This is a genomic window from Micromonospora sp. DH14 (assembly GCF_029809455.1).
Lineage (GTDB): Bacteria > Actinomycetota > Actinomycetes > Mycobacteriales > Micromonosporaceae > Micromonospora > Micromonospora parva.
Map to the genome: position 1 here is coordinate 1 of NZ_JARVKT010000001.1, position 55,776 is coordinate 55,776.

Consider the following 55,776-nt stretch of genomic DNA (forward strand, 5'->3'; position numbering starts at 1 on the left):
CCACGGCCCGGAGTGGTGGGCGGAGGGGCGGGGGTGGGCGGGGTTCGGGCGTCAGTCGCCGGTCGGGGTTTCGGCGGCGGTTCTGAGGTTGGGGGCGCTGGCGGGTTCGGCGATGCCGCCGGGAGATCCGGTGAAGCCCGCCGGCTCCGCGGTCTCCGCGGCGACCACCGGCTGGTCGGCCGGCATGACCTCGGGCATCTTGGGTACGGCGACCACGGCCGTCCCGTACGCGCAGATCTCCATCCACATCTCACCGCAGTCCCGGCTGTCGAACCGCATGCCGATCACCGCGTTCGCGCCGAGCCGCAGGGCCTCCTCGCCGAGGCGGGCCACCGAGTCGGTGCGCCACCGGGTCAGGTTGTCCGGGGCCATCGGGTCGTACGCGCCGCCGCGCAGGTTCTTGACCCCCTCGCGGTACGGGTTGCGCGTCCTGGCCATCGATGACACCACCTCACCGAGAATCTGGCGGATCTCGTAGCCGGGCAGTTGCTCTGTCGTCACGACCAGCACGTTTCCGATGCTGTCAGGAGTGGCGCGACCCGATCGGGTGCATTGTTCACCTGATCGGATGCTGCAAAACAGCGCGGCGCGGACGGCCGGCACGTGGCCGACCATCCGCGCCGCGCCGGGCGCTAACCGTCAGACACCGGCCACCGAGGTGATCCAGGCCCGGTTGTACGCAACACTGCCGTAGTTCTGGATGCTCGACCCGTCGGCGGTGGAGGCCACGCCGACCTGCTGGCCGTTGTAGAACTGCGGGCCGCCGGAGTCACCGCGCCAGGCGTTGCCGTTGATCCGGGTGCTGCGGATCGCCTGGCCGCCGTACGCGTCGGTGACGCTGTTGCTGGTCACCCGGACGCTGGCGGTCTTCAGCTGGGTGGACGCCGAGCAGCCGCTGTAGCAGGTCATGCCCCAGCCGTAGATCGAGTTCGTCGAGTTGATCGGCGGGTTGCTGCTGGCCAGGCTCACCGTCGAGGTGCTGACAGTGCTGGAGAGCCGCATGAGCGCGAGGTCGTAGCGGGTGTAGGTGGCGCTGACCGTGCGGGTGACCCCGCCGGAGGTGCGGTTCACGCTTCCGATGCGCACCGACATGGTGCCGCTGATGCAGTGTCGGGCGGTGAGCACCCACTGCGCGGCGATGACGCTGCCGGAGCAGGTGAACGAGCCGTTGCTGAGCACCGCGGCGGCCCAGGGCGCGGACGAGACGGTGCTGCCGCCGATGATGAGTGGACTGACCGGGGCGGCGGACGCTGCGGACGTGACGCCGAGGGCGCCGACCAGTGCGGTGCTGAGGACGGCGAGCAGGGGGCGGATGCGCATCGGTTGGACTCCTTGGGCGGGGCGGACCCGGGGTCGCCGGGTGCGAATGGGGCGGCAACGGGGATTCCCGCGGGCGCCTGAATCGACCTACGTCGATGTACAGTAGGTCCCGCCGCGATCATTATCAAGGACCTGATCGAGTTTGATCAATGTAACGATTCAGCCACTCGCAGCGCCGTATATGTCCTGCTGAGGCCACCTGTAGCGCCTGACGGGCCACCCTGGGCGCCGGTAGTGTCGAGCACTGCCTGAACTCCAGCCGGCCGGTGCGCCCGCGGCGATATCTGCCAGGTACGCTGGCTGCGCTCGCCCATTGTGGGTCGGCACCCAACTGCGTACACAGTCAGGAGTGCCCAGTGCCTCGCGTCGTCGTCGACGTCATGCTCAAGCCCGAGATCCTCGATCCGCAGGGCCAGGCCGTCGCAAACGCGCTGCCCCGGCTCGGCGTCAGTGACGTCGCCTCGGTTCGGATCGGCAGGCGGATCGAGATCGAGTTCACCGGTGAACCGGACCTGGACCGCGCTCGGGAAATTGCCGACAAACTGCTCGCCAACCCGGTCATCGAGGACTTCACCGTCCGCCTGGTCGAGGCCGACGAGACCGCGGATGCCCGCTCGTGACCGCCCGGGTCGGTGTGGTCACCTTCCCCGGCTCGCTCGACGACGGGGACGCGGCCCGGGCCGTCCGGATCGCCGGCGCTGAGCCGGTCCGGCTCTGGCACGGTGACCCGCAGCTGCACGGGGTCGACGCGGTCGTCCTGCCCGGCGGGTTCTCCTACGGTGACTACCTGCGGTGCGGTGCCATCGCCCGGTTCGCCCCGGTGATGGAGACGATCGTGGACGCCGCCCGGGGCGGTCTGCCGGTGCTCGGCATCTGCAACGGCTTCCAGATCCTCTGCGAGGCGCACCTGCTGCCCGGTGCGCTCACCCGCAACCAGCACCTGCACTTCCGCAACCGGGACCAGGTCCTGCGCATCGAGTCGGCCGGCACGGCGTGGACCAACGCGTTCCAGCCCGGCCAGGAGGTGCTGATTCCGGTCAAGAACGGCGAGGGCTGCTACGTCGCGGACACCGCGACGCTGGACCAGCTCGAAGCCGAGGGCCGGGTGGTCGCCCGCTACGTCGGTGGCAACCCCAACGGGTCCCAGCGCGACATCGCCGCGATCACCAACGCCGCCGGCAACGTGGTCGGCATCATGCCGCACCCCGAGCACGCGGTGGAGGCGCTCACCGGCCCTTCGCTGGACGGTCTCGGCTTCTTCACGTCGGCCCTCAAGCACCTGGTCGGGGCACCAGCATGATCATCGGTCAGCTCAACCGCCGGCCCGGCGGGCACGAGCGCAGCGAGGAGAGGTCATGACCACCCATCCGGACCCGGTACGCGACACACCGGAGGCGTACTCCGCCCCGGCGCAGCCGACCGAGCCGAGCCCGGCCCAGCCGGTCGCGCCCGCGACCGCTCCCGCCCAGCCGGCCACCGCAGTCTGGGCCGAAGGCGTGGACACCGTGCCGCGCGCCGGTGGCACCCCGGGCGAGCTTCAGCCGTACACCGAGCTGGGCCTGCGCGACGACGAGTACGACCGGATCCGACAGATCCTCGGCCGCCGGCCCACGCAGTCCGAGCTGGCGATGTACTCGATCATGTGGAGCGAGCACTGCTCCTACAAGTCGAGCAAGGTGCACCTGCGCCAGTTCGGCGAGAAGGCCCCGCAGAGCGACCGGCTGCTCGCCGGCATCGGTGAGAACGCCGGCGTGGTGCAGGTCTCCGACGAGCTGGCGGTGACCTTCAAGGTCGAGTCGCACAACCACCCGAGCTTCGTCGAGCCGTACCAGGGTGCGGCGACCGGCGTCGGCGGCATCGTCCGCGACATCCTCGCCATGGGCGCCCGCCCGGTCGCCGTGATGGACCCGCTGCGCTTCGGTGCCGCGGACCACCCGGACACCGCCCGGGTGCTCACCGGCGTGGTCGCCGGCGTCGGCGGCTACGGCAACTGCCTGGGCCTGCCCAACATCGGTGGCGAGCTGGTCTTCGACCCCTCCTACCAGGGCAACCCGCTGCTCAACGCGCTCTGCCTGGGCGTGCTGCCGGTCGACCGGTTGCAGAACAAGGCCGCCGCCGGCCCCGGCAACGTTGTCGTGCTGATGGGCGCCAAGACCGGCCGCGACGGCATCGGCGGCGTGTCCGTGCTGGCCAGCGCCACCTTCGACGAGGGCAGCGAGGCCCGCCGCCCCGCCGTGCAGGTCGGCGACCCGTTCACCGAGAAGCTGCTCATCGAGGCGTGCCTCGAGCTGTACGACGGTCAACTGGTCGTCGGCATCCAGGACCTCGGCGGCGCCGGCCTGACCTGCGCGCTCACCGAAACCGCCGCCGCTGCCGGCACCGGCATGCGCGTCTGGCTGGAGCGGGTCCCGCTGCGCGAGCCCTCCATGGACCCGCACGAGATCCTGGCCAGCGAGTCGCAGGAGCGGATGCTGCTGGTCGTCGAGCCGGACAAGCTCGACGCGGTGCTCAAGACCTGCGAGAAGTGGGGCGTCCTCGCCACCGCCATCGGTGAGGTCACCGCACCGGAGCCGGACGGCCGCCCGGGTCGACTGCTGATCACCTGGCAGGACCACCTGGTCGTCGATGTGCCGCCGGGTTCGCTCGTCGACGACGGCCCGGTCTACGCCCGCCCGATGCGGGAGCCCGCCGACCTGATCCTGCTCCAGGCCGACCGCGCCGAGACGCTGCCCCGCCCGGCCGACCCGGAGACGCTGCGGGAGACCGTGCTGCGGATGATCGCGTCGCCGAACCTGGCCGACAAGACCTGGGTCACCGAGCAGTACGACCGCTACGTGCTGGGCAACACGGTGCTCGCCCAGCCAGAGGACGGCGGCGTGATCCGGATCGACGAGCGGACCGGTCTCGGCGTGGCCCTGTCGGTGGACGGCAACGGCCGCTACGCCCGACTGGACCCGTACAACGGCACCAAGCTGGCCCTCGCGGAGGCGTACCGGAACGTGGCGGTGACCGGCGCGAAGCCGATCGCCGTGACCAACTGCCTCAACTTCGGCTCCCCGGAGGACCCGGGCGTGATGTGGCAGTTCGCCGAGGCCGTGCGCGGCCTGGCGGACGGCTGCCTGGAGCTGGGCATCCCGGTGACCGGCGGCAACGTCAGCTTCTACAACCAGACCGGTGCCGCGGCCATCCACCCGACCCCGGTGGTCGGCGTGCTCGGTGTGCTGGACAACGTCGCCGACCGGGTGCCGATGGGCTTCGTGCCGCGCGCCGGTGGCGACCACGACCAGCTCTACCTGCTCGGCGAGACGAACGTGGAGCTGTCCGGCTCGGAGTGGGCCTGGGTGACGCACGAGCACCTCGGCGGCATCCCGCCGCAGGTCGACCTGCTCCGCGAGAAGGCGTTGGCGGACCTGCTGGCCGAGGCCGCCCGGGTGGGTCACCTCAGCTCGGCACACGACCTTTCCGACGGTGGCCTCGCCCAGAGCCTGGTCGAGTCCTGCCTGCGGCGCGGCGTCGGTGCCCGGGTCGCGGTGCCGGAGCAGTTCGCCGAGGGCTCGATGCCGTTCGTCTACCTGTTCAGCGAGTCCGCCACGCGGGCGCTGGTGTCGGTGCCGCGTGGCCACGACAAGGCGTTCGCGGCGCTCTGCGCCGAGCGGGGCGTGCCGTTCGAGCTGATCGGCGTCACCGACCCGTCCGGTGGGGCGCTCGAGGTGCACGGCCAGTTCCGGATCGGTCTGGACGAGCTGCGCACCGCGCACACCGAGACGTTGCCGCGCCTCTTCGGGGGTTCGGCGGCCGTCGAGGTGCCCGCGCCGGCCGCCGGCGTGGCGGGTGCGGTCGAGGCCGTCCCGCTGCCGGGCGAGCCGGCCGAGCCGGTCGACGCGGCCGAGGTGGTCTCCGAGCCGATCGCCTCCTCGGGTCCGTCCCCGGAGACCGGCGCGGTCGAGCCGATCGGCTCAGAACAGCCCGGTGGGGCGTCCGTGTCTGACCCCGGTGTCACCGAGCCGTCGACCGACGAGCGCTGAGGCGTTGACGGCCGCTGTCTACGGCCAACCCGGATCCGGTGCCCGGTTCGACTGGGGGCTGACCGGGGCGGCCGAGCTCGGTCGGGTCTGCGCGGCGCTGGTGGTGGTGGACGTTCTGTCGTTCACCACCGCCGTGGAGGTGGCGGTCGCCCGGGGCATGCGGGTGCACCCGTTCCCCTGGGGTGAACAGGCCGCCGAGTACGCCGTCCGGGTCGGCGCGACCGCTGCCGTCGGGCGGCGGCAGACGACCCCGGACCATCCGTGGTCGCTCTCGCCCGCCGCGCTGAGCAGCGCACCCGTGGTGGCGGACCTCGTGCTGCCCTCGCCGAACGGCTCCGCCATCAGCGCCGCCGCCAGCGCCACCGGCCTGCCGGTGGTCGCGGCGTGCCTGCGCAACGCACGCGCCGTCGGGAGTTGGCTGCGCCGCCAGGGGTACGGCACTGTGGACGCCCCGATCGGCGTGATCGCCTCGGGGGAGCACTGGCCGGACGGGTCGCTGCGCCCGTCGGTGGAGGACCAACTCGGTGCCGCGTCGGTGCTGGACGCCCTCTCCGGCGTACCGGGAGGGCTCTCGGTGGAGGCGGCCATGGCGCTCGCCGCGCTGGCGAGCACCCCGGATGTGCCCGCCGCCGTGCGGGGCAGCGTCTCCGGGCGGGAGTTGACCGAGACCGGCTTCGCCGCGGACGTCGAGGTGGCCGTCCGGATCGGCGTGTCGGACGTGGTGCCGGTGCTGCACCAGGGCGTCTTCTCCGCCGCCTGAGCGAGCCGCCAGGCCCGTCGCCCGCCGACAAGGCCCGTCGCCCGCCGGCGAGGCCTGCCGTCCGCCGACGTCGGCCAGGCCTGACGCCTACCCCCGCCGGCTAGGCCTCGTCCGCCGACGTCGGCTACGCCGTGGCCCCGCCCGCACCGGTCGTCTGCGGCCCGCCATGATCGACTCGCGTTTCAGAAAATCGCGGTGTCCGGGTCGGTGGGACACCCCGACTCCCTGAAACGCGAGTGGATCTAGCGCAGGGTGGGCGTTGAGCAAGTGGCGTAGAGCAGGGGCGCTGCAACAGCTGAGCCTGGAGCAGGATCGGTCCTTGGGAGGGCCGCCGTCTGCCACGACGAAACGGCCACCCGGATCTCCGGGTGGCCGTTTCGCTGCGCTGTGGTGGGGTCAGTCGTCCAGCCAGTCGAGGCGGCGACCGCCGCGCTCGGTCGGCGGCGGGGTGTCCGGTCGGTTCCGCCCGGCGGGCTGGCCGTAGCCGCCCTGGTCGTAGCCGCGGTCGTCGTAGCCGCCGCCGCGCTGCGCCGGAGGTTCCTGGCCGTAGCTGCCGCCCTGGTCGTACCCGCCGGCGGGCTGGCCGTAGCCGCCCTGGTCGTAGCCACGGTCGTCGTAGCCGCCGCCGCGCTGCGCCGGAGGTTCCTGGCCGTAGCTGCCGGCCTGGTCGTACCCGCCGGCCGGTTGGCCGTAGCCACCCTGGTCGTACCCGCCAGCCTCCGGGCCGCCGTATCCCGCGGTCGGCTCAGCGGCGCGACCACCGTACGGGGCGGGATCGGGCTGGCCGTACGCCTGCCCCTGATCCGGCTGGTAGACACCGGTGGCGTACGGGTCGGCGGGGGCCGGGTACTGGGTGCTGTCGCCGGTGTACCGGCCGGTCGGCTCGTCGAACCGCTCGCCGTAGGCCGTTCCGCCAGCGGGAGCCGGCGGGTAGGCGGCGGTGCCGCCCGGGCCGTCGTAGTCACGACTGCCGTAGCCGCCACCGGAGGCCGGGGCGTTGCCGTAGCCGCCGCCAGAGGCGGGCGCGCCGCCGTAGCCGGCACCGGAACCGGGCGCGGCGCCGTAACCGTCACCGGCCGCACCGGCGCCGTAGCCGCCATCCGGGCCGGGAGCGCCGTAACCGCCACCCGAAGCGGGCGCGTTGCCGTAGCCGCCGGCACCGTAACCACCGGGCGCCGGCTCATCGCCGTAGCCGGCGCCGCCCCAGCCCTGCTGGCCCGCGCCGCCGTACGCCTGTGCGGGCGCGCCGTACGGGTCCGGCGGAACGTCGTCGACCACCGGGCGGTGCATCATCGTCGGGGCCTCGCTCAGCGCCGCGCCACCGACCATCGTCGGGTCCGGTCCACCGCCGGGACGACCGCCGACCACCCGGGTCTGGTCGTCGGCACCGCGGAATCCGCCCCGCGAGGGCGGCACCACACCGCCGCCACCGGCGGCGTCCGGCGCGTCGTCGTCGCCGTTCTCGCGGCGCTTCATCCAGAGCAGCACGATCGTGCCGACACCGGCGGCGACCAGGAGACCACCGAGCAGGATGATGAGGTACGAGCCGATGCCGCCGCTGTCCTCGGTGTTCGCGGCGTTCGCCGGAGCGCCCTGGCTGGGCTCCTCGGTGGGTTCCTCCTCCTCGGTGCCCTCCTCGACGGCCTCTTCGCTCGGGGTGGCCTCGGGGGTGGCGGACGGGGTGGCGCTGGGCGTCACCTCGACCCTGATCGCGAGGCTGAGCCGCTGCCCGGTGACGGCCTGCCCGGCGCTCGCGTTCAAGGACTTGAACGCCTTGATGTTGTCGAACGACGCGCCCAGGTCGATCCGGCCGGGCGAGATCGGCTTTTCCGTGGTGCCGGTGAACCGGAAGTCGCCGCTGCCGTTGCTGGTGGCGTCGTAGCGGTGACCGGCGCTGTCCTGGAGAACCACGAAAGCATTCGGCACGGCCTTGCCGTCCGCCTGCGCCACCACCTTGCCGGCGACCGACCGCACGGTCTGGTTCTGCGGCGGCGGCGGCGGAGCGGCCTTGCCCTTCACGGTCAGCGAGACGGTGGCGGTGTCCGGGCCGGAGTCGGCCTCGACGGCCACCGTGACGGTGGCCGTCGCGTCACCAGCGTTGTCGTTGGCCGCGATCCGGACCAGCTGCGACCTTGGCTGATTGCCCAGGCCCGGAAGATCAATCTCGCCACAACCGCTGGCGCACCGAACGCCCGAAGGCAGGCCGGCGAGGCTGATCGTCGCCTTGTCGTCGCCGTTACCCGGAGTGACGCGCACAGTGATCGTGGCATCGCTGCCGGCGTTCACGGTGATCGAGCCGGGGGAGACTTCGACATCAGCGGCCATGGCCGGTGTGGCGGGGACGGCGAGCAGAGCGCCGGCAACCAGCGCTACGACCACACCGGCCCGCTGCTTCCAGGCACGTCGGTGTGTTGACACGTCCACCGCCTTCCGGGCTGACTTCCCTCTGACCGGCGGGGCGCCGGGCCGGGGATCATCACGGTACGAATACGCCGTCGGCAACTATGCCTTGTCCGACTGCATGAGCGCGACCCAGGGCCAGCGTCGCGTCTCTGGCCCGAGGGTCGTATCGTCCCGTCGTGTCCTCTCCGCACAGTAAGTCCGCTGCCGTTACGGCCGCGTTGTCGGCGCTCGACGAGGGGCGTACACCCGAACGGCCGGTGTTCCGCGAGGCGGTCCGGTCGTTGTTGGCCGTCCTCGCGGAGCGCGCCCCCGGCCGATCGGTGGAGGTGCGCGTACCACCATACGGGGCGATCCAGTGCGTACCGGGGCCTCGACACACCAGAGGAAACCCACCAAACGTGGTCGAGATGGCCCCGAACACCTGGTTGGAGCTGGCGACCGGCAGGGTTGGCTGGGCGGAGGCGGTCACCGACGGTCGCGTGCAGATGAGCGGCAACCGCGCGGACCTGTCGGCGTATCTGCCCCTCTAGTCGTCCCGATGTCCCACTCAGCGTGACGCTCAGCAGGGAAATCGTGACTATCTGTACTGACGGCGATTCGCGTACACTGTCAGGCGACGACAGTGGTCCCGGCAGAGGAGTGTGGATCCGCCCGTGATCCCCGCCCGGCCCGGTCCAGACCCAGCATGAGGGAGCGGTAGGTGCCCCGAGGCGACGGCCGGCTGAGCCACGACCTTGACCCCCAACGACCTGGCCCCCAGGATGCCTGCGGCGTCTTCGGCGTCTGGGCCCCCGGCGAAGAGGTCGCCAATCTGACCTACTTCGGCCTCTACGCCCTGCAGCACCGCGGCCAGGAGGCGGCGGGCATCGCGGTGAGCGACGGTTCCGGCGTGGTGGTCTACAAGGACCTCGGCCTGGTGGCGCAGGTCTTCGACGAGCCCACCCTGGCGAGCCTGCGCGGTCACCTGGCGATCGGGCACGCGCGATACTCGACCACCGGCGCGTCGAACTGGGAGAACGCCCAGCCGACGATCCGGTCGACCACCTCCGGGACGACCATCGCGCTGGCCCACAACGGCAACCTGGTCAACACCGCCGAGCTGGAGAAGGAGGTCGCCGAGCGCGGCCTCGTCGCGGACGGTTCGACGAACGACACCTCCCTCGTGACGATGCTGCTCGCCAGCCGACCGGATCTGTCGGTCGAGGCGGCGGCCATGGAGGTGCTGCCGCAGCTGCGCGGCGCGTTCAGCTTCGTCTTCATGGACGAGTCGACCCTCTACGCGGCCCGCGACGCCCACGGTGTCCGCCCGCTGGTGCTCGGCCGCCTGGAGCGCGGCTGGGTGGTCGCCAGCGAGACGGCCGCGCTGGACATCGTCGGCGCCAGCGTGGTGCGCGAGGTCGAGCCGGGCGAGCTGATCGCGATCGACGAGAACGGTCTGCGCTCGACGCGCTTCGCCGCGCCGGAGCCGAAGGGCTGCCTCTTCGAGTACGTCTACATCGCCCGCCCGGACGCCACGATCGCCGGGCGCAACATCCACGCGGCGCGGGTGCAGATCGGCCGGCAGCTCGCCAAGGAGCACCCGGTCGAGGCCGACCTGGTGATCCCGGTGCCCGAGTCGGGCACTCCCGCCGCGATCGGTTACGCGGAGGCGTCCGGCATCACCTACGGCGCCGGCCTGATGAAGAACCCGTACGTGGGTCGTACCTTCATCCAGCCGTCGCAGACCCTGCGTCAGCTCGGCATCCGGCTCAAGCTCAACCCGTTGCGGGAGAACGTCCGCGGCAAGCGCCTGGTGGTCGTGGACGACTCGATCGTGCGCGGCAACACCCAGCGCGCCATCGTGCGGATGCTGCGTGAGGCGGGGGCGCTGGAGGTGCACGTCCGGATCTCCTCCCCACCGGTGAGCTGGCCGTGCTTCTACGGCATCGACTTCGCCACCCGGGCGGAGCTGCTGGCCAACGGGTTGGACAACGACGGCATCCGGCGCTCCATCGGCGCCGACACGCTGGGCTTCGTTTCCCTTCCCGGCCTGATCGCCGCGACCGAGCAGCCGAAGACCCGGTTGTGTCGGGCGTGTTTCGATGGGGAGTACCCGATCGAGCTGCCGGCCGGCAACCTGATCGGAAAGCACGTGCTCGAAGGGGTGGGCCGACGCGTCGCCAACTCGACGCCGGAGGCCCTGCCCACCAACGGCTCGTCCGTCGCCACTCCGGGTGGCGTTACCGCAAACCGCCCGTAGCACCAACCGGCGCGGCCCGGCTACCGCCGGCGGCACCGAGAACCAAAGGGGAGAACCGTGACGCACGTGTCCGAGCGCAGCGGCGCAGGAAGCAGCCCGACCGGCGCCGGCGGCGACCGCCAGCCGTGGACGGGCGGCGCAGGCCGCCAAGCGCGCAAACGCTCGGTCTCGTACGCCGACGCCGGCGTCTCCATCGACGCGGGCGACCGCGCGGTGGAGCTGCTCAAGTCGAAGGTCCGGCAGACCCGTCGCCCCGAGGTGCTCGGTGACCTCGGTGGCTTCGCCGGCCTGTTCCGGCTGGACACGAAGAAGTACAAGAGCCCGATCCTGGCGTCCTCCACCGACGGGGTGGGCACCAAGCTGGTGATCGCCCAGCAGATGGACATTCACGACACGGTCGGCATCGACCTGGTCGCGATGGTCGTCGACGACCTGGTGGCCTGCGGCGCCGAGCCGCTGTTCCTGCTCGACTACATCGCCACCGGCGAGGTCGTTCCGGACAAGGTCGCCGAGATCGGCGCGGGCATCGCGGACGGCTGCCGTTACGCCGGCTGCGCGCTGCTGGGCGGGGAGACCGCCGAGCACCCCGGCGTCCTGCGCCCGGACGAGTACGACATCTCCGCGACCGGTGTGGGCGTGGTCGAGGAAGCCGACATCCTCAGCCCCGAGCGGGTCGAGGTGGGCGACGTGGTGATCGCCATGCGCTCCTCCGGCCTGCACTCCAACGGATACTCGCTGGTCCGGCACGTGCTGCTCGGCGCGGCCCGGATGCGTCTGGACATCGTGATCGACGACTTCGGTCGGCAGCGGACCCTCGGTGAGGAGCTGCTCACCCCGACCAAGATCTACGCCAAGGACTGCCTCAAGCTGATCGCCGAGGCCGAGGTGCGGGCGCTGTCCCACATCACCGGTGGCGGCATCCCCGGCAACCTGGTCCGGGTGCTGCCCGAGAACGTCGACGCGGTGGTCAACCGGTCCACCTGGAAGCCGCAGCCGATCTTCGATCTGATCCAGACGAAGGGCCGGATCGACGACCAGGACATGGAGTCGACCTTCAACATGGGCGTCGGCATGTTCGCGATCGTGTCGGCAGAGGACGCCGACCGCGCGCTGGCCACTCTGACCGGCCGTGGCGTCGAGGCGTGGCAGGCCGGCGAGATCATCGAGGGCACCGGCAACGTGCAGATGGTGGGTCAGCACACCCGAGGATGATCACCCTCCGGTGATCGTACGGGCACCTGATCAGGGCTTCACCCGAGTGGCCAATGCCGCCTAGCCTGAAGGGCACCCTCAGGCTAGGCGGAGGAGGGCGATGGCTGCTCGGGGACAGTCGTTCAGCGGGATGCGCGGTCTGGCCGCCGTCCCGTCGTACGTCGTGATGCAGCCCACGACCCTCTGCAACCTCGACTGCGCGTACTGCTACCTGCCGTTTCGGGCCGCCGACCGCCGCATGCCGGTGGCGGTGGCCGAGGCGGTAGCGGCAGCGGTGAACCCGTGGGCGGCGACCGGTCGCTTCTCGGTGGTGTGGCATGGCGGCGAGCCACTGGCCGCCGGTCGGGAGCACCTGGCTGATCTGATCGCGCCGTTCGGGCCCGAGGTCGAGCACCATGTGCAGACCAACGCCACCCTCATCGACGACGACTGGTGCGACTTCTTCGTCCGGCACGAGATGCGGGTGAGCGTGAGCGTCGACGGGCCCCGGGCGCGCAACGGCGACCGGGTCAACCGGGGCGGTCAGCCGGCGTACGACCGGATCCTGCACGGCATCGCGGCGCTGCGCCGGCGCGGTCTGCCCTTCTCCGCGCTGGCGGTGGTGTCCCGACCGGAGCCGGGGCTCGCCACCGAGCTGTACGACTATTTCCTCGAGTTGGGCTGTGACGTGCTGGGCATCAACATCGAGGAGACCGAGGGAGTCAACACCCGCGACAACCGCCACGACCCGTTGGCGGTGTCGGCGTTCTGGGCGGAGCTGGTCGGGGCGTGGCGCCGGGAGCCCCGGATCCACCTCCGCGAGATCGAGTGGTCGTTGCGCTACGCCGCAGCGGTGCTCGACAACTCGGCGGACGGGCTGCTGCCCCGGCAACTGGACCCGATCCCGACGATCGGTCACGACGGTTCGGTGACCGTGCTGTCGCCCGAGCTGGCCGGCTTCACCGATCCCCGTTACGGCGACTTCAGCAGCGGCAACGTGCTGACGACCCCGTTGGCGCAGATCCTCGGCGACGCGGCGGCAACGCCGTGGGTGGGGGAGTTCCTGGCCGGGGTGGAGGCGTGTCGGACGTCCTGCCCGTACTTCGGTTTCTGCGGCGGTGGCCATGCCGCCAACCGCTACTTCGAGCTGGGGCGTTTCGACGGTACGGAGACCGAGCACTGCCGCAACAGCAAGATCCGCCTATTGGAGGGAGTGTTGGAGCATGCCCGAGATCACCAGGCACCGGCGGCCTGAGCACGAAGCGGACGACGGAGTGACCAGACGGGTGCGGGACGCGGGTCCCGCGCTGGTCGCGCTGCTCCAGGAGGCCGAGGACGCACGGCGGCTGCGCGCGGAGGTGTCGGGCGGAGACGGCTCCAGCGCGGTCTGCGCATGGAACCACTTCGAGAACATCCCGACGTTCTACAACTGGAACAACCGCCCGCGCTGAGGGGAACCGTTGTCAGGGGCCTGTCGAGCGGCCGGATGGCTCCGGTCGGGCCAGGCCCCTGATCGTCGGCGACTGCATCTGCACAGGACGTGCGTGAGCACGCGGGGGTTACCGCGTGCTCAGCTGCGTCGAGAGGTCAGCGGGTCGGACGGACCCAGGGATCCGGATCGTCGTCCGCGTGATCCTCATCATCGTCGTCGACGAACTCTTTAGAGTCGTCGTCGAAGTGGTGCTCAGACTTACCAGCACCCGCCAGTTCGCGCTGCAAGGCGGTGAGGTCGGTGTTCGGGGAGTGGTACTTCAACTCCCGCGCCACCTTAGTCTGCTTGGCCTTAGCACGGCCGCGCCCCATGGCTCGACCCCCTCGCACAGAATGCGGGGCAGCCCGAAGGCGGGCCCCGATGACGTCAGGCATCTCTCGTGGCTCTTACGGTACATGGGGATGCCAACGTTCGGCACCTCGGGTTACCGTCAGCCGGCTCTGCGCGTCGCGTCGATCCGGCCGTCACCCAGTGTACCGGGTAAGGAGCGGAACGGTTAGCACCCGTGACACCGGACAAACCGCATCAAACTTGACCCGAGCTCAGCTTACCCAGCCATGCCGGCACCCGGGGCCCGGAGGCGGATCTCGTCGATCCGCCCCCGGGAACGCTCAGCGCAGGTGGATCGCGCGCAACCGGCCGACGTCCGCCATCCGCCGCTCGGCCAGCCGGTCGGCGGCCACCGCCGGCGGCACGCCCTCCGCGTCGGCCAGGTGCAGGATCTCGCGGGTGGTGTCGTAGATCCGGGTCGCCCGCAGCTTCGCCCGCTCGAAGTTGAAGCCCTCGATCTCGTCGGCCACCTGGATGACGCCGCCCGCGTTGACCACGTAGTCCGGGGTGTAGAGGATTCCCCGGTCGGCCAGCAGCTTCTCGATGCCCGGGTGGGCGAGCTGGTTGTTCGCCGCTCCGGTCACCACCTTGGCGCGCAACGCCGGCACGGTGTCGTCGTTCAGGGCGCCGCCCAGTGCGCACGGCGCGTACACGTCGAGATCCGCGGCGACCAGCGCGCTGGAGTCGTCGACGAGGCTGACCTGCGGGTGGTTGGTGCGCACCCACGCCAGCGCCTTCGGGTTGACGTCGGTGGCGACCACCTCGGCGCCGTCCTCCAGCAGGTGCCCGGTGAGGTACTTGCCGACCTTGCCCAGGCCGGCCACGCCGACCCGCCGGCCGCGCAGGCTCGGGGTGCCCCACACGTGCTCGGCCGCGGCGCGCATCCCCTGGAAGACACCCCAGGCGGTGAGGATCGACGAGTCGCCGGCCCCGCCGTGCTCCACGCTGCGCCCGGTCACGTACCGGGTCTCCCGGGCCACGACGTCCATGTCCGCCACGTAGGTGCCGACGTCGCAGGCGGTGTAGTAGCGACCGCCCAGCGACTCGACGAAGCGGCCGTACGCACGCAGCAGCGCCTCGCTCTTGATCTGCTCCGGGTCGCCCCAGATGACCGCCTTGCCGCCGCCCAGGTCCAGCCCGGCGAGCGCGTTCTTGTACGCCATCCCCCGGGACAGGTCCAGCACGTCGGCGAGGGCCTCGTCCTCGCTCGCGTACGGGTAGAAGCGGGTGCCGCCGAGCGCCGGGCCCAGAGCGGTGGAGTAGATCCCGATGATCGCCTTCAGGCCGCTCTGCTTGTCCTGGCAGAACACGACCTGTTCGTGACCTGTCGATCCCGGGTCGTCGGTGCTGGCGAATACGCCCATGGTTGGCTCCTACGGTGGTGTGCGTCCTTGTGGGGCGCGGACCTGGTGGACCCCGGCGGGGATGCTGCCGGTGTGATCGAGCCTAGTATCGGCCGCCGTGCGGGCGCTCGACACGCCTGCGTCGTCCCACGGTGCGGCGCGCGTGCTCCGGCCGCTGACCGCGTACGGGCGTGGTTCGTGGGAGGATCGCGCGGTGCCGTCGCTCTTCGCTTCTTACCTGCGCGTGTACGAACCGTTGGCCGCCTTCGATCGAGACCGGCAGAGCTACTGGCGCCGGTACGTCTCGGAGGGGCGCGCGATCGGCCCGGCCGAGGGGCCCGGTCGGCAGCGGACGGCGGTGATCGAGGCGCTGGGCGCCGGCTGGACCCGGCTGCCCGACCTGCCGGAGGAGGCGTACGTCCTGGAGACGGACGACAGCCTGCTGGTCTGCCCGTGGAACTTGCGCATCCGGGTCGCTGAGGCCGCGCTCAGCGCCCGGGACGGGGTGCCCTCGGTGCTCGCCGACGCCTTCGTGCCGCCGGTGCTCGCCGGGCAGGCCAGGGCGGTGGTGGACGACTGGCGCAGTGGCGCCCGGGTGCTGGAGCACGGGGTGCCCCGGGTGCACGAGCAGATCGCCACCTGGGGCGTACCCCTGCGGTGGTTCGTGCTCTTCGACCCGACGGAGCGGGACCTGGTCACCCAGCCGGGCCGGCGGGCGCTGCGCTACCGCACCGAGATCTCCAAGGCCCGACGCCGTTCGTCCCGGGCGCTGTCGGTGCTGCGCAAGTCGGTGGGCGAGGCGCCGATCACCGAGGCGGTGGAGGAGGCGGCCCGCTGGCTGGAGGAGTTCCACCCACGGTCCATGGTCGAGCTGGACTACGGGGGTCTGGTCGACCTGCTCTCCGACGAGACCCTCGCCGCTGACGACTCGCCCGAGCTGGTCGCCGGCGGCCTCGCCGGGCTGTCGCGCGGCGAGGCCGAGGAGGCGTCCGCCGCGTACGACAAGTTGGTGGCCCGGTGGCGCGCGGTGCAGCTGCTGGAGCGGTGCAACTAGGGCATTTCGCTCTAGGAGCGCTCCCAAGGTGAGTTGCGCTCGTAGTTGACGCATCACGAACCGTGATCATGAGTCCCAATAAGGTACTTTCTGCCGTGTAAAAGTCGTAAAAATCGGGCATGGTTCATCCGTCCGTCTAGGGACCTTCATCCGTTCGGCCCATGTCGGACATCGGGGACTAGCCGGACCATGGGAGACGCGTCGGCCGGCGGGACCCCGGCCGATGTCTATACATGTGGAGGAGTGACCGATGGCATCGCGAACGCACGAACCAGAGCCGCTACTCACGCCGGCCGAGGTGGCGTCGATGTTCCGGGTCGACCCGAAGACGGTGACCCGTTGGGCCAAGGCTGGCAAGCTCAGTGCCATCCGCACCCTGGGTGGCCACCGTCGGTACCGCGAGTCGGAGGTCAGGGCGCTGCTGCAGGGCCAGATCCCGCAGCAGCGGCAGGGCGACTGAGCCGGCAACAGTTTTCGGGAAAGGGGCGGTGGATCTCGATCCGCCGCCCCTTTCCATGCCCGCCGAGCACGACGCCGGCAGCGGATCAGCGCCGCGGCTCGGCCAACGTCACCCGGATGCCGACCGTGCCGCCCTCGCCGCGACGCAACCGGCTGCCCAACAGGCTCAGCCGACCGATCAGGCGGTACTTGTGCTTGAGCAGGTCGCGGACCCGACCGGTGTCACCACCCCCGTAGATCGTCGCGTGAGCTGACACCTCCGCCCCGTGTGGCCGACCGCGCACGTCGCACGGTGCCACCGTCACGTCGCCGTTGCGGCGGATCCGCTTCACCTTCCCCGAGTCGGCCCGGGTCCAGACCGCCAACGCGTCACCGTCGCGTACCGCCCAGACCGGGGTCGGCACCGCCCGACCGTCCTTACGGAAGGTCGTGAGCAGGATGTACTTCTCGGCCGACAGCCGGTCCAGCATGGTCACGCCGCCAGGATACGACCGGCACGGGCCGCTGAGTTGCCAGATAGCGTGAACGTCGTGACGGTTGAGCCTCTAATCGGTGACGTGATCGGCGAACTGCTGCAGGACACGCTCGCCGTGGCCACCGGAGTGGGCCCCCGACCCCTGGTCGGTGGCCGGCTACCGCGACCGGTCATCGAGATCATCGAACGCGACGACGGGCTGATCAACGGTGCCCCGGCCGCGCACTACCTGGACGGCCCAACGCAGTGGCAGCCGTACGACCACCGCGCGGTGGACCGGGCGCACGGCGAGACGCTGGACATCGGCACCGGAGCCGGCCGCATCGCGCTGCACCTCCAGGAGCGCGGCGTACCGGTCACCGGGCTGGACACCTCCGCCGGCGCGCTCAAGGTGTGCCGGCGGCGCGGGGTCCGGCGGCTGGTGCACGGCACCGTCGAGACGCACATCGCCGACGGCGCCCGGTACGACACGTTCCTGCTGCTCGGCAACAACCTCGGACTGTTCGAGGGGCGGGAGCGTGCCCCCGGGTTCCTGGCCGCGCTCGCCGCGCTGGCCCGACCCGGGGCGCAGATCATCGCGCAGGGCACCGACCCGTACGGCACCCGCGACCCGGTGCACACCGGCTACCACGAGCGCAACCGTCGGCGCGGCCGGCTCGGTGGCCAACTGCGGCTGCGGCTGCGCTACCGCGAGTTGAGCACCGAATGGTTCGACTACCTGGTCTGCTCGGCGGACGAGTTCGCCGCCCTGGTGCACGGCACCGGCTGGCGGCTGACCGATGTGGACGACCGCGACGCCCCCTACTACCTGGCCACCCTGCGCCTCGTCGGCTGAGCGACGGCCCCCGCCTCCGCGGTGCGGAACGCGGGGGCCGTCGTACGTCTCAGACCTGGACGGTCGGGGGGAGCTGCTCGGGCGGCAGACCGCCGTCGCCGTCGACCACCTCGTCCGGCTGGCCGTCCTCGTCGATGTCGACCATGGTGATGTCCACCTTGCCGTCGCCGTCGGTGTCGAACTGGAACAGGTCGGCCTTACCGTCGCCGTCGGTGTCCACCACCCACACGTCGGTCTTGCCGTCGTTGTTGGTGTCGGCGCGCAACAGTTCAACCCGCTCGTCGCCCCGCGTCTCCACGATCTCGGTGTCGGTGACGCTCTCCGGTGCCTGGCTCATCTCGATGCGGTCCTTCCCTCGGTTGACGGGCCGTCAGTACCCGATCCGGCGCTCCCCCACGCATGGGCCGGGTCGTCGCGCTGTCTACTGTCGCAGCATGAGCGAGCGGAGCGGGCGGGACACCCGGGCCGGCGCGGCGGCGACCCCGCGCGTCGGTGGTCGGGACAGGGAGGCGTGATGAGCGATCGTTTCGTGGTCGTCGGGGCCGGCACCATGGGGCTCGGCATCGCGTACGTGGCGGCCGGCGCCGGACACGCCGTCGAGGTGGTCGAGGTGGACCCCGAGCGGGGCGCGGCCGCGCAGAACCGGCTCGCCGAGCTGTGGGAGCGGGCGGTGCAGCGCGGGAAGCTGGGCGCCGACGAGGCCGCCGCGAACCGGCAGAGGGTGACGCTGCGCCCCACCCTCGCCGAGGTGGCACCCGCCCCCCAGGTGATAGTGGAGGCGGTGCCGGAGCGCCTCGATCTGAAGCGGGCGGTGCTGCGGGACGCCGCCGCGCTGCGCCCGGAGCTGCTGGGCAGCAACACCTCCAGCATCGCCATCGGCGCGCTGGCCGCCGGGCTGGACGCGCCCGAGCGCTTCCTCGGCCTGCACTTCTTCAACCCGGTCTGGGCGATGACGCTGCTGGAGATCGTGGTCGGCCCGGCCACCGCCGAGGAGACCACCGCCGCGGCCGTCGCGCTCGCCGGCCGGCTGGGCAAGGACCCCGTCGTCGTACGCGACCTGCCCGGCTTCGCCACCTCCCGGCTCGGGGTCACCCTCGGCCTGGAGGCGATCCGGATGGTCGCCGACGAGGTGGCCAGCCCGGCCGACATCGACAAGGCCATGGTGCTCGGCTACCGGCATCCGATCGGGCCGTTGGAGCTCACCGACTTGGTCGGCCTGGACGTGCGGCTGGACATCGCCCGCACCCTCCAGGCCGCGTACGGGGACCGGTTCGCGCCACCGCCGCTGCTGGAGGAGATGGTGGCCGCCGGGCGGCTGGGTAAGAAGTCAGGGCACGGCTTCTACCGCTGGGAAGGCGGTGTCAAACAGTGAGCGCGAGGAGTGCAGCGCAGCGGAGCCCCGCAGTCGCGAACGAAAGGCCAGCACGGTGAGCGCGAGGAGTGAGCTCGCGAGCCCCGCAGTCGCGAACGAAAGGCCGGCACAGTGAGCGGGCTGCGGATCGAGGAGCGGCCGGACCGGCTGGTGGTCACCCTGGACCGGCCCGAGAAGCGCAACGCCATCGACGCCGACCTGATCGCCGAGCTGCACCAGGTCTGCGCCGAGTTGGAGGCCCGTCCGCGTCTGCTGCTGCTCACCGGTGGCGCGGCGGGCATCTTCGCCGGTGGCGCCGACATCGGCCAGCTCCGCGAGAGGGGCCGCACCGACGCCCTCGCCGCGATCAACTCGGCCGCCTTCGCCCGCATCCGGGCGCTGCCGATGCCGACGGTGGCGGCCGTCGACGGCCCGGCGTTGGGCGGTGGCGCGGAGCTGGCGTACGCCTGCGATCTGCGGGTGTGCACGGGCCGGGCGGTCTTCGGCCAGCCGGAGGTGCGGTTGGGCATCCTGGCCGGCGCCGGCGCGACCCACCGGCTGCCCGCGTTGATCGGCGAGGGCCGGGCCAAGGAGCTGCTCTTCACCGGCCGGCGGGTGGACGCCGAGGAGGCGCTGCGGATCGGCCTGGTGAACCGGGTGGTGGACGAGCCCGACGAGCTGCTGACGGTGGCGCACGCGCTGCTGGACGAGATCGCCCTGGGTTCACCGTTGGCGGTGCGGCTGACCAAGCTGGCGGTGGACGCGCCGGCCGCCGCGCACCCGCACCTCGACCTGGTCAGCCAGGCGGTGCTCTTCGAGGACGACGAGAAACACCGCCGGATGACCGAGTTCCTGCAGCGCCGCCGGCCGCGCTGACCCCGTACCCGAAAACGGCCGCACCGGCGGGAAGCCGGTGCGGCCGTCGTGGCCTCGGGTCCTGCTTACTGCCCGATCTGCACCCCGGCGTCGGCCAGGCCGCGGATCACCTGGGCGGACTCACCGAAACCGATGATCAGTACGGCGTCCGCACCGAACTCCTTGATCTCCTTCGCGCCACCGCTGAAGTCGACCGGGGCCGCCTTCGCGTCGGCCGGCGGCTCGTACGTCAGCAGCTTGAGCCGGTCGGCGGGAATGCCCGCCTTGGCCAGCTCGTCGCGGACGGTGGCCTGCAGGCCCTCGCCGTAGGAGTCCTTGCGGGCGACGATGACGATCTTCTGGGACCCGTCGCGGAGGATCACGTCGGCCAGTGCCCGGCCCTGGAGGCTGTCCGGCGGGGCGGTGCGGAAGTAGAGGCCCTTGTCCTCCACGTCGGTCAGGCCGCTGTCGGTGTTGGACGGGGAGAAGAGGATCTTCCCGGCCTGCACCACGTCCGGCAGCACCTCCCGGGAGATACCCGAACCACCCGCGCCGATGATCACGCTGACGCCGTCCGTCACGTGCTTGGCCACCGTCGCCTTGGCCACCGCCGGGCTGGTGCCGTCGTCGCCGTCCTTCCACGTCACCGGCTTGCCCAGGGCGCCACCCGCGGCGTTGATCTCCTTGATCGCCAGCGCGGCGCCAGCGGCCATCGGGGGGTAGGCGATCGCGAGGTCACCGGTCTTCGGCAGCAGGCCGCCCAGGACCAGCGGCTCCTGGTCGGGGTCCCCACCGGCGCGCTGCTTCTTCGGCTTCGGCGGCGTCTTGGTGCTCGCCGCCGACTCGATGCCCGCGCCGACGAACTCGGTCTTGCCGTCGTTGATCTGCTGCCCGTCGAAGGTCAGCGTGGCGTAGCTCGCGGTGGCCGGCTCACCCTTGTCGGTGAAGCCCGCCCGGGTCAGCGAGACGCTGCGGTACTCGATGTCCTGCCCGTTGCGGGCCAACGCGAGACAGCTGGCGGGGTCCTCGCAGCGCTGCCCGTCGTTGGTCACACCGACGATCTGCTTCGCGATGTCCGCCGGGTTGGTGCTGCCGGCCAACTGCGCGGCGAGCACGGCGATCACCACCGCGTCGTACGTCTCGGCGGAGTAGAGGTAGTCCGTCAGCCCCGGATTGACGGCCCGTAGCCGGCTCTTGAAGTCGTCCGGCAGCGGGGTGAGCGGCGTGGTGCCCTTCATCCCGTCGACGAGGCTCGCCCGGTCCTTCAACTCGGCAGGATAGGAGTTGAGCATGTTGCCGTCCGTGCCGTAGAGGCGCACCTGTTGGGCGCTCGCCTCCTCGGGCTTGTCATCCCCGCAAGCGCTCGTGGCGAGCAGGATCGTCGCGCAGGCAGCCAGTGTGGCTACCCGCGAGCGGCGTGTTACGAACATGGGTCGTCCTTCCTCCGGCGAAGGTCCGCTGCGCACATTAGCGTGCCGAGGCCGGCGGCGGGACCGTGGAGGCGGCGTAATGCGCAGGTCGCTCGCATCGAACACGGACAGTGACGGTTGCTGGGGAGACTTGACCACCCGTCCTACTGTGCGCTGAGTGACCGACCTACCACAGCAGACGTTCGATGACGCGGCCGCCGTGCTCCGTTCGGCGCTGACCGGCGATGGAGACGCGGTGGTGGGAGCGTTCGACGCGGTCGTCGACCGGGCCGGCCTGAGCGGCGCGTACGGGGTCGCCTGGTGCCTGGCGGCGACCATGCTCGGTGACGCCCCGGCGGCGAGCGGGGCGGCGCTCGACTTCCCGGGGATCGACCAGGCCGGGTACGACACCCGCTGGGTGGCCCGCTTCGTCAGTGCGTACGCGAATCAGGACGAACCCACCGGCGAGGCCCTGTTCGGCGCGGCGGCGGCGGATGGGCTGCTCCCGGACTGCCTGCTGACGCTCGCCGGCTCGACGATCGCCACCCTGCGCAGCCGCGCCGGCTGACGCTGCGGCGGGTGCGGCGCTGTCCGCGGGTCGGTCAGAACGCGTGGTACGCGATCAGCGGCTCGTACTCGTAGCGCAGGTTCTCGAAGCGGACCCGGAAGTTGACGCCGTCCTTGACGTTGGTCGCCACCGTGATCCAGCCCGAGTTGGCCGGCAGGTACGTCCAGTAGTTGCAGGCGCTCGTCTTGTCCACGAAGATCACGCACGCTTCGGTGGCGTACACGCTCGCGTTGCGGACGTTGATGTCGCGACAGCGCGTCGTGGTGCGGTACTGGCCCGCCGAGCCGCCGTAGCGGCCCGTCTCGAAGTACGACCGGACCGCCCCGCCGTAACAGGTGGCGAGCGGGGCGAACGCGTTCGGCCCGGAGCTGACAGGTGTGGTCGGTGTTGTCGGCTCCGCCTGAGCGGGCGTGCCGGCGGCGAGCAGTGCGGTGGCGGTGGCGACGGCGAGCAGGCGAGCGGTCGGGGATGGCATTCGTTCCTCCGGAAACAGGGCAACTGACCGTCCGTATAGGACTGACCATCTGATCGTGACGATGATACGTATCGATCGATCCCGGCGTGGCCCCGACGATGTCCGGCCCGTGTGATAGCTCTGTAGGCATGTCCGAGGCCATCCTCAGCAAGGTGCGCAAGCTGCTGGCCAAGGCCGAGGATCCAGCCTGCACGCCCGCCGAGTCGGCCGCGTTCACCGCCAAGGCGACCGACCTGATCGCCCGCTACGGCGTGGATCGGGCCCTCCTCGCCGCCCGCGACCCCACCACCGACCCGGTCGGCGACCGGGTGCTGGACATCGTCGCCCCGTACGCCCGTGACAAGGTCGGCCTGCTCGCCGCAGTGGCCGAGCCCCTGCGCTGCCGCTGCGTACGCCGCCGGCAGGGCAACGGGTTCGCCCTGCACCTCTTCGGCTTCGCCAGCGACCTGGAACGGGTCGACCTGCTCTTCACCTCACTGCTCGTGCAGGCGGCGCACGGCCTGGCCGCCACCGAGGTGCCGGCCGACGACCACCCTGCGGCCTTCCGGCGTTCCTGGCTGGCCGGCTTCGCCGAGGTGGTGGGCGGCCGACTCTGGGCGGCCGAAACCGCGGCGGCCAGCGAATCGGGCACGCCGTCGATGGCGCTGGTGCTGGCCGACCGGTCCGACCGGGTCCAGCGACGGCTCACCGAGGAGTACCCGCGGCTGCGCACCGCACCGCCGCGCCGGTTGGGTGGCACCGGCTTCGGCTCGGGGGCCGAAGCCGGCCAACGCGCCAACCTCGGTGGTCGGGACCTCGGCGGCGCCGCTGCCGGACGGCAACTCGGCCGGTGACCTCGTGGGCCGTCAGGCCGTCGTGGTGGGGCGGTGGCGCGACACCGCGGCGACATAGCGGGTGAGCAACTCGTGCCAGCCGGCGGTGAGCGCCTTGCGGTAACCCTCGGCGGCCTCGCCGTGCCGGTCGAAGTGCCGATGCTCCAGCTCGACCCGGGTGCGTTCCGGCCCCTCGGAATGGAACAGCACCTCGACCTCGCTCGCGCGGGCCGGGTCCGGCACCGGTGCCCGATCCGGGCCGATCTGCCAGACGAAGACAAGCCGGCGAGGCGGATCCCAGGTGAGCACCCGACCCCAGTCGGCGCGGAAACCGTACGGGCCCAACTCGTAGAGCATGCCACCGGCCCGCGGCTCCATGCCCAGCTCGGCCAACGCGTGCGGGCCGGACCAGGTGTATTCGGTGACCCACCAGTCGGTCAGCTCATCAGTGAAGACCGCGAACGCGTGCTCGGCGGAGCCCGGGACGACAAGGCCGCACCGGAGAGAGAACTGGCCGACGTCCTGCCGGATGTCGGCCGGATCAGTCAATTCCTGTCCCATAGGCCCGGACCATACCGGCTGATGCCCGGCTGTGCAGCTTCGCGCGGTGCCCGGTTCCAGACAGAGGGTCGCCGGGCCGTCACGGACGGGATGCCCGACCGGAAAGCGGGTAACCGCGCCCGACGGCTCGGACGACCGGGCCGGAACGCAGGCGGGGCGGGACAGCATGAGCGAGAGTGGGCAGCAGCGGGAGCCGGACCGGGACGTCGACAGCGGGGACCCGGACGTCCTGCTCGACATTCCGAAGGTCTCCGTCGACTCCATCCGACTGGCGGTCGACGGCCTGGAGGCCGACCTGTCGCTGCGCGCCCGAGTGGCCAACCTGCTCCAGGTCGACGCCGGCGTACGGGTGCACCTCAACGGCGGCGAGCTGAACGTCAACGGGGTGAACGCCGAGGCGCAGCTGCGGGTCCGGTTGGAGCAGCTGACCAGGATCCTGGGGCGAGCGCTCGACACACTCGACAACAACCCACAGATCATCGAGTCGCTCGCGCACACCGCCGTCGACGACGCGGAGCGCAGCACCCGACAGGTGGCCTCGGGCTCGGCGGAGATCAAAGCGTCGAACCGGCACTCGGACCGCGCACGCGACGAGCCGGGCCGGCAGTTAGGCACAGCCGGACCGTCGGTCGACCGTGATCGGCCGGCTTCCGATCGGCCGGGTCTCGGTCAGCCGGGTTCTGATCAGCCCGGTTCTGGTCGGCCTGCGTCTGGTCAGCCCGGACCTGATCGGCCTGGTTCTGGCCGGCCTGCGTCTGGCCGGCCTGCGTCTGGCCGGCCTGCGTCTGGTCAGCCTGGGCCTGGTCGGCCCGCGTCTGATCGGGCGGATGTAGGTCGGGCGGATGCGGGTCGTGAGGATGCCGGTCGGTCCGGGGTCGGTCCGGCCGGGTCGGCACCGGATGCGGGCGGCCCCGGACCGCGAGCTGGCGGCCCCGGGTCAGTTGACCAGGGGCATCCGCACGGACAGCGGCCCGCCGGGGCGGGCCAGGGTCCGCACCGCCCCAAGGGGCCGGCGGGAACGGCGGCCGGAGAAAGCCGCGGCAAGCCCGATCAGTCGGCCGGGGCCGGTCCGGGCCCGTCCGGGGATGGCGACGGTGGTCTGCCGGGCGCGGCGCAGGCGGCGGCCCAGAACGCGGCCCAACTCGCCGAGCAGGCGGGGGAGACGTTGCGACAGGCCGGACGCAGCGTGTGGGAGGCGATTCAGGGCAGCGTCGCGCAGCACCGCCCGCAGGGTCGCCGCGACTGACGCCGCCCCGTCGCCCGCCGCGTCTGACGCCGCCCCGTCGCCCGCCGCGACCGACAGGTAGCCGCGAGGTGATCGACTCGGTTTCCTTGATATCGCGGTGTCGCGCGTGCTGGGACACCGCGATTTCACGAAAGTCGAGTCGATCAAGCGGATCGGGGTGTTGCTGATCACGCAGCCGGGTGGGCTGGGCGCGCGGGCCGGCCGGAGGTCGTTGGCGCAAGCACCGGAAACAGCAAGATCCCCACCTGCGAATCCGCTGGTGGGGACCTCTGTAGCCCGGCGAAAGGCTATGTGGCCAGGGGCGGGGTCGAACCGCCGACCTTCCGATTTTCAGTCGGACGCTCGTACCAACTGAGCTACCTGGCCGTGCCGCTCGGATCATGTTACCCGGCAACCGGACGAACCGGTGGCAAGGCGACCTGCTCCGATACGCAGAACGCCGCGCGGGGCGCGGCGTCAGCGCTGCGGTCCTGACGGGACTTGAACCCGCGACCTCCGCCTTGACAGGGCGGCGAGCACTCCAACTGCTCCACAGGACCTAGCTTGTGTTGCTCCGGCTTGCGCCGGTCGTGCCCCCAACGGGATTCGAACCCGTGCTACCGCCTTGAAAGGGCGGCGTCCTGGGCCGCTAGACGATGAGGGCGGCCCCGCCATCATTGCACACTCGCAACTTCAAGCGGACTTGCTCCCATCCGGCCCCGCCGGAGGCTTCGAAAGCATACGTGATGCCCGGCCGGTCGACAAAATCGGTATCACCAAGGGCTTGGGACGGGTCATAACCGCAGGTCAGGGCGGTTCTAGTGGAGTCGGGTGATGCCGAAGCGCCGCTTCAGATCGGCGATCATCTTCGGGCAGGCGGCGAGGGTCGCGGCCCGATTTCCGCCCCCGTCGTGCAGCAGCACGATGGCCCCGGGGCGGGTGGCGGCGTGGACCCGTTTGCCGATGGTGGCCGCGGTGGGCTTGTCCCAGTCCTGCGGGTCGACCGACCAGTGCAGCGGGCGCATGCCGAGGTTCTTGGCCACCCCGAGCACCTCCGACGTCCACCGGCCGCCCGGTTGCCGGTAGAAAGGCACCTTCGCGCCGGGAGAGGCCTTCTGGATGGCCTTGTTGGTGCGGTCCAGGTCGGCCCGAATCTCGGCGACGGGTCGGCGGGCGAGATCGAGGTCATGTCGCCAGCTGTGGTTGCAGAGCTGGTGTCCCTCCCGGACGATCCGTCGGACCAGCTCCGGGTGGCGCTGCACCTCCCGGCCGACGACGCAGAAGGTCGCCGTCACCTTGGCGGCCTTCAGCTGGTCGAGCACCTTGGGTGTCCAGGCTGGGCTGGGCCCGTCGTCGAACGTCAGGGCCACCGGGCGTACGCCGGTGTTGCGACCCAGACCGGCGGGCAGCTTGGCCGGCAGCGGCCGCAGTGGCGGCTTGGCCGGCTTGGTGACGCTGGGGTGCGGTTTCGGGGTGGGTGGCGCGGTCGATTCCGGCGGTGGGGCAGCGACGGGTGCGATGGTGCGGTGCGGCTGGGCACAACCGGACAAGACCAGCGCCACGGCGAGGACGGACGCCAGGACGGCGCGGGCTTGCATCTGCTCGCTCCCGGAGGGGTCGGGGTAGGCGGACCCGCCCGACGGTAGTTCACGCCGCCAGTCGGCGACAGTGCGATCAGTCACGCCCTGACTGATGCAGGGCGTCGCGCACGGCAGCGGAGAGCGAGACCGCCTCGGCCAGGTCCACCGGCCGCACCACCCCGGCGGGCAGGGTGTCGGCGCGCCAGCCGGGGCCGGCGGCGAGCACCAGCAACGGGCGTCGGGGTGCGGCCAGGAGCGCGCTGAGTTGGGCCGGGTCCGCGGTGGCCCGAGTGTGTGACCAGAGCACCACGGCGGCCGGTCCGGTCCGGTTGACCGCCTCGACGAGCGCGGCCACCGGCACCCGCGCGCCGAGCATCCGGTAGCTGACACCGGCCTCCGCGAGCGCTGCGGCCAGCGCCTCCAGCGGCAGGGTGTGCTGTTCCTCGTCGGCGCAGGAGAGCAGGATCCGGGCCGGCCCGGTGGGGACCTTGGCCCGGCTGGCCGCCGCGAGCGCTTCCGAGACGCAGCGGGACATCAGGTGTTCCACCTCGATCAGGCCGGAGGTGGCGGCGTGCCGTTCGCCGATGCCGGCGAGGACTGGGCGCAACAGGCTGTCCCAGGTGGCGACGACGCCGTCGGCGGCCAGGGCGTGCGCGATCGTCTCGCTGATCGCCGCCGCGTCCAGGCGCATCGCCGCCCGGGCCAGCCCGCGGGCTGCCGGGCCGGAACGGCCGACCGGGATGGTGCCGCCGCCGTCACGGCCGGTCGGGTGGACCCGGGCTGGGGTGACGGTGCCGTTGACCGTCGGATCCGGAGCCTGGCGGGCCCAGCGGGCCGCCTCGGCGGGGCTCACCCCCTCGGCGGTGAGTCGCCGCATGATCTCGAGGCGGACCAGGTCGGAAGGGGTGTACCGGCGGTGGTGCCCGGGGATGTGTTCGCTGGGACCGAGCCCGTAGCGCTGGTGCCAGGTGCGTAGGGTCGTCACCGCGACCCCCAGCCGGCGTGCGACAGCGCCCGCGCTCAGCGCCTCATCGACCACCCGACCGCTCCGCCGTGTCATCCGCCGACGATCCGGGCGGGGTCATGACCGGACCGGTTGCGCCCGACCGGGACCCCGAGGGGCGGAGCAGCCGGTTCACCACCCCGCCCAGCCAGGGCGCGTACGACCGGGGGTCACTGGCCAACTCGGCCTCCAGCGCGGCGGGATCGGCCCACCTCAGCTCGGCCACCTCGTCCGGGTCGGGCAGCAGCGGAGCGCCGGGCAGGAACTCGCCTCGCAGCACGTGGTCGTACTCGAACTCGACCCGACCGGTGGCCGGGTCCTCGGCGTAGTAGACGTAGATGCCGACCTCGGTCAGCTCGACCGGGCCCGCGCCCAACTCCTCACTCAGCCGGCGGTTGGCCGCCTCGGCGAGCGACTCCCCGGGCTGCGGGTGGCCGCAGCAGGAGTTGGCCCAGCGCAGCGGGAACCGGGTCTTGGCGGCGGCCCGACGCTGGAGCAGCACCTGGCCGTCCGGGTCCATCAGTAGCACCGAGAAGGCCCGGTGCAGTTGCCCCGGGGGTTGGTGCGCGGCAGCGACGGTCGTCTCGCCGTGGGCCTTGCCGGTCTCGTCGACGAGTTCGACGAGATGTTTCTCACGGCTGCTCATCGACCTTCCCCGGTGATTCGGCCGGCGGCGAGCTTGCCGGAGATGAGCACCATCGGTACGCCCACGCCGGGCTGGGTCCCGGAGCCGACGAACACCACGTTCGACAGGTCGCGGTGCAGGTTGGACGGGCGGAACGGGCCGGTCTGGAAGAGGGTGTGCGCGGCGGCGAACGGGGTGCCCGCTGCCATTCCCTGCTCCTCCCACTCGGCGGGGGTGACCGCCCGTAGCACCTCGACCCCGGCGCCGAAGCCGACGTAGCCGCGCTCCTCCAGGGTGCCGATCAGCTGCTCGGTGTAGCGCTTGGTCAGGTCGCCGCGCCACTCGAACGGCGACCGGTGCAGGTTGGGCACCGGGGCGAGCACGTAGTAGGTGTGCCGGTCCGCCGGGGCCACCGCGGGGTCGGTCCGGCTCGGGTTGGTCACCAGCAGCGACGGATCGGTCATCAACTCGCCCCGCCGGATGACCTCATCGAAGGTGCCCTTCCACGTGCGTCCGAAGTGGATGTTGTGATGGGCGATCTTCGCATAGGACTGTCGGGAGCCGACGTGCAGAACGACGCAGGACGGCGAGTAGGTGAGCCGACGGCGCGGCGCGGCGGGGAGCAGGTCCCGGTAGGCGACCGGCAGGTCGGGATTGAGCACCACCACGTCCGCCGGCACCAGCTCGCCGTCGGCGGTGAGCACGCCGGTGGCCCGACCGTTCGCGGTCTCCACCCGGGTCACCGTGGTGTCGTACCGGATCTGCACGCCGTGCTTCTCGGCCGCGCCGGCCATCGCCCGGGAGACCGCGTGGATGCCGCCGCGCGGGAAGTAGACCCCGGCCACCGAGTCGAGGTACGCGATGACCGCGTAGATGGCCAGCGCGTCGTGCGGGGCGAGGCCGGCGTACATCGCCTGGAAGGAGAAGATCCGCTGGGTACGCGGGTCGCGGAAGAACTGGTTGATCTTCGTTTGGAGGCGTCGGAAGGCCCCGCCGCCGAGCAGCTTGAGCAGGCTCCCGGTGATCAGATCGGTCGGCGCGTCCAGGTTGCGTTCGATGAAGTCGGTGCGTTCCAGCCGCCACAGCTCCCGCGCGTACTCGACGAACCGCAGGTAGCCGTCGGCCTCCCGAGGCCCGCAGACCCGGGAGATCTCGGCCGCCATCCGGGTGGTGTCGGTGAGCACGTCGAGGGTCGAGCCGTCCGGGTAGTACGCCCGGTAGGCGGGATCGATCGGGGTCAGGTCCAGCCAGTCGCGCAGCTCCTCGCCGACCGCGCCGAGCGCCTCGGCGATCAGGTCGGGCATGGTGAGCACTGTCGGCCCCGTGTCGAACTCGTAGCCGTCCACGCCCAGCCGGCCGGCCCGCCCACCGGGCACCGGCTCGCGTTCCAGCACTGTCACCTGCCGACCGCTGCCGGCCAGGTGCAGGGCACAGGCGAGCCCACCCAGCCCGGCTCCGACGACCACCACCCGGTCCGTCCGTCCGCTCACCGTCCGCACGTGACCACCTCCTTGCTCAAGTCGCTCATCAGGCCCGCCGGTTGGTTGCGGCGGTGGCCAGCCCGGTCAGCGCGGTGCGCGCCGTCTGGTCCACGGGTGCGGCGTCGAGCGCGGCCAGCGCGTCGCTCACCCGTTCGGCGATCATCTGCTCCACCCGGGTCACCGCGCCGGTCTCGGCGACCAGCCCGGCGAGCTTGTCGACCGGTCCGTCGGCGGCCCGCTCCAACGCGGTGAGCTGGGCCGGGGTGGCCAGCTCCCGGGCCAGCATGAGCAGCGCTGTCGGTTTGCCGGTGCGGAGGTCGTCACCGGTCGGCTTGCCGGTGGCCGCCGGGTCGCCGTAGACGCCGAGCAGGTCGTCGCGGAGCTGGAACGCCTCGCCGACAGCCAGGCCGTAGCGGGTGTAGGCGGAGACCAGCGGCTCGTCGGCGGGCACCCCGGCCAGGGCGGCCCCGAAGAGCAGTGGTCGCTGGACGGTGTAACTGGCGGTCTTGTAGCGGGCCACCCGCAGCGCCCGGTCGACCGACCAGCTGGCCGGGGCGTTCTCGCCGAGCACGTCGAGATACTGACCGGCGACCGTCTCCACCCGCATCTGGTCGTAGCAGCGGCGCACCTCGAAGAGTCGGTTCGACGGCACCGAGGCATGGGCCAGCAACTGGTCGGCCCAGACCATGCAGAGGTCGCCGACGAGCACGGCGACGGCCTCGCCGAACCGGCCGGGGTCGCCGCGGTGGCCGGCGGCGAGGTGCTGTTCGGCGAGCGCGACGTGTGCGGTGGGCCGGCCACGGCGGGTGGTGGACGCGTCCATCACGTCGTCGTGCACCAGCGCGAAGGTGTGCAGCAGTTCCAGCGCGGCCAGCGCGGGCAGCACCGGCGGCAGTGCCGCGGTGCCGCCGACCGCCCCGCGCCAACCCCAGTAGGCGAACGTGGACCGGATCCGTTTGCCGCCGGCCAGGACGGCCTCCCGGGCGGTGGCGGCGAAGCTTCCCATCGATGGGTCGATGTCGTGGAGGGTGTCAACCTCGGCGGTGAGGAAAGAGTCCAGGGTCTCGTCGACCGCCGTTACCAGATCGTGGGTGTACGCGGCCAGAACGGCGCGGACCGGATCGTCCCCGTCCGCCGGCCCAGCCGGCGCCACGCGGGTCACGTCACCCGCAACTGCGTCGTTGGCCATGTGGCCGAGCGTACCCTAGGCTACGGGTTGCGTCGATTGGTGCGTCGATAAATTAGAGGAGGGCCGGTGGAAACCGATCTCACCGCTGCCTATGACCGGTGTCGTGAGCTGCACAAACGCCACGGCCGCACCTACTATCTCGCCACCCGCCTGCTTCCCGCTTGGAAACGACGGCATGTGCACGCCCTCTACGGGTTCACCAGGTACGCGGACGAGATCGTCGACCGCACCGAGGCACTGCCGCCGGCCGAGCGGGCCGCCCTGCTGGACAACTGGGCCGGCCAGTTCGTGGCCGGTCTGCACGGTGCGTCGGTCGACGACCCCCTGTTGCCGGCCGTGCTGCACACGATCGCCGTCTTCGACCTCGACCGGGACGACTTTGCGTCGTTTCTGAAGAGCATGGCGATGGACCTCACCGTCACCGCGTACCCGACCTACGACCACCTGCTCGACTACATGGAGGGCTCGGCGGCGGTCATCGGCACCATGATGCTGCCGATCCTGGGCAGCTCCGACCCGCTGGCGGCTCGGGAGCCGGCCCGACAGCTCGGCTTCGCCTTCCAGCTCACCAACTTCATCCGGGACGTCGCCGAGGACCTCGACCGGGGCCGCACCTACCTGCCGGACGAGGACCTGGCGAAGTTCGGTGTCACCCGCGAGGAGTTGGTGGCGGCCCGCGACCGGGGCCGCGGTACGCCCCGGATCCGCGAGCTGATCGAGTACGAGGTGACCCGCGCCCAGGCGCACTACGCCGCCGCCGCACCGGGCATCACCATGCTCGCGCCCGCCTCGCAGGCCTGCATGCGCACCGCGTACGCGCTCTACGGCGGCATCCTCGACGAGGTGGCCGCGCAGGATTACGACGTCTTCGTTCGGCGGGCCCTGGTGCCACAGCGGCGACGGATGGCGGTGGCCGCGCGGGCCCTGCTCACCCCGACCGGGACCCCGGTCGTCATCCCCGGGCCGGCGATCCACCCGGAGAGCCGGTGACAGCGAGTACGGCCATCGTGCTCCTCACCCGCGACCTGCGGGTGCACGACCACCCGGCGTTGGCCAGCACCTGCGCGGCCTTCGACCAGGTGGTGCCGCTGTACGTGCTCGACCCGGTGCTGACCGGCCGGTCCGCCAACCGCACCCGCTTCCTGCACCAGGCACTGGCCGACCTGCGCGCCCAACTCCGCGACCTCGGTGGCGACCTGGTGGTCCGGCACGGTGACCCGGTGACCGAGACGATCCGGCTGGCCGCCGAGGTCGACGCCACCGCCGTGGCGCTCTCGGCCGACGTGAGCCACTACGCCAGCCGGCGGGAGCGGCGACTACGCGCCGAGTGCGAGCGGCACCGGCTGCACCTGCGACTGTTTCCCGGGCTGACAGTGGTCGAGCCGGGTGCGTTGCGGCCCGGTGGCGGCGGTGACCACTACCGGGTGTTCAGCCCGTACCACCGGGCCTGGGCGGCCAACCGGTGGCGCGAGGAGTTGGCGGCACCGCACCGGATCGCGCTGCCCGACCGGGTCCGGGTGGGCCAGCTGCCGGCGCCGCCCGCCGGCGACTCGCCGGACGCGGCCGTCGGCGGCGAGCGGGTGGCCCGGCAACGGCTCACCGACTGGCTGCCCGAGCTGACCCGGTACGGCGATCAGCACGACGACATGGCCGGCGACGACACCTCGCGGCTGAGCCCGTACCTGCGCTTCGGTTGCGTGTCGCCGCTGGCGGTGGCGAACCGTGCCGGGGACCGGTCCGGCCCGTTCGTCCGGCAGCTCTGCTGGCGGGACTTCTACTACCAGGTCACCGCCGGTTTCCCGGAGATCTCGACCATGGCGTACCGGCGGGGCGCCACCGAGCGGTGGCGTTACGACGACGACGCGTTGGCGGCCTGGACCGAGGGCCGGACCGGGATGCCGATCGTCGACGCCGGGATGCGGCAGCTGCGGGCGCAGGGTTGGATGCACAACCGGGCCCGGCTGATCACGGCCGGCTACCTCACCAAACACCTCGGGCAGGACTGGCGCTCCGGGGTGGCGGTGTTCTTCCGCTGGCTGCTCGACGGCGACGTGGCGAACAACTCCGGCAACTGGCAGTGGGTGGCCGGTACCGGCAACGACACGAAGCCCTACCGGGGGTTCAACCCGGTCCGGCAGGCCGAACGGTACGACCCGGCCGGCGACTACGTGCGTCGGTGGGTGCCGGAGCTGGCGGGGGTGCAGGGCCGGGCGGTGCACCAGCCGTGGAAGCTGCCCGACCAGCTCCGGCGGGCGGTGGACTACCCGCCACCGTTGTCGGTGCCCGGCACCGACCCGGTCTGGCTGCGCTGACCACCACGTCAGAGCACCGAGTGCAACGCCTCGACCAGCTCGTCCACCCGGTCGTGTTCGGCGAGGTGCGCGGTGGCGTACGCGAAGGTGTAGCCGCGCTCCGGGTCGGCCCACGCGCTGCTGCCGCCGATGCCGCCCATGCCCCAGCTGCCGTCCGGCTCCCGTTGCATGCCCAACGTCCACTGGACCGGGCGGTCCAGCACCAGGTCCGGCCCGTCGTACTGGACCCGGGTGGTCTCCGCGATCAGCTCCGGGCTGACCAGCCGGACACCGTCCAGGACACCGCCGGCCAGCAGCCCGGCGTAGAGCCGGGCCAGGCTGGGCGCGGTGGCGTGCAGGTTGACCGCGGGCATCTCGGCCCCCCGCCACAGCGGGCTGTTCAGCACGGCGAGGTCCAGCCCGCCGGCCGGGTTGCCCAGCGCCCGCGCCCGCAGTGACAGCGGTTCGCCGAGCTTCCGAGCGGGCCACTGCGGGTCGCCGTACCGCAGGTCAGCGCAGCGCAGCTGGTCCGCCTCGGCCAGCCCGAAGCCGAGGTCGAGCTGCCAGCGGTCCGCGATCTCCTCGGCCAGGAACCGACCCAGCGACCGCCCGTCGGCCCGGCGGACCAGCTCGCCCACCAGATGCCCGTACGTCCAGGCGTGTTCCCCGGCGACCGAGCCCGGCGACCATTCGGGGTCGGCGGCGGCCAGGTCACCGGTGAGCAGCGCCCAGTCGGCGACCGCGGCGGCCGGTCGGGGCACCGGGAAGGCCGGCAGCCCGGCGGTGTGCGACAACACCTGCCGCACCGTGGCGGGAGTGCGGAACTCCGGCCAGTACCGGTCCACCGGCGCGTCGAGGTCGACAGCTCCCCGGTCGACGAGCAGCAGCAGGCAGAGCGCGGCCACCGGCTTGCCGACCGAGTAGACGTTGACCAGCGTGTCCGGCAGCCACGGCGCGCCGCCCGGCCGGTGGCCGCCGCGCGACCCGCCGACCAGGTCCACGACCGGTTGCCCGTCGTACCAGATGGTCAGGGCGGCCCCGGTCTCCCGACCGGAGGCGAGCAGGTCGTGGAAGTGGTCCCGGACCGGAGCGAAGCGTGCGTGCATCCGGTCACGGTAGGCGTCCGGGCCGGTGCGCGTGCCGGCTTTTCCGCCGACCTCGGTGGCCGGGGTGGTGTCGCTGGGGGATGCTGTTCGGTGTGGCGGAGCCGGAGCTGGTGGATGTGGTCGTGGTCGGGCTCGGAGTCGGCGGCGAGGAGGTGGCCGAACGACTCGCCGAGGCCGGCCTGAGCGTCGTCGGCGTCGAACGGGATCTCGTCGGCGGGGAGTGCCCGTACTGGGGCTGCATCCCGAGCAAGATGATGATCAGGGCGGCCAACGCGCTCGCCGAGGCCCGCCGGGTCGACGGGCTCGCCGGGACGGCGCAGGTCCAGCCGGACTGGGCGCCGGTGGCGAAGCGGATCCGCGAGGAAGCCACCGACACCTGGGACGACACGGTCGCGGCCGAGCGGTTCATCGGCAAGGGCGGCCGGCTCGTGCGGGGCAGCGGCCGGCTCGACGGTCCGCGCCGGGTTCGCGTCGGTGACCAGGTGTTCGAGGCCCGGTACGGGGTGGTGCTGGGCACCGGTACCCGTCCGTCGGTGCCGCCGATCGACGGCCTGGCCGACACGCCGTTCTGGACCAACCACCAGGCGATCGAGGTCGAGGAGTTGCCGGAGTCGCTGCTCGTGCTCGGTGGCGGCGCCATCGGTCTGGAGTTGGCGCAGGTCTTCGCCCGCTTCGGGGTCCGGGTCACGGTGGTCGAGGCGCTCGACCGGGTGCTGGCCATCGAGGAGCCCGAGGCGTCCGAGGTCGCCGCCGCGGCGCTGCGCGCCGACGGCGTGGAGATCCACACCGGGGTACGCGCCGAACGGGTCGAGCACGACGGGACCCGGTTCACGGTGCGGGGTGAGGGCGGCGCGGAGTTCACCGCCGACCGGCTGCTGGTGGTGACCGGGCGCAAGGCCCACCTGGCCGAGTTGGGTCTGGACACGATCGGGCTGGACGCCAGCCAGCGGTTCCTGCCGGTCGACGACCGTATGCACGTCACCGAGCATGTCTGGGCGGTCGGCGACCTGACCGGCGAGGGCGCCTTCACCCACATCGCCATGTACCAGGCGGGGATCGTGATCGCCGACGTCCTGGCCCACGCCCGGAAGGCGAAGGCCGGGGCGGACGCCAGCGGCACCTCCAGCGTGGTCGGCGGCGCGATGGGCGCGTCCAGCGCACTGGCCGCCAGCGGTTCGAGCGGATCGGCCGGCACCGTCCCGCGAGCCGACTACCGCGCGCTGCCCCGGGTGACGTTCACCGACCCCGAGATCGGTGCGGTCGGGCTCACCGAGCAGCAGGCGCGTGAGCGCGGCATCAACGTGCAGGTGGGTTTCACCAAACTCGGCAGCTCGACCCGAGGTTGGATCCATCGGGTCGGCGACGACGATTTCATCAAGCTGATCGCGGACGCCGACCAGGGCGTGCTGATCGGGGGCACCTCGGTCGGCCCGGCCGGCGGTGAGGTGCTGTCCGCGCTGGTGGTGGCGGTGCACGCGGCGGTGCCGCTGAGTCAGCTCCGGCACATGATCTACGCGTACCCGACCTTCCACCGGGCCATCGAGTCCGCCCTGCGTGACCTGTCCTGACGCCCTGCGCCGTCGACGCGCGTCGACTGGGCGAGCAGCTGGCCAGCAAGTGCGGCGCAGTTTGCTGTTCATTTCTTTCACAGAGGTGACGTACGATTGCGGCCGTGACCAAGCGGTTGACAGAAGTTGCCAAGAAGGCGGGCGTCAGCGAGGCCACCGTCAGCCGGGTGCTCAACGGCCGGGACGGCGTCTCCGAGGCGACCCGGACTGCCGTGTTGACGGCGCTGGACGTGCTCGGTTACGAGCGGCCGACCAAGTTGCGTGGCGAACGCGCCCGGCTGGTCGGGTTGGTGCTGCCCGAGTTGCAGAACCCGATCTTCCCGGCGCTGGCCGAGGTCGTCACCGGCACGCTCGCCCAGCGCGGCTACACCCCGGCGCTCTGTGCCCGCACCATCGGCGGGGTCTCCGAAATGGACTACGTGGAGATGCTCCTCGACCACCAGGTCTCCGGGGTGATCTTCGCTGGTGGCTCGTACGCGCTCGCCGACGCCCGGCACGACCACTACCGCCGGCTGACTGACCGAGGGCTTCCGGTCGTGCTGGTCAACGCGGGTGTCGACGAGTTGGGGTTCCCCCGGGTCTCCACCGACGACGCGGTGGCGGTGGAGCAGGCGTACGGGCATCTGCGCTCGCTCGGGCACGAACGGATCGGCATGGTGCTCGGCCCGGAAGGGCACGTGCCGTCCCGGCGCAAGCTGGACGCCATGGTCCAGGCCGCGGGTTGGGGCGACGCCGAGCGGGAGTGCGTCGAGCGCTCCAGCTTCTCGATGGAGGGGGCGCGGGTCGCCGCGACGAAGTTGGTCGAGCGGGGCGTGACCGGCATCATCTGCGCCAGCGACGTCCTGGCGTTGGGCACGATCCGCGCGGCCCGGCGGCTGGGCCGTTCGGTGCCGGCCGACGTGTCGGTGGTGGGCTTCGACGACTCCGCGTTCATGACGTGCACCGACCCGCCGTTGACCACGGTGCGGCAGCCGATCGAGACGATGGGGCAGGCCGCCGTGGATCTGCTGGTCACCCAGATCGAGGGTGCCGGCGTGTTGCAGGACGAGCTGCTGTTCGAGCCCGAGCTGGTGGTACGCGGCTCGACCGCTCCCGCCCCTCGTCGCTGACCGACCCGGGGTGATCCGCCCCCGCTGAAACGACGCTTCGGCCGTCGACCGCCTCGCGCGGTCGGCGGCCGTTCGTCGTTGCCGGAACCCCGCCGGCCGGGTCCGAACCGCCGCCCGCCCATAACTGTCCGAAAGCCACCAAGTCCGGGCAGTTCCAGTGTTCCGTCGGCATCTGTCGTTAGTAAGTCGTGTCCTTTCAGAGCACGATCGAAACCTTGCTGGAATGAGTCGGTCTCGCTACAGTGACTCCACTCACACCTGGCTCCGACGCAGCTACTGGGCGTCAGGTCGTATCACCGCAGATCAGCGAAGGTCATTGGAGACACCCGTTCCCGAAGGGATGGACAGATGTCCGTACCGCAATACCGAAAGGCTGCGGCGGTCGCGCTCGTGGCCGGCCTGGGGCTCAGCCTCACGGCGTGCTCCACGAAGAGCGACGACAAGGGCGCGACCGCCGGCGGCAAGGTCACCATCACGGTGGACTGCCAGCCGGTCGGCGCCCAGAAAGAGCTGTTGAAGAACTGGAACGACGACGTCGCCGAGTTCCAGAAGCAGAACCCGGACATCACCATCAAGAGCGTCAGCGTCGGCGAGCAGTGCAACAACCCGCCGGACTTCACCGCCCGCCTCGCCGGCGGCACCGTGACCGACGTCTTCTACGGGTACATGACCGACCTGCAGCAGGTGCTCGACTCCGGTCAGGCGATGGACATCAGCCAGTACGCCAACAAGGACACCATCCCCACCTGGGACAGCGTCGACCCGGCGCTCAAGGAGGTCTTCACCGACGGGGGCAAGCTCTACGCCGTCCCGGTGAAGAACTACTCGATGGGCCTGGTCTACAACAAGGTCCTGTTCCAGCAGGCCGGGCTCGACGTGAACAACCCGCCGAAGACCTGGGCCGACGTCCGGGCCGCCGCCAAGAAGATCTCCGCGCTCGGCAACGGCATCGCCGGCTACTCGGAGTACAGCGCCGGCAACACCGGTGGCTGGCACTTCACCTCCCTGCTCTACTCGCAGGGCGGCCGGGTGCTCAGCGAGGACGGCAAGAAGGCCGACTTCAACAACCCCATGGGCAAGCAGGTCCTGCAGAACCTCAAGGACATGCGGTACGGCGACAACAGCATGGGCGCCCGTCAGCTGCTCCAGTGGGGCGACCTGCTGACGAACGCCGGCGCTGGCAAGGTCGGCATGTTCATCGGCGCGCCGGACGCGACCCAGGCGATCGTCAGCCAGTTCCAGGGCAAGTTCCAGGACTGGGCGATGGCCCCGCTGCCCGGCCAGGACGGTGCGGCGAAGGGGACGCTCGGCGGCGGCGAGGGTTACTTCTTCAAGAAGGACCTCACCCCCGAGCAGGTCAAGGCCGGCCTGAAGTGGATCGCGTACCAGAAGCTCACCCCGGGCAAGGGCCAGTTCGACTACGTCCGGGCCAAGCCGCAGAACTACCCGGTCGGTCTGCCCCAGCCGCTGCTCTTCGCCAACGGCAGTGACGCGCAGAAGCAGGAACTGGAGCTGCGGAAGGCGAACGCAAACGTCGACACGACGAACTTCGCGCTCTTCGAGGCGACCCCGGTCCCGATCAAGGGTGAGCCGCGCAACGCCCAGGCCATCTACGCGGTGCTCGACGCCGCGATGTCGGGAGTGCTGACCAACCCGAACTCGAACATCGACGCCCTGCTCAAGACCGCCGAGGAGAAGGTCAACCAGCTCCTCGCCGCCGAGAGCTGACCGCTCGTGTGGGGGTCGGGACGCCGACCCGACCCCCACGCCACCCCCACTACGCCTCGACGTCACCGACTCACCCAGGAGTTGCCTTGGCGATCACCGCCGTCCCGGAGACCCCCAGGAAACCGGGCCGCCCGCCGTCGCCGTACTCGGCGCGACCGCAGCGCACCAGCCTCGGCCGCAAGGTACGGGACAACCTCACCGGTCACGCGTTCCTGATCGGTGCGGTGCTCTGCTTCGTCGTCTTCTCCTGGTACCCGATGATCCGCGGCATCATCATGAGCTTCCAGCGGACCCGGCGCGGCGAGACCACCTGGGTGGGCTGGGACAACTACTCCCGCATCATCGCCGACCCCAGCTTCTGGACGGCCTGGCAGAACACCTTCTACTTCACGGTCCTGGCGCTGGCCCTCGGGTACGTGGTGCCGTTCTTCGTGGCGATCCTGCTCAACGAGTTCCGGCACGCCAAGGGGTACCTGCGGATCCTGGTCTACCTGCCGGTGATGCTGCCGCCGGCCTCGGCGCTGTTCCTCTTCAAGTTCTACGCGTACGACCCCAGCGACGCCGGGCTCTTCAACGCGATCCTCAAGGCGCTGCACCTGCCCACCTCGCAGTGGATGCAGTCGCCGGAGATGACGATGCCGGCGATGGTGGTCGCTTCGACGTGGATGAACATGGGCGGCGCTGTGCTGATCTACCTGGCGTCGTTGCAGAACATCCCCGGCGAGCTCTACGAGGCCGCCGAGCTCGACGGCGCCGGGATCTGGCGCCGGATCGTGCACGTGACGATCCCGCAGACCCGGTTGATCCTCGCGCTCCTGGCGATGCTCCAGATCGTCGCCACCATGCAGCTCTTCATCGAGCCACTGATCCTCGCCAACGGCGCGGGCGCTGAGGACTCGGCGACCTCGGTGGCGTACCTCATCTATCAGCACGGGTTCTTCCAGAACGACCTCAACGGCGCCGCCGCGCTGGGCGTGATCATGCTCGTGGTGCTGGCCGGCTTCTCCGCCGTGTACGTGCGGCTGACTGCGAAACAGGACTAGGACGGCGAGGAATGGCACAGGATTCCGGAACCCGGACCCTCATCTCCCACTCCCAGCTCAGCCGGGGGCGCGGCAAAGTCATCTACTGGACGCTGCTGGTCGTTGTCGTGGCCGGGTTCACGCTCGTCTTCCTCGGGCCGCTCTACTGGATGGTCACCGGCGCGCTCAAGTCCGGCCAGGAGATCGCGCAGACCCCGCCGTCGCTGTTCCCGAAGGACCCGCAGCCGCAGAACTACATCGACGCGTGGAACAACCTGGCCCTCGCCAAGCTGCTCTTCAACACCTTCTACTACGCGATCGGCGCGGTGCTGTTCCAACTGGTCTTCGACAGCGCGGCGGCGTACTCGTTGTCCAAGCTCCGGCCGATCTTCGGCAACGCGATCCTCGGCCTGATGCTGGCGACGCTGATGATCCCGGCGATGGTCCTCATCGTGCCGCAGTACGTGACGGTGCTCGACCTGCCGATCCTGCACATCAACCTGCTGGACTCGCCGTTCGCCATCTGGCTGCCGATGGTCGCCAACGCGTTCAACATCTTCCTGCTGAAGCGGTTCTTCGACTCGATCCCCGAGGAGCTGATGGCCGCCGCCCTCATGGACGGGGCGTCGTCGCTGCGTACGCTCTGGTCGATCATCCTGCCGCTGTCACGTCCCATCCTCGGCGTCGTCTCGATCTTCGCCGTGACGGCGGTGTGGAAGGACTTCCTCTGGCCGAAGCTGGTCATGCCCTCGCCGGAGACCCGGACGGTGAGCGTCGGCATCTACACCTTCGCCGGCGGCACCCCGATGAACGTGGTGATCGCCGCGTCGGTCATCGCCGCGATCCCGACGGTCATCATCTTCCTGATCTTCCAACGGAACATCATGTCCGGTCTGACCACGGGCAGCATCAAGGGATAGCCACCACCGCATCCTTCCGCGCGGCGAACAACGACAGTTCGCCCGACACATGACCAGGTCCGGCGAACCCGCCGACGTACTGACGCAGAAAGCAGGTGCTCGTGTCCACAGCTGACAGAAGTCCGTGGTGGCGGGGAGCGGTGATCTACCAGGTGTATCCCCGGAGCTTCGCCGACGGCAACGGCGACGGCATCGGTGACATCGCCGGCATCCGGTCCCGGCTGAACCACCTGTCCGCGCTCGGCGTCGACGCGATCTGGTTCAGCCCCTGGTATCCCTCCCCGATGGCCGACGCCGGATACGACGTCTCCGACTACCGCGACATCGATCCGGTCTTCGGCACCCTGGCCGAGGCGGAGGCGCTGATCGCGGAGGCGCACGAGCTGGGCATCCGGAGCATCGTCGACGTGGTGCCGAACCACTGCTCGGACGCGCACCCCTGGTTCCAGGCCGCGCTCGCCGGCGGGCCGGGGGCACCCGAACGGGACCTGTTCTGGTTCCGGCCCGGCCGGGGACCCAACGGCGACGAGCGACCCACCGACTGGGTCGGCGAGTTCGGCGGGCCGACCTGGACCCGCACCACCAACCCGGACGGCACCCCCGGCGACTGGTACCTGCACCTGTTCGCCCCGCAGCAACCGGACTTCAACTGGGACCACCCCCGGGTACGGGCGGAGTTCGAGGACATCCTGCGGTTCTGGTTCGACAGGGGCGTGGACGGCATCCGGATCGACTCGGCCGGGCTCCTGGTCAAGGACGGGACGCTGCCCGAGGTCCGACCGGACCAGCCGCACCCGTTCCACGACCTCGACGGGGTGCACGACATCTACCGGGGCTGGCGTCGGGTCGCCGACGAGTACCCCGACCGGGCGCTGATCGGTGAGGTGTGGCTGCCGGACCGGCAGCGGTTCGCCAACTACCTGCGCCCGGACGAGCTGCACGCCGCGTTCAACTTCGACTTCCTCGGCTGCGCGTGGGACGCCGCGGCGCTGCGGGAGAGCATCGACGGAACGTTGAGCGCGCACGCCCCGGTCAACGCCCCGGCCACCTGGGTGCTCTCGAACCACGACGTCACCCGGCACGTCACCCGCTACGGCCGGGCGGACACCCGGTTCAGCTTCGCCGCCAAACGCGAGGGCATCCCCACCGACCTGGAGCTGGGCACCCGCCGGGCCCGGGCCGCCGCGCTGCTCTCCCTGTCGCTGCCCGGCGCCGCCTACGTCTACCAGGGCGAGGAGCTGGGCCTCTACGAGGTCGAGGACATCCCGTACGCGCTGCGCCAGGACCCGATGTGGGAACGGTCCGGCCGGATCGACCCCGGTCGGGACGGCTGCCGCGTGCCGCTGCCCTGGGCCGGGGACGAGCCGCCGTTCGAGTTCAGCCCCGAGGGTGCGGCCGGGCCGTGGCTGCCGCAGCCGGCGGACTGGAAGGACCGCACGGCCCGCGCGCAGAGCGGCGACTCGGCCTCGATGCTGGAGCTGTACCGGGCGGCGATCCAGGCGCGGCGGGCCGAACCGGCGCTCGGTGACGGCACGCTCACCTGGCTGCCCGCCCCGGACGGGGTGCTCGCGTTCAGCCGCGGCGGTGGCTTCACCTGCCTGGTCAACCTCGCCGACATGGCCGTGCCGTTGCCCGCCGAAGCGGAGTTGCTGCTGGCCAGCGGGCCACTCGACGAGGGGCTGCTGCCCTGCGACACCGCGGTCTGGCTGCGTACCCCCGATGTGGCGGACGGGCCGCGCGCGGCGAACGGAGCCGACCTGACCTGACCGCCTCGGTGCCGGCGGCCCCGTCCCTGCCGCCGGCACCACCTCACCCCAGGAAGGAGGAACGACGGGCGTACCCCCGCACCCGTCGACGGGCAACGCACCGACACCCACCCCCGAAAGAGGTGTAGCGACCCATGTCCAGAACTGGCACCACACGAGGCACGCCGCCGAGCGGCCCGCCCCACCCCGTCCCCGCCACCACCCGCACCGGTCGCCGGCTGCTCGCCGGTGCGCTCGCCGGAATGCTTCTCGCCACCGCGCCGGTCGTCACCCCCACGGCCGGCGCGGCACCGAAAGTCGACCCGTCCGCCTCAGCCGCCCGCGCGGCCATGCTCGCCGGCCTGTCCGCGACCATGACCGCCAGCAGCTACAACCAGAACTACGTGGCGGTCAACGCCAACGACGGCAACGCCACGACCTACTGGGAGAGCGCCAACAACGCGTTCCCGCAGTGGATCCAGGCGGACCTGGGCGCCACCGTCACCGTGGACCGGGTGGTGCTGAAGCTGCCGCCCTCGTCGGACTGGCAGACCCGCACGCAGACCCTGTCGGTGCTGGGCTCGACCAACGGCTCGTCCTTCACCACCCTGAAGGCGTCCGCCGGCTACACGTTCAACCCGAGCAGCGGCAACACCGCCACCGTCAGCTTCACCGCCGCCAGCACCCGCTACGTACGCGTGCAGGTCACCGGCAACACCGGCTGGCCGGCCGCGCAGTTCTCCGAGGTGGAGGTGTACGGCGCCACCGGCAGCACCGACACCCAGGCCCCGAGCGTCCCGGGCAACCTGGCGTACACCCAGCCGGCCAGCGGGCAGATCCGGCTCACCTGGTCGGCGTCGACCGACAACGTCGCCGTGACCGGCTACGACATCTACGCCAACGGCGCGCTGCGCGGCAGCGTCAACGGCTCGACGCTGACGTACACCGACAACCAGGCGGACAGCGCCACCGTCTCGTACTACGTGCGGGCCAAGGACGCGGCCGGCAACCAGTCGGCGAACAGCAACACCGTGACCCGGACCGGCACCGGCACCCCGCCCACCGGCAGCAACCTGGCGGTCGGTAAGCCGATCACCGCCTCCGGGTTCGTGCACACGTTCGTGGCCACCAACGCCAACGACAACAACGTGGCCACCTACTGGGAGGGCAACGGCAACCCGAGCACGCTGACCGTGCAGCTCGGCGCGAACGCCACTCTCAGCCAGATCGTGCTGAAGCTCAACCCGGACTCGGCATGGGGCACCCGTACCCAGAACATCACGGTGCTCGGCCGGGACCAGGCCTCGTCGTCCTTCACCACACTGGTCGGCGCGGCGAACTACACCTTCAACCCGGGCAGCGGCAACACGGTGACCATCCCGGTCTCCGGCGCGGCTGCCGACGTGCGGCTCTCGATCGCCTCGAACACCGGCGCACCGGCCGGGCAGGTGGCCGAGTTCCAGGTCTTCGGCACCCCCGCGCCGAACCCGGACCTGACCGTGACCGGCATGTCGTTCAACCCGTCCGCACCGGTGGAGACCAGCACCATCACGCTCTCCGCGACGGTGCGCAACGCCGGTTCGGCGGCCTCCGGCGCGACGAACGTCAACTTCTACCTGGGCTCCACCCGGGTCGGCACCGCGTCGGTCGGCGGCCTCGCAGCCGGCGCGTCGACGACGGTCAGCGCCAGCATCGGCACCCGCGACTCGGGCAGCTACCCGCTCAGCGCGAAGGTCGACGAGTCGAACACCGTCGTCGAGTCCGACGACACCAACAACAGCTACTCCAACCCCAGCCCGCTGGTGGTCGGCGCGGTGGCCAGCTCCGACCTGGTCGCCTCGGCCGTCGACTGGTCGCCGGGCAACCCGCCGCCGGGCAGCACCGTCACCTTCTCCGTGTCGATCCGCAACGCGGGCAACCAGGCGTCCGCGTCCGGCGCGCACGGCATCACGCTGACCGTGCTCAACGAGTCCGGCACCGTGGTCCGTACCCTGACCGGCTCGTACTCCGGCGTGATCAACGCCGGTGCGACGGTCGGACCGGTCAACCTGGGCACCTGGACCGCCGCGAACGGCAAGTACACCGTCCGGGTGGTGCTCGCCGTGGACGGCAACGAACTACCGGTCAAGCAGACCAACAACACCACCGACCGCCCGCTCTTCGTGGGGCGCGGCGCGAACCTCGGCTACGACATGTACGAGGCCGAGGACGGCACCACCGGCGGCGGCGCCGGGCAGGTCGGCCCGAACCGGGACATCGGCAACCTCGGCGGTGAGGCGTCCGGGCGTCGGGCGGTCACCCTGAACAGCACCGGCGCGTACGTCGAGTGGACCACCCGGGCGGCGACCAACACCCTGGTCACCCGCTTCTCGATTCCCGACTCGGCGGGCGGCGGGGGGATCGACTCGACGCTCAACATCTACGTCAACGGCACCCTGCACAAGCCGATCAACCTGACCTCCAAGCACATCTGGCTGTACGGCTCGGAGGCCAGCCCGAGCGACTCGCCCAGCGCCGGTCCGCCTCGCCACCTGTACGACGAGGCGAACGTGATGCTGAACTCGACCATCCCGGCCGGCAGCAAGATCCGTCTGCAGAAGGACCCGGCCAACACCACCACGTACGCGATCGACTTCGTCAACCTGGAGCTGGTCGCACCGCGAGCGAACCCGGACCCGGCCCGTTACCGGGTGCCGTCCGGCTTCAGCCACCAGGACGTGCAGAACGCGCTGGACGCGGTCCGGATGGACACCACCGGCAACCTGGTCGGCGTCTACCTGCCGGCCGGCACCTACGAGACCGCCCAGAAGTTCCAGGTGTACGGCAAGCCGGTAATCGTGACGGGCGCGGGCATGTGGTACACCCGCTTCCAGACGCCGACCGGACAGCAGAACACCGACGCGGGCTTCCGGGTGGAGTCCTCGGCCAGCGGGTCGTCCTTCTCCCACCTGGCCTTCTTCGGCAACTACACCAACCGGATCGACGGGCCGGGCAAGGTCTGGGGTGAGCTGAAGGACGTCGACAACATGACCCTGGACAGTGTCTGGGTCGAGCACACCGTCTGCGCGTACTGGGGGGTGAGCGTCAGCGGGCTGACCATCAAGAACAGTCGCTTCCGCAACACCTTCGCCGACGGGGTGAACCTGACGAACGGCAGCACCAACAACCTGATCACCAACACCGAGGGGCGGTCGAACGGCGACGACGCGTTCGCCCTCTTCTCGGCGACCGACCAGGGTGCCTCGGTCGGCAACAACGGCAACGTGTTCGAGAACCTGACGGCCACGTTGACGTGGCGGGCGGCCGGGTTGGCGGTCTACGGCGGCTACAACAACATCTTCCGCAACCTCTACATCGCGGACATGTTGACGTACTCCGGGATCACCATCAGCTCGCTGGACTTCGGCTACCCGTTCATCGGGTTCGGATCCAGCCCGCCCACCCAGTTCCAGAACATCTCGATCGTCAGAGCCGGCGGGCACTTCTGGGGCTCCCAGACGTTCCCCGCGATCTGGGTCTTCTCCGCATCCAAGGAGTTCCGCGGCATCCGGGTGTCCGACGTGGACATCGTCGACCCGACGTACACCGGGATCATGTTCCAGACCAAGTACAACGGGTCGCAGCCGGAGAACCCGATCACCGACACGGTCTTCACCAACGTCTCGATCAGCGGCGTCCGCAAGAGCGGGGACGCGTACGACGCGAAGTCCGGCTACGCGATCTGGGCCAACGAGATGCCGGAACCCGGTCAGGGCCCGGCGGTCGGCTCGGTCACCTTCACCAACCTGCGGCTGACCAACAACTACCAGGACATCCGCAACACCACGACAACCTTCACCATCAACCGCAACTGAGCTAGCGCGTGGTCGACGCCGTCGGGAGGGTCCCCTCTTCCGGCGGCGTCGTGCCGTGCCGGCCCGCGCCGGCGGCGAACCGGGCCGCGCCGGCCAGCGCGTCCGTCGCCAGCGAGTCCATCCCGTACGCCAACTCGGTCGCCAGCGCCTCCGGCTCTGGCCGCCCCGCGCCGGCCAGCACCGCGGCCCGGTCGTTGCGCAGGCAGGTCTGCGGGTGCCGGGCGATCGACGCCGCCAGCTCCTCGGCCGCCGCCCGCGCCTGGCCGGGTGGCACCACCCGGTTGACCAACCCCATCGTGTACGCCTCATCGGCCGGCACCGGGCGGCCGGTGAGGATCAGGTCCATCGCCCGGCTCTCGCCGATCAACCGCGGCAGCCGGACGGTGCCGCCGTCGATCAACGGCACTCCCCAGCGGCGGCAGAACACCCCGAGGGTCGCGTCCGACTCGGCGACCCGCAGGTCACACCAGAGCGCCAACTCCAGGCCGCCGGCCACCGCGTACCCGGAGATCGCCGCGATCACCGGTTTGCTCAGCGTCATCCGGGTCGGACCCATCGGGCCGTCCCCCTCCGGCTCCACCCGGTTGCCGCTCGGCGTGCCGATCGCCGTGAGGTCGGCACCGGAGCAGAACGTGCCCCCGGCACCCCAGAGCACCGCCACCGCCGAGTCCGGGTCGGCCTCGAAGGCCCGGAACGCGTCCGCCAGCGACCGCGCGGTGGGACCGTCGACGGCGTTCCGAGTCGCCGGCCGATCCAGCACCACGGTGCTGACCGGTCCGCGTCGCTCCACCCGCACACCCATCCCGCCAGCATGCCCGGCCCACCGCACCCCCACAATCCCCGTCGATCTTGCACTTTCGGGTGACGTTATGCGCTTTGTGCCCGGACCTTCAGTGCAGGGCCCGCGAGATCGGCGACGTGGGGGTGCGGCAGGTTTGTCGCCGCCGACCGGTTTGCGACGACGATCGCCGGGAAGTCGGTACTCGTGCGAGCGCTATTGACGAAAGTTGAGCAGGACTCCCGGCTGGATGGCGCGGGTGACCGGTTGCAGAAGGTCGTCCTGGGGACGCTGCGTCCGCGCCGGCTGCGCGATCTGCTGCACGGGGTGACCCTCGGGCACCCGCTGCACCCGGCGATGGTGCAGGTGCCCGTCGGTGCGTGGATCAGCGCCGCGGTGCTGGACCTCATGCCCGGGCAGCGCCGGCCGGCCGCCGTGCTGGTCGGTCTGGGCACGGTCAGCGCGCTGCCAGCGGCCGTCGCCGGTCTGAACGACTGGGCGGCACTCGCCCGGGACCAGCGCCGGGTCGGTCTCGTGCACGCCGCCGCCAACACCGTCGGCATGGCGATCTACGCCGGCTCGCTGGCCGCTCGGATGTCCGGTCGCCACGGGATGGGCCGCGCGCTCGGCTTCCTCGGGCTCTCCACCGTGAGCCTCGGGGCGTACATCGGGGGTCACCTCGCGTACAAGCAGGGGGCGCAGGTCAACCAGAGCATCTCCGAGCTGCACCGGATGACCGACGGTTGGCACTCGTTGGCCGACATGGCGACGTTGCCGCAGCGCACCCTGATCACCCGCGAGGTGGACGACAACATCTCGGTGATCCTCTACCGGCACGGTGACGAGGTGACGGTGATGTTGGAGCGCTGCCCGCACCAGAGTGGGCCGCTCGGCGAGGGCGAGGTGCAGGAGATCGACGGTCACGCCTGTGTGGTCTGCCCGTGGCACGGCAGCGCGTTCCGGCTCAACGGCGGCGAGGTAGTGCAGGGGCCGTCCGGCAACGACCAGCAGGTCCTGCCCACCCGGATCCAGAACGGCGTGCTCCAGACCCGCCTACCCTGACCTGCTTGCCCCGACCTGCCTGCCCTGACCCGGCTGCCCTGACCCGTTGCCCCGACCCGCTTGTCCCGGCCACCGGCCCCGACTGCTGCAATGGTCGGCGGCGATGCTCGTGCATGGACCCCTTCGAGCGGGCCGGCCCGCGGCACGTCGGCGCACCCGGTAACACTCCGTGGCGGCTGCGGAGGCAATGACACGCTCGACGCTGATGCCTGTGGGTCATCTTTATGACTCACAGGCATCGCGCATCCCGAGGAACTGCCTCCGGCGCTCCCGCTGCGGCCGGGTGACCGGACCGTCGCCGCCGTGCTGGCCGGCCGCCGTGGCCTGCGGCGAGGCGGCACACCCACACCCCCCGCACCAGATGCGGAGCCCAACAGGGCCAGCCGGCGACAGCGTCGCGCTGGTCGATCGCCTCAGCTGCGTCGGTGGCGGCCGACCGGCGGTCCGTCCGGTACGGAATCCAACCCGTGCTCACCGTTGAACAACCCGCCTTCAGCGCCCGCGCCGGCCCAGCCGTCGTCGCCACTCCACTCGCCGGGGCCGTCGGTACCCATTCCGCCGCCGGCGGGTGCCGCGCCGCCGCGGGAGGGTGGCATGCCGCTGCCGGTAGGTGCGACGCCGCTGCCGGTAGGCGTCATCCCGGTGCCGCGAAGTGCGAGATCGTTCCCGCCCGGTGCCGGGCCACCGGTCGGTGTCGAGGGGCCTTCGATGGCCGCCGCCCGGCTGGCAGCCCACGCGGCCCCGCTCCCGGCCGCCCCACCACTGCTCAGCCGGCCAGCCCCGCCAGTGCTCAGCCCCGCCCCATCGCCGCTCCGGCCCGCCCCGCCTCGGGGTCTGCGGGAGGGCGCGGCCAGCCGGGGAGCGCCGGCTGCGGTGACCGGGCGGCGGCGCAGCCCCAGGACCGCGCCGATCTGGGCGCCGACGATGCTCGCCACTGCCAGTACGGCGGAGACCGCCAGCGGGCGGTTCACCCGATCGACGTCACCGGCCCGGGCCGCACCGACCGTCATCGCGGGTGGTTGGCCCGTCGACTGCGTACCGCTGGGTGGTGCCGGGGCCACCCGCGGCGGGGCGGCCTGCTCGGGCGCCGGCCGAGGCGCGGGCGGCTTCGACGCCGTGGGCCGGTCGACGAGCCGGCCGGTGGCGTGCTGCCGGGCCCCCTGGTCGGTGGCCTCGCTGGGCAGTCGGAGGAGTTGGCCGGGGCGGATCCGGTCCGGGTCGTCGAGCTTGTTCAGCTTGGCGAGCTGTCGGTAGTCGCCGAACTCGTCCAGGTACCGCTCGGCCACCTCCCCGAGGTAGTCGCCCCGCGCCACCCGGTACACCGGCGCGGCCTCGTCGGTCGCCGTCGGGCCGCCGGGTGCGGCGAGCCCTGCCCCGGCCAGGCCGAGCAGCCGGCCCTGGGCCACCGGCGCGGCAGTGTCCGGTGTCGTCGCCGCGCGGGTCGGCGCGGCCAGCGTGGTGACGGCGGGTGCGCCCGGATGCGCGTACGCCGGAGCCCCATAGACCGCCGCGGCGCTGGCGGCGGCCGGACTGGCGACCAGGATCAACGCCACCGAGCCGACCAGCGCGGCGGCGGCCTTCTGCTGGCGGCCCATTCCGGGCAGCTTCGGCGCCGGCCGGCGCAGGGTCTGCGCGCCCAGCTCGACGAGGACGGAGAAGGCGAACGTGGCCCAGCCGAACCAACCCGCCACGGCCAACGCCCGCAGGAAGAGCTGGCCGTCGTCCCGGCTGGTCAGCGCGGTTCCCACCTCCCCGATGGTGGGCAGGTGATCGGGCAGAGGGTTACCGGCGAAGGCGAGCAGCGCGATCGGTGCGCCGACCAGTAGCACCAGCAGCACGGCCAGTGCGCCGATGCCGGTGAGGATCCGTCCGGTCCGCCGTACCACGGACCCAGCCGATACGGGCATGGCTGCCTTCCTTCCTACGGTGCTGCGGTGATGGCACGTGCGGTCGCCTCGCCGGTGACGGTGACCGTCTTGTCCTGGACGAACGGTCCGAGCATCGAGCGGTGGTAGGTGATGGTGACGGTCACCCGGATCAGGACCTCCCCGTCGACCTCGGGGAAGCTCACGGTGTGGCCGGCGGCCTTCGCGGCGGCCAGATAGTCGGCGACCGCCGCGCGTGCCTGCGGCTGGTCGATCCGTTTCGGGCCGCCCTCGATGGCGGTGGCCCGGTCGATGGCCTGACCGCCGGCCCGAGCCGCCTCGGCGGCCAGGTTCTGGGCCCGTTGCAGGGTGCGGAGCTGACCGGCGCCGTCGAAGGAGAGGCCGATGATGGCCAGTACGCCGACCATCGTCACCGCGAGGAAGATGCTCACCCGGCCGTGCTCACCTGCCCGGGAGGACACTGCGGCCGACGTGGTGGCCGTCATCGCCGGCTCCGGTAACGGTCGAGCGGGGAGGTGAACTGCCCGGTGATCAGCCGTTCACTCGTCATCCCGGGCAGGATGTCGAGGGTGATGTCCCGGAAGGACACCCGGCAGCTGATCGTCACCGTCACCGTGGCGTCCGTTCCGACCGCGCTGCTGAAGGCGTCGTCGAACCCGGAATCCTTGCCGGCAATCGAGCCGGTGAACGTCGGCTCCAGGTCGTTGGCGCAGGCCAGACCGTGCCAGTCCAGCTGTTTCCGGGCGGCCTCCAACGCCTCCGTCTTGGCGGTGGCGGAATTGCGGGAGATCGACGCCGCCCGGGCGGCGTCGTGCGCGGCCGCGTCGAGCGCCTCCGCCGCCACCGCGCTGCGCCCGACCACGCCGGCCAGCACCATCAGCGCGATGAACGCGGGCGCCAGCACCGCCACCTCGATGGAGACCGAGCCCCGCTCGGCGGCCCGGGTCATGGCGGGGTCACCCGCTCCACCGTCCCGTGGGCGGTCTGCTGTATCGCGAAGTCCACGCCGGGCACCACGGACAGCGAGCGGCCACTCACCGTGCAGGTCACCTCGGTCGTGGTGGTCACGCAGGTCGGGCCGGCCTTGTCCCAGCCCACCAGCCAGCCGCCGGCGGCTCGCAGGAAGCGGGAGGCGCTCTCCACCCCGGCGCCGTCGGCCGCCTCATACGTCCGCTGGGCGTTGACGCCGCTCTGCGCGGCGTTCAACGCGGTGGAGCGGGCCAGGAAGACGGCCGCGACCTGGACCGAGGCGAAGAGCAGCACCAGGATCAGCGGCATCATCACGGCCAACTCCACCGGGTTGGCGCCCCGCTCGTGGTCGCCGGCCGCGAGGCGACGCCGGGCGGCGGTCACCGCTCGGCTCCACCACGGGTACGCGGCTCGGCGCATCCCGACTACTTGCCCGGGCTCGTGTAGTCCGGGATCTTTTCCATCCAGTTGTTGGCCTTGGTCAGAGCCAGGGCGGTGACGGCCATGGCGACGGCGACCAGACCCGCGATGATCACCGCGGTGGGCACCGGGCTGTCGCCACGCTCACCGTCGCGGCGCAGCTCTGCCAGGCGCGTCGTCAGCACGACGTGCAGGTAGCTGATGATGGACATGGCGTTTCTCCTTCAGGGGATGGAATCAGAGGCGGGCGACGAACGGATAGAGGACGAACCCGAGCAGCACGAAGACGAGCAGCGCGCCCGGGATGTCGAGCTTGCTGGTCACCGCCTCGGCGCGGGTGAGGTTGTCGGTACGGATCTGGTCGCGTAGCGAGTCGGCCCGGCTGCGCAGGGTTTCGTGCACCTGCGCGCCCTCGCTGCCCGAGGAGCGCATGATCGCGCCGACGTCACCCAGCTCCGGAATGCCGATCTTGTCGGCGAGGTCGCGCAGCTCGTCCCAGGGCGAGTGCATCTGCATCTGGGCGATCCGCAGCGACTCCTGGAGCCGGTCGAACACCCAGCCGTCACAGACCGCCGCCGCCCGCTCCAGCGACTGCACCGGCCCGTGCGCGGCCGAGAGTTGCAGGGCCACCAGGTCGAGGTAGGTGCAGACGGCCTGGCGGAACTCGTCGCGGGCGGCGTCCGCCTTGGTCAGCACCGCCCGGTGCGCCAGCAGACCGCCCAGCAGCGCCAGGCCCAGGCTGCCGAGCACCGGCACCACCAGCGGGAACGAGACGCCGAGCGCCCACAGCGTCACCCCGAGCAGCGTCGGCGTGGCCAGCCCGATCAGCGCGGAGAGCAGCACCGACAGCGCGTACTGCTCGGGCGTCTGACCGATCAGGGCCAGCTGCCGCTGCGGCGGTCGCAACCAGCGGGACAACCCGGTCAGCGAGTCGAGCCGCCGGGACGCGGGCGTGGCGACCCGGCCGGTGCCCGGTGGCTGGTGTAGCCGGCGCAGCGCCGGCCCGAGCGCCGGTGTCGCCGGCACCAACTCCCGGACCACCAGGAACACACCCAGACCGATCCCGGCGCCACCGCAGACCGCCAGGACCAACTGCCAGTTCACGATCACGGGAGCGACCTTTCGTTCACGCGATCACCTCGGTCGGGTCGGGCGCCGGCAGGAACCGGGCCGGACGTCGCGGCTGGCTCATCGACCGCACCCAGGCCAGCAGGCCGACGAAGGCGGCGCCGAGGGCGGCCATCACCAGCTGACCCACCGGCGTGCCGTACGGCTTGATGTACTCGATGTTGATCAGCCCGTACGCCAGGGTCGCCAGGGTCATCCCGGTGAGGAAGCGGACCGCGAACCGGGGCTGCGTGCGCTTGGCCTCGATCTCCCGACGGGTCGCCACCTCGGCGGACGCCGCGCCGGCGATCGAACCGAGCACGTCACCCAGCCGCTCACCCCGGTCCGACAGGTGCAGGATCAGCGCCGCCACCACCTGGTCGCAGACCGGGTCGGCGATCTCGTCGGCGAACGCCAGCAGTGCGGAACGGGCCAGCCAGCCGGCCTGTAGACGGGCGGCGAGCAGCCGTACCTCGTCCTCGATGCCGGGTGGCACGCTGCCGATCGTGCCGATGATCGACTGCTGGAGGCCCTGCCCGGTGCCGGAGACGTCCTTGAGTCGGCGGGTCCACTCGCCGACGGCCTCGATCCGGGCGATCGCCCGCTGTTCAGCCTTGCCCACCCCGAACAGCCACGGAGTGCCGGGCACCGCCACCGCCACCAGCAGGCCCACCACCGGCAGGCCGGTCAACAGGAACGCCAGCGCGCCGGCGGCCACCGCGGCGACCAGCAGCGCCTGGTAGGCCCGCTGCTCGGCCGGAGTGCTGCCCGGCCCCCGCCACAGCCGGCTCAGCCCCGGCCCACCGCCCGGGGTCGGCCCGGGCGGCCGGCGGGTGCCGACCAGCGCGACCACGGCCAGCAACAGCCCGGCCACACAGGCGGCCCCGGAGACCACCGCGATCAGTTCCAGGCTGCCGAGCATCAGGTCACCGCCGGGCCAGTCGGGTCTGCCGGGGCCGCCGCCACGCACCGGCACCGGCCTCGACCCACCGGGTCAGCAGCCGCGCGTCGTAACCCACCCGCAGCAACTGGTCACGGACCCGCTCCGGCAGGTGCCGGGGGACCGCACGACCGTCCGGGCCGGGCCCGAAGACCGTGGTGGTGGTGATCCGACCGGCTTCGCCGGCCCCGATCACCTCCTCCACATGGGAGACGAACCGGTGTTTGCGCCCACCGATCGCGGTCTCGTCCTCGACGGTGACGTAGACGATCAGGTCGAGCGCGTTGCCGGCCATCCGGCGGGCCTGGTCGACGGTCATCTCGCGGCCGTGCGCCAACGCCAGCTCGACGATCCGTTCACCCACCCCCGCCGCGGTACGGGCGTGGATGGTGCACATCGACCCCCGGCTGGTGGTCATTGCCTGGAGCATCGGCACGATCTCCCGGGACCGCACCTCACCGACGATGATCCGCAGGACGCCCATCCGTAGCGACAGCGGGATCAGGTCGGCGATGGTCACCTCACCGGCCGGACGGCCGTCGAAGCCGCGTTCGCCGTGGCCCTCCCGGGCCTCGAAGCTCATCACCGCCCGGTGCCGTTCCCGGCGACGGGCCGGGAGCAGCTCCCGACTCTCCTCCAGCAGCACGTACGGCTCATCCTGCGGGATCTCGTTCATCAGCGCCCGGATGACAGTGGTCTTTCCGGCACCTGCCAACCCGGCGACCATGATGTTCAGACCGGCGCGCATGGCCGCGCGGAGGAAGTCGCGCAGCAGCGGGTCGATCATCTCGTCCAGGTCGTTGCGGGCGCCCGCGAGGTCGTCGAGGCTCACGTCCAGGGTGTTGTGCTTGCGGATCACCGCGTACGGGCGGTGGCTGACCAGGAACACCGCTGCCAACCGGCTGCCGTCGGGCAGTTGCAGGTCGAGGGTCGGCTTCACTGTGGACAGGGACCGCTCGGTCGCGCCCGCCCGGCGGGCCGCCGCCTGGAGGATCTCCACCAGTTCGGCGTCGCTGTCGGCGATCGGCTCGGCCCAGTCCACCCCACCGCCGTGCCGGGTGATGCGCACCTGGTCGCAGCCGAGGATGTGCACCTCCTCGATGGTGTCGTCGACAAGCAGGGTCTGTAGCCGGCCGAGCCCGACCAGCTCGGCGGTCACCTGGTCGAGCAGCAGACGTTCCTCGCTGGCGGCCATCGGCGTACCGGCCCGGCGCACCGAGTCCGCGTACGCGGCGACGACGGTGACGGCGAGGCGGGCCCGCTCCGTGTCCTCCTCGTCGACGGTGAACTCCCGGCCGCGCTGCCAGAGGGTGAGCCGTTCGGTGAGTTCCCGGCGCAGCTCCCGGACCACCTGGAAGTCCATTCGCGGCCGGGGCGGCGGCTCCGGCGGCGCGGTGACCGCGGGCATCGGCTGCGGCACGGACTGGTGGTGCCGGCCGTTCGGCACGGCCAGTGGCGGCGCGGTGGAGGTCACGGCGGGTGGCTGTTGGCGCGGATCGGTGGAGACCGGCTCAAACCGCATCCGGCACCCCCTGCTGCACGGGCCACGCCAGGCGGGCCCGTCGCCGCTCCAGGAGCGCCCCGATCGGGACCTCCAATGCGGCCGCCGCGCGCATCAGCGGCCGACCGGCCCGCACGGTTCCGCCCAGGGCGAGCACCCGGGCGGTACGCGAATCGTGCGGCAGCCGCGCGATGACCGGCAGTTTCAGCGCCCGGCTGATCTCGGCCCGTCCGTGCCCGTCGCCGACCAGCAGCAGCCGCAGGGTGCCCGGGGCCACCCGGTGTTCGGCGAAGTCCCGTTCGATGGTGGTGACCACCGCGCGGGTGCCGGAGAGGTCCGGCAGGTGCGCCCGGGTCACCAGCAGCACCACCGACGCGGCCCGCAACACCGGCCACGGCGGCCCGGTCACGTGCAGCCGGCCACAGTCGACAAGCACGTCGTAGCCGGGTGTGCCACGGTCGAGGGCGTCGAAGTAGTCGGCGAAGCGCTGCCAGAGCGGGGTGACGCTGCCGCCCTGGGCGGGGTCGACGAGGCCGGGCAGCAGCAGCCGTTCCCGGTGGGGCGCGTCCAGGTCGACCAGCTGCGACCAGAACCCGGTTTCCAGGTTGCCGTCGCGCAGCTCCCCGACGGCCAGCTCGCCGATGCCGCGTGGGCCGTCCAGTTGGCCGCCGAGGTATCCGGCGAGGATCGAGCCGCCGGCCGGGTCACAT

At 71.5% G+C, this 55,776-nt stretch carries 53 protein-coding genes, 3 tRNA genes and 1 pseudogene (1 of these 57 only partly in view); 27 read left to right on the plus strand and 30 right to left on the minus strand.

Translation table 11 applies throughout. The features are described from left to right. Nucleotides 1-51: 51 nt before the first annotated feature. Both QCZ28_RS00005 and QCZ28_RS00010 read right to left on the minus strand, forming a co-directional pair. Nucleotides 52-615: a YbjQ family protein gene (locus QCZ28_RS00005; protein WP_279514582.1), complete on the minus strand. Its 564-nt coding sequence runs from the start codon at nt 613-615 to the stop codon at nt 52-54. A gap of 24 nt (nt 616-639) precedes the next feature. Then, complete coding sequence (locus QCZ28_RS00010; protein ID WP_279514584.1) at nt 640-1,320, minus strand: trypsin-like serine protease; 681 nt, start codon at nt 1,318-1,320, stop codon at nt 640-642. Nucleotides 1,321-1,676: 356 nt separating this feature from the next. Between QCZ28_RS00010 and purS the strand changes: the two genes are divergently transcribed. The 4 genes from purS to QCZ28_RS00030 are packed head-to-tail and all read left to right on the plus strand — an operon-like array spanning nt 1,677 to nt 6,105. Then, nucleotides 1,677-1,940, plus strand: a complete 264-nt coding sequence (gene purS / locus QCZ28_RS00015) for a phosphoribosylformylglycinamidine synthase subunit PurS (protein ID WP_030332194.1) — start codon at nt 1,677-1,679, stop codon at nt 1,938-1,940. Beyond that, a complete protein-coding gene (purQ, locus tag QCZ28_RS00020) occupies nt 1,937-2,620 on the plus strand; it encodes a phosphoribosylformylglycinamidine synthase subunit PurQ (protein WP_279514585.1) in 684 nt (227 codons plus the stop codon). The genes purS and purQ overlap by 4 nt, the downstream gene beginning before the upstream one ends. A gap of 55 nt (nt 2,621-2,675) precedes the next feature. Continuing rightward, nucleotides 2,676-5,345, plus strand: a complete 2,670-nt coding sequence (gene purL / locus QCZ28_RS00025; RefSeq protein WP_279514586.1) for a phosphoribosylformylglycinamidine synthase subunit PurL — start codon at nt 2,676-2,678, stop codon at nt 5,343-5,345. A 4-nt stretch (nt 5,346-5,349) separates the two neighbouring features. Beyond that, complete coding sequence (locus QCZ28_RS00030) at nt 5,350-6,105, plus strand: 2-phosphosulfolactate phosphatase (protein WP_279514587.1); 756 nt, start codon at nt 5,350-5,352, stop codon at nt 6,103-6,105. A gap of 396 nt (nt 6,106-6,501) precedes the next feature. Here QCZ28_RS00030 and QCZ28_RS00035 read toward each other — a convergent pair whose 3' ends face one another. Then, nucleotides 6,502-8,523 carry a hypothetical protein gene (locus QCZ28_RS00035; RefSeq protein WP_279514588.1) on the minus strand — a complete coding sequence of 674 codons (2,022 nt, stop codon included), beginning with the start codon at nt 8,521-8,523 and terminating at the stop codon, nt 6,502-6,504. A gap of 161 nt (nt 8,524-8,684) precedes the next feature. Here QCZ28_RS00035 and QCZ28_RS00040 point away from each other — a divergent pair, with 161 nt between their 5' ends. From QCZ28_RS00040 to amcA, 5 genes are all read left to right on the plus strand, one after another. After that, the gene (locus QCZ28_RS00040) at nt 8,685-9,038 is read left to right on the plus strand and encodes a sterol carrier family protein (RefSeq protein ID WP_030332202.1); all 354 of its coding nucleotides are present in this window, start codon (nt 8,685-8,687) and stop codon (nt 9,036-9,038) included. Between the two features lie 170 nt (nt 9,039-9,208). Next, nucleotides 9,209-10,747, plus strand: a complete 1,539-nt coding sequence (gene purF, locus QCZ28_RS00045) for an amidophosphoribosyltransferase (RefSeq protein ID WP_210858206.1) — start codon at nt 9,209-9,211, stop codon at nt 10,745-10,747. A 57-nt stretch (nt 10,748-10,804) separates the two neighbouring features. After that, on the plus strand, nt 10,805-11,959 hold the full coding sequence (gene purM / locus QCZ28_RS00050; protein ID WP_030332204.1) for a phosphoribosylformylglycinamidine cyclo-ligase: 1,155 nt from the start codon (nt 10,805-10,807) through the stop codon (nt 11,957-11,959). A gap of 130 nt (nt 11,960-12,089) precedes the next feature. Continuing rightward, entirely contained in the window at nt 12,090-13,193 is a 1,104-nt protein-coding gene (amcB, locus tag QCZ28_RS00055; protein ID WP_347815076.1) for a cyclophane-forming radical SAM peptide maturase AmcB, read from the plus strand. Next, the gene (amcA, locus tag QCZ28_RS00060; RefSeq protein ID WP_279514591.1) at nt 13,162-13,389 is read left to right on the plus strand and encodes a multiple cyclophane-containing RiPP AmcA; all 228 of its coding nucleotides are present in this window, start codon (nt 13,162-13,164) and stop codon (nt 13,387-13,389) included. The genes amcB and amcA overlap by 32 nt, the downstream gene beginning before the upstream one ends. Before the next feature lie 136 nt (nt 13,390-13,525). Here amcA and QCZ28_RS00065 read toward each other — a convergent pair whose 3' ends face one another. Then, complete coding sequence (locus QCZ28_RS00065) at nt 13,526-13,741, minus strand: DUF3073 domain-containing protein (RefSeq protein WP_030332207.1); 216 nt, start codon at nt 13,739-13,741, stop codon at nt 13,526-13,528. A 300-nt stretch (nt 13,742-14,041) separates the two neighbouring features. Next, the gene (locus QCZ28_RS00070; RefSeq protein ID WP_279514593.1) at nt 14,042-15,124 is read right to left on the minus strand and encodes a Glu/Leu/Phe/Val dehydrogenase dimerization domain-containing protein; all 1,083 of its coding nucleotides are present in this window, start codon (nt 15,122-15,124) and stop codon (nt 14,042-14,044) included. A 193-nt stretch (nt 15,125-15,317) separates the two neighbouring features. On the opposite strand from QCZ28_RS00070, the gene QCZ28_RS00075 reads away from it, so the two are divergent. Beyond that, nucleotides 15,318-16,157 carry a hypothetical protein gene (locus tag QCZ28_RS00075; RefSeq protein WP_279515267.1) on the plus strand — a complete coding sequence of 280 codons (840 nt, stop codon included), beginning with the start codon at nt 15,318-15,320 and terminating at the stop codon, nt 16,155-16,157. Nucleotides 16,158-16,407: 250 nt separating this feature from the next. Continuing rightward, nucleotides 16,408-16,617 (plus strand): BldC family transcriptional regulator, encoded by a 210-nt coding sequence (locus tag QCZ28_RS00080; protein WP_007073996.1) that lies wholly within the window; start codon nt 16,408-16,410, stop codon nt 16,615-16,617. A gap of 85 nt (nt 16,618-16,702) precedes the next feature. On the opposite strand, the gene QCZ28_RS00085 is transcribed toward QCZ28_RS00080, so the two are convergent. Continuing rightward, entirely contained in the window at nt 16,703-17,092 is a 390-nt protein-coding gene (locus tag QCZ28_RS00085; protein ID WP_030332212.1) for a PPOX class F420-dependent oxidoreductase, read from the minus strand. Nucleotides 17,093-17,146: 54 nt separating this feature from the next. Between QCZ28_RS00085 and QCZ28_RS00090 the strand changes: the two genes are divergently transcribed. Further along, the gene (locus QCZ28_RS00090) at nt 17,147-17,926 is read left to right on the plus strand and encodes a class I SAM-dependent methyltransferase (protein ID WP_279514595.1); all 780 of its coding nucleotides are present in this window, start codon (nt 17,147-17,149) and stop codon (nt 17,924-17,926) included. Nucleotides 17,927-17,975: 49 nt separating this feature from the next. Here the strand turns inward: QCZ28_RS00090 and QCZ28_RS00095 are convergent, their stop codons facing one another. Then, nucleotides 17,976-18,263: a hypothetical protein gene (locus QCZ28_RS00095; RefSeq protein WP_088986884.1), complete on the minus strand. Its 288-nt coding sequence runs from the start codon at nt 18,261-18,263 to the stop codon at nt 17,976-17,978. Nucleotides 18,264-18,440: 177 nt separating this feature from the next. Between QCZ28_RS00095 and QCZ28_RS00100 the strand changes: the two genes are divergently transcribed. Further along, a complete protein-coding gene (locus tag QCZ28_RS00100) occupies nt 18,441-19,298 on the plus strand; it encodes a 3-hydroxyacyl-CoA dehydrogenase family protein (RefSeq protein ID WP_279514596.1) in 858 nt (285 codons plus the stop codon). 111 nt (nt 19,299-19,409) lie between these two features. Next, complete coding sequence (locus tag QCZ28_RS00105; protein WP_279514597.1) at nt 19,410-20,153, plus strand: enoyl-CoA hydratase/isomerase family protein; 744 nt, start codon at nt 19,410-19,412, stop codon at nt 20,151-20,153. A gap of 65 nt (nt 20,154-20,218) precedes the next feature. Here the strand turns inward: QCZ28_RS00105 and QCZ28_RS00110 are convergent, their stop codons facing one another. Continuing rightward, nucleotides 20,219-21,562, minus strand: coding sequence for an ABC transporter substrate-binding protein (locus QCZ28_RS00110; RefSeq protein WP_279514598.1), 1,344 nt, complete (start codon nt 21,560-21,562; stop codon nt 20,219-20,221). Between the two features lie 157 nt (nt 21,563-21,719). Here QCZ28_RS00110 and QCZ28_RS00115 point away from each other — a divergent pair, with 157 nt between their 5' ends. Next, a complete protein-coding gene (locus tag QCZ28_RS00115) occupies nt 21,720-22,109 on the plus strand; it encodes a hypothetical protein (RefSeq protein ID WP_030332223.1) in 390 nt (129 codons plus the stop codon). A 34-nt stretch (nt 22,110-22,143) separates the two neighbouring features. Here the strand turns inward: QCZ28_RS00115 and QCZ28_RS00120 are convergent, their stop codons facing one another. Beyond that, the gene (locus QCZ28_RS00120) at nt 22,144-22,584 is read right to left on the minus strand and encodes a hypothetical protein (RefSeq protein WP_279514599.1); all 441 of its coding nucleotides are present in this window, start codon (nt 22,582-22,584) and stop codon (nt 22,144-22,146) included. Nucleotides 22,585-22,712: 128 nt separating this feature from the next. Between QCZ28_RS00120 and QCZ28_RS00125 the strand changes: the two genes are divergently transcribed. Continuing rightward, entirely contained in the window at nt 22,713-23,417 is a 705-nt protein-coding gene (locus tag QCZ28_RS00125) for a DUF2786 domain-containing protein (RefSeq protein ID WP_279514600.1), read from the plus strand. Between the two features lie 12 nt (nt 23,418-23,429). On the opposite strand, the gene QCZ28_RS00130 is transcribed toward QCZ28_RS00125, so the two are convergent. After that, nucleotides 23,430-23,957: an SRPBCC family protein gene (locus tag QCZ28_RS00130; RefSeq protein ID WP_279514601.1), complete on the minus strand. Its 528-nt coding sequence runs from the start codon at nt 23,955-23,957 to the stop codon at nt 23,430-23,432. A 635-nt stretch (nt 23,958-24,592) separates the two neighbouring features. On the opposite strand from QCZ28_RS00130, the gene QCZ28_RS00135 reads away from it, so the two are divergent. Continuing rightward, nucleotides 24,593-24,790 carry a hypothetical protein gene (locus tag QCZ28_RS00135; protein ID WP_279514602.1) on the plus strand — a complete coding sequence of 66 codons (198 nt, stop codon included), beginning with the start codon at nt 24,593-24,595 and terminating at the stop codon, nt 24,788-24,790. A gap of 104 nt (nt 24,791-24,894) precedes the next feature. On the opposite strand, the gene QCZ28_RS00140 is transcribed toward QCZ28_RS00135, so the two are convergent. From QCZ28_RS00140 to QCZ28_RS00180, 9 genes are all read right to left on the minus strand, one after another. Continuing rightward, complete coding sequence (locus QCZ28_RS00140; protein WP_279514603.1) at nt 24,895-25,179, minus strand: hypothetical protein; 285 nt, start codon at nt 25,177-25,179, stop codon at nt 24,895-24,897. Nucleotides 25,180-25,495: 316 nt separating this feature from the next. Further along, a tRNA-Phe gene (locus tag QCZ28_RS00145) sits at nt 25,496-25,569 on the minus strand. 99 nt (nt 25,570-25,668) lie between these two features. Further along, nucleotides 25,669-25,742: transfer RNA gene (locus QCZ28_RS00150), tRNA-Asp, on the minus strand. A 31-nt stretch (nt 25,743-25,773) separates the two neighbouring features. Continuing rightward, nucleotides 25,774-25,846 (minus strand) — tRNA-Glu (locus QCZ28_RS00155). 154 nt (nt 25,847-26,000) lie between these two features. Then, nucleotides 26,001-26,864, minus strand: coding sequence for a polysaccharide deacetylase family protein (locus QCZ28_RS00160; RefSeq protein ID WP_279514605.1), 864 nt, complete (start codon nt 26,862-26,864; stop codon nt 26,001-26,003). Then, the gene (locus tag QCZ28_RS00165) at nt 26,857-27,801 is read right to left on the minus strand and encodes a MerR family transcriptional regulator (protein ID WP_279515268.1); all 945 of its coding nucleotides are present in this window, start codon (nt 27,799-27,801) and stop codon (nt 26,857-26,859) included. The genes QCZ28_RS00160 and QCZ28_RS00165 overlap by 8 nt, the downstream gene beginning before the upstream one ends. After that, the gene (gene idi, locus QCZ28_RS00170) at nt 27,791-28,411 is read right to left on the minus strand and encodes an isopentenyl-diphosphate Delta-isomerase (RefSeq protein WP_279514606.1); all 621 of its coding nucleotides are present in this window, start codon (nt 28,409-28,411) and stop codon (nt 27,791-27,793) included. The genes QCZ28_RS00165 and idi overlap by 11 nt, the downstream gene beginning before the upstream one ends. Continuing rightward, nucleotides 28,408-29,889: a phytoene desaturase family protein gene (crtI, locus tag QCZ28_RS00175; RefSeq protein ID WP_279514607.1), complete on the minus strand. Its 1,482-nt coding sequence runs from the start codon at nt 29,887-29,889 to the stop codon at nt 28,408-28,410. The genes idi and crtI overlap by 4 nt, the downstream gene beginning before the upstream one ends. A 28-nt stretch (nt 29,890-29,917) precedes the next feature. After that, nucleotides 29,918-31,060, minus strand: coding sequence for a polyprenyl synthetase family protein (locus QCZ28_RS00180; protein ID WP_030332241.1), 1,143 nt, complete (start codon nt 31,058-31,060; stop codon nt 29,918-29,920). Nucleotides 31,061-31,126: 66 nt separating this feature from the next. On the opposite strand from QCZ28_RS00180, the gene QCZ28_RS00185 reads away from it, so the two are divergent. Together QCZ28_RS00185 and QCZ28_RS00190 are read left to right on the plus strand one after the other, a co-directional pair. Beyond that, entirely contained in the window at nt 31,127-32,050 is a 924-nt protein-coding gene (locus QCZ28_RS00185; protein WP_279514608.1) for a phytoene/squalene synthase family protein, read from the plus strand. After that, nucleotides 32,047-33,372, plus strand: coding sequence for a deoxyribodipyrimidine photo-lyase (locus QCZ28_RS00190; protein ID WP_279514609.1), 1,326 nt, complete (start codon nt 32,047-32,049; stop codon nt 33,370-33,372). Before QCZ28_RS00185 ends, QCZ28_RS00190 begins: the two co-directional genes overlap by 4 nt. Nucleotides 33,373-33,380: 8 nt before the next feature. On the opposite strand, the gene QCZ28_RS00195 is transcribed toward QCZ28_RS00190, so the two are convergent. Then, on the minus strand, nt 33,381-34,457 hold the full coding sequence (locus QCZ28_RS00195) for a serine hydrolase (protein ID WP_279514610.1): 1,077 nt from the start codon (nt 34,455-34,457) through the stop codon (nt 33,381-33,383). Nucleotides 34,458-34,537: 80 nt separating this feature from the next. Here QCZ28_RS00195 and QCZ28_RS00200 point away from each other — a divergent pair, with 80 nt between their 5' ends. From QCZ28_RS00200 to QCZ28_RS00230, 7 genes are all read left to right on the plus strand, one after another. Beyond that, complete coding sequence (locus QCZ28_RS00200; RefSeq protein ID WP_279514611.1) at nt 34,538-36,025, plus strand: NAD(P)/FAD-dependent oxidoreductase; 1,488 nt, start codon at nt 34,538-34,540, stop codon at nt 36,023-36,025. 104 nt (nt 36,026-36,129) lie between these two features. After that, nucleotides 36,130-37,134 carry a LacI family DNA-binding transcriptional regulator gene (locus tag QCZ28_RS00205; protein WP_279514612.1) on the plus strand — a complete coding sequence of 335 codons (1,005 nt, stop codon included), beginning with the start codon at nt 36,130-36,132 and terminating at the stop codon, nt 37,132-37,134. Nucleotides 37,135-37,482: 348 nt separating this feature from the next. Beyond that, entirely contained in the window at nt 37,483-38,862 is a 1,380-nt protein-coding gene (locus QCZ28_RS00210) for an extracellular solute-binding protein (RefSeq protein ID WP_279514613.1), read from the plus strand. An 86-nt stretch (nt 38,863-38,948) separates the two neighbouring features. Beyond that, on the plus strand, nt 38,949-39,905 hold the full coding sequence (locus QCZ28_RS00215) for a sugar ABC transporter permease (RefSeq protein WP_279514614.1): 957 nt from the start codon (nt 38,949-38,951) through the stop codon (nt 39,903-39,905). An 11-nt stretch (nt 39,906-39,916) separates the two neighbouring features. After that, complete coding sequence (locus QCZ28_RS00220) at nt 39,917-40,804, plus strand: carbohydrate ABC transporter permease (protein WP_279514615.1); 888 nt, start codon at nt 39,917-39,919, stop codon at nt 40,802-40,804. Nucleotides 40,805-40,905: 101 nt separating this feature from the next. After that, entirely contained in the window at nt 40,906-42,570 is a 1,665-nt protein-coding gene (locus tag QCZ28_RS00225) for a glycoside hydrolase family 13 protein (protein ID WP_279514616.1), read from the plus strand. A 134-nt stretch (nt 42,571-42,704) separates the two neighbouring features. Further along, complete coding sequence (locus tag QCZ28_RS00230) at nt 42,705-46,403, plus strand: discoidin domain-containing protein (RefSeq protein WP_279514617.1); 3,699 nt, start codon at nt 42,705-42,707, stop codon at nt 46,401-46,403. 1 nt (nt 46,404) lies between these two features. Here QCZ28_RS00230 and QCZ28_RS00235 read toward each other — a convergent pair whose 3' ends face one another. Then, nucleotides 46,405-47,205, minus strand: a complete 801-nt coding sequence (locus QCZ28_RS00235) for a crotonase/enoyl-CoA hydratase family protein (protein WP_279514618.1) — start codon at nt 47,203-47,205, stop codon at nt 46,405-46,407. 183 nt (nt 47,206-47,388) lie between these two features. On the opposite strand from QCZ28_RS00235, the gene QCZ28_RS00240 reads away from it, so the two are divergent. Then, nucleotides 47,389-48,243 (plus strand): Rieske 2Fe-2S domain-containing protein, encoded by an 855-nt coding sequence (locus QCZ28_RS00240; RefSeq protein ID WP_030332264.1) that lies wholly within the window; start codon nt 47,389-47,391, stop codon nt 48,241-48,243. An 839-nt stretch (nt 48,244-49,082) separates the two neighbouring features. Here QCZ28_RS00240 and QCZ28_RS00245 read toward each other — a convergent pair. From QCZ28_RS00245 to QCZ28_RS00285, 9 genes and pseudogenes are all read right to left on the minus strand, one after another. After that, nucleotides 49,083-50,150 (minus strand): annotated as a pseudogene (locus QCZ28_RS00245) (LysM peptidoglycan-binding domain-containing protein); the annotation flags it as partial. A gap of 14 nt (nt 50,151-50,164) precedes the next feature. Continuing rightward, nucleotides 50,165-50,614, minus strand: coding sequence for a pilus assembly protein TadG-related protein (locus QCZ28_RS00250; RefSeq protein ID WP_279514619.1), 450 nt, complete (start codon nt 50,612-50,614; stop codon nt 50,165-50,167). Next, entirely contained in the window at nt 50,611-51,078 is a 468-nt protein-coding gene (locus QCZ28_RS00255) for a TadE/TadG family type IV pilus assembly protein (protein ID WP_279514620.1), read from the minus strand. The genes QCZ28_RS00250 and QCZ28_RS00255 overlap by 4 nt, the downstream gene beginning before the upstream one ends. Next, complete coding sequence (locus tag QCZ28_RS00260; protein ID WP_279514621.1) at nt 51,075-51,518, minus strand: pilus assembly protein; 444 nt, start codon at nt 51,516-51,518, stop codon at nt 51,075-51,077. Before QCZ28_RS00260 ends, QCZ28_RS00255 begins: the two co-directional genes overlap by 4 nt. Nucleotides 51,519-51,523: 5 nt before the next feature. Further along, nucleotides 51,524-51,730, minus strand: a complete 207-nt coding sequence (locus QCZ28_RS00265; protein ID WP_279514622.1) for a hypothetical protein — start codon at nt 51,728-51,730, stop codon at nt 51,524-51,526. Between the two features lie 25 nt (nt 51,731-51,755). Further along, nucleotides 51,756-52,625, minus strand: coding sequence for a type II secretion system F family protein (locus tag QCZ28_RS00270; RefSeq protein WP_279515269.1), 870 nt, complete (start codon nt 52,623-52,625; stop codon nt 51,756-51,758). A 19-nt stretch (nt 52,626-52,644) separates the two neighbouring features. Beyond that, entirely contained in the window at nt 52,645-53,547 is a 903-nt protein-coding gene (locus tag QCZ28_RS00275) for a type II secretion system F family protein (RefSeq protein ID WP_279514623.1), read from the minus strand. A 4-nt stretch (nt 53,548-53,551) separates the two neighbouring features. Continuing rightward, nucleotides 53,552-55,087, minus strand: coding sequence for an ATPase, T2SS/T4P/T4SS family (locus QCZ28_RS00280; RefSeq protein ID WP_279514624.1), 1,536 nt, complete (start codon nt 55,085-55,087; stop codon nt 53,552-53,554). Further along, on the minus strand, nt 55,077-55,776 hold the 3' portion of the coding sequence (locus QCZ28_RS00285; protein WP_279514625.1) for a ParA family protein. It continues 101 nt past the right edge of the window; the window shows 700 of its 801 coding nt (coding positions 102-801); its start codon lies beyond the right edge, outside the window; its stop codon occupies nt 55,077-55,079. Before QCZ28_RS00285 ends, QCZ28_RS00280 begins: the two co-directional genes overlap by 11 nt.

Excerpts from the sequence above, each read along its gene's own strand:
- QCZ28_RS00005 (WP_279514582.1), bottom strand. The coding sequence starts at position 615 with ATGGTCGGCCACGTGCCGGCCGTCCGCGCCGCGCTGTTTTGCAGCATC.
- QCZ28_RS00010 (WP_279514584.1), bottom strand. The coding sequence starts at position 1,320 with ATGCGCATCCGCCCCCTGCTCGCCGTCCTCAGCACCGCACTGGTCGGC.
- purL (WP_279514586.1), top strand. The coding sequence starts at position 2,676 with ATGACCACCCATCCGGACCCGGTACGCGACACACCGGAGGCGTACTCC.
- amcB (WP_347815076.1), top strand. The coding sequence starts at position 12,090 with ATGCGCGGTCTGGCCGCCGTCCCGTCGTACGTCGTGATGCAGCCCACG.
- amcA (WP_279514591.1), top strand. The coding sequence starts at position 13,162 with ATGCCCGAGATCACCAGGCACCGGCGGCCTGAGCACGAAGCGGACGAC.
- QCZ28_RS00065 (WP_030332207.1), bottom strand. The coding sequence starts at position 13,741 with ATGGGGCGCGGCCGTGCTAAGGCCAAGCAGACTAAGGTGGCGCGGGAG.
- QCZ28_RS00070 (WP_279514593.1), bottom strand. The coding sequence starts at position 15,124 with ATGGGCGTATTCGCCAGCACCGACGACCCGGGATCGACAGGTCACGAA.
- QCZ28_RS00080 (WP_007073996.1), top strand. The coding sequence starts at position 16,408 with ATGGCATCGCGAACGCACGAACCAGAGCCGCTACTCACGCCGGCCGAG.
- QCZ28_RS00095 (WP_088986884.1), bottom strand. The coding sequence starts at position 18,263 with ATGAGCCAGGCACCGGAGAGCGTCACCGACACCGAGATCGTGGAGACG.
- QCZ28_RS00100 (WP_279514596.1), top strand. The coding sequence starts at position 18,441 with ATGAGCGATCGTTTCGTGGTCGTCGGGGCCGGCACCATGGGGCTCGGC.
- QCZ28_RS00110 (WP_279514598.1), bottom strand. The coding sequence starts at position 21,562 with ATGTTCGTAACACGCCGCTCGCGGGTAGCCACACTGGCTGCCTGCGCG.
- QCZ28_RS00120 (WP_279514599.1), bottom strand. The coding sequence starts at position 22,584 with ATGCCATCCCCGACCGCTCGCCTGCTCGCCGTCGCCACCGCCACCGCA.
- QCZ28_RS00125 (WP_279514600.1), top strand. The coding sequence starts at position 22,713 with ATGTCCGAGGCCATCCTCAGCAAGGTGCGCAAGCTGCTGGCCAAGGCC.
- QCZ28_RS00130 (WP_279514601.1), bottom strand. The coding sequence starts at position 23,957 with ATGGGACAGGAATTGACTGATCCGGCCGACATCCGGCAGGACGTCGGC.
- idi (WP_279514606.1), bottom strand. The coding sequence starts at position 28,411 with ATGAGCAGCCGTGAGAAACATCTCGTCGAACTCGTCGACGAGACCGGC.
- QCZ28_RS00180 (WP_030332241.1), bottom strand. The coding sequence starts at position 31,060 with ATGGCCAACGACGCAGTTGCGGGTGACGTGACCCGCGTGGCGCCGGCT.
- QCZ28_RS00195 (WP_279514610.1), bottom strand. The coding sequence starts at position 34,457 with ATGCACGCACGCTTCGCTCCGGTCCGGGACCACTTCCACGACCTGCTC.
- QCZ28_RS00200 (WP_279514611.1), top strand. The coding sequence starts at position 34,538 with ATGCTGTTCGGTGTGGCGGAGCCGGAGCTGGTGGATGTGGTCGTGGTC.
- QCZ28_RS00210 (WP_279514613.1), top strand. The coding sequence starts at position 37,483 with ATGTCCGTACCGCAATACCGAAAGGCTGCGGCGGTCGCGCTCGTGGCC.
- QCZ28_RS00220 (WP_279514615.1), top strand. The coding sequence starts at position 39,917 with ATGGCACAGGATTCCGGAACCCGGACCCTCATCTCCCACTCCCAGCTC.
- QCZ28_RS00230 (WP_279514617.1), top strand. The coding sequence starts at position 42,705 with ATGTCCAGAACTGGCACCACACGAGGCACGCCGCCGAGCGGCCCGCCC.
- QCZ28_RS00235 (WP_279514618.1), bottom strand. The coding sequence starts at position 47,205 with ATGGGTGTGCGGGTGGAGCGACGCGGACCGGTCAGCACCGTGGTGCTG.
- QCZ28_RS00250 (WP_279514619.1), bottom strand. The coding sequence starts at position 50,614 with ATGACGGCCACCACGTCGGCCGCAGTGTCCTCCCGGGCAGGTGAGCAC.
- QCZ28_RS00255 (WP_279514620.1), bottom strand. The coding sequence starts at position 51,078 with ATGACCCGGGCCGCCGAGCGGGGCTCGGTCTCCATCGAGGTGGCGGTG.
- QCZ28_RS00260 (WP_279514621.1), bottom strand. The coding sequence starts at position 51,518 with ATGCGCCGAGCCGCGTACCCGTGGTGGAGCCGAGCGGTGACCGCCGCC.
- QCZ28_RS00265 (WP_279514622.1), bottom strand. The coding sequence starts at position 51,730 with ATGTCCATCATCAGCTACCTGCACGTCGTGCTGACGACGCGCCTGGCA.
- QCZ28_RS00275 (WP_279514623.1), bottom strand. The coding sequence starts at position 53,547 with ATGCTCGGCAGCCTGGAACTGATCGCGGTGGTCTCCGGGGCCGCCTGT.
- QCZ28_RS00280 (WP_279514624.1), bottom strand. The coding sequence starts at position 55,087 with ATGCGGTTTGAGCCGGTCTCCACCGATCCGCGCCAACAGCCACCCGCC.